This is a genomic window from Aquimarina sp. AD1 (assembly GCF_003443695.1).
GTDB classification, from domain to species: domain Bacteria; phylum Bacteroidota; class Bacteroidia; order Flavobacteriales; family Flavobacteriaceae; genus Aquimarina; species Aquimarina latercula.
This window is the reverse complement of sequence record NZ_CP031966.1, coordinates 2,735,244-2,792,914: the sequence shown is the minus strand read 5'-3', so window position 1 is coordinate 2,792,914 and position 57,671 is coordinate 2,735,244. Positions and strand designations below refer to the sequence as shown.

General features: G+C 31.6%; 49 protein-coding genes (2 of these 49 cut by a window edge). 31 read left to right on the top strand and 18 right to left on the bottom strand.

The window, feature by feature from the left end; genetic code table 11:
• The 10 genes from D1815_RS12435 to D1815_RS12390 all read left to right on the top strand — a co-directional run.
• Nucleotides 1-3,161, top strand: the end of a protein-coding gene (locus tag D1815_RS12435) for a non-ribosomal peptide synthetase (protein ID WP_118387305.1). It extends 6,016 nt beyond the left edge of the window; only the last 3,161 of its 9,177 coding nucleotides appear in the window; the start codon falls outside the window, past its left edge; the stop codon is at nucleotides 3,159-3,161.
• A gap of 226 nt (nucleotides 3,162-3,387) precedes the next feature.
• Nucleotides 3,388-5,772 (top strand): TonB-dependent receptor domain-containing protein, encoded by a 2,385-nt coding sequence (locus D1815_RS12430; protein WP_118387303.1) that lies wholly within the window; start codon nucleotides 3,388-3,390, stop codon nucleotides 5,770-5,772.
• A 99-nt stretch (nucleotides 5,773-5,871) separates the two neighbouring features.
• Nucleotides 5,872-6,588, top strand: a complete 717-nt coding sequence (locus tag D1815_RS12425; protein ID WP_027392673.1) for a thioesterase II family protein — start codon at nucleotides 5,872-5,874, stop codon at nucleotides 6,586-6,588.
• Nucleotides 6,589-6,774: 186 nt separating this feature from the next.
• Nucleotides 6,775-8,439, top strand: a complete 1,665-nt coding sequence (locus D1815_RS12420) for a cyclic peptide export ABC transporter (protein WP_027392672.1) — start codon at nucleotides 6,775-6,777, stop codon at nucleotides 8,437-8,439.
• Nucleotides 8,440-8,613: 174 nt separating this feature from the next.
• Complete coding sequence (locus D1815_RS12415) at nucleotides 8,614-10,971, top strand: penicillin acylase family protein (protein WP_118387301.1); 2,358 nt, start codon at nucleotides 8,614-8,616, stop codon at nucleotides 10,969-10,971.
• Nucleotides 10,971-11,336 carry a hypothetical protein gene (locus D1815_RS12410; protein ID WP_027392670.1) on the top strand — a complete coding sequence of 122 codons (366 nt, stop codon included), beginning with the start codon at nucleotides 10,971-10,973 and terminating at the stop codon, nucleotides 11,334-11,336. The genes D1815_RS12415 and D1815_RS12410 overlap by 1 nt, the downstream gene beginning before the upstream one ends.
• A gap of 587 nt (nucleotides 11,337-11,923) precedes the next feature.
• On the top strand, nucleotides 11,924-12,355 hold the full coding sequence (locus tag D1815_RS12405) for a hypothetical protein (RefSeq protein WP_027392669.1): 432 nt from the start codon (nucleotides 11,924-11,926) through the stop codon (nucleotides 12,353-12,355).
• Between the two features lie 210 nt (nucleotides 12,356-12,565).
• Nucleotides 12,566-13,282: a 4'-phosphopantetheinyl transferase superfamily protein gene (locus D1815_RS12400; RefSeq protein WP_118387299.1), complete on the top strand. Its 717-nt coding sequence runs from the start codon at nucleotides 12,566-12,568 to the stop codon at nucleotides 13,280-13,282.
• Nucleotides 13,283-13,660: 378 nt separating this feature from the next.
• Nucleotides 13,661-14,494 (top strand): mechanosensitive ion channel family protein, encoded by an 834-nt coding sequence (locus tag D1815_RS12395; RefSeq protein ID WP_118387297.1) that lies wholly within the window; start codon nucleotides 13,661-13,663, stop codon nucleotides 14,492-14,494.
• Between the two features lie 138 nt (nucleotides 14,495-14,632).
• Nucleotides 14,633-15,709 carry a DUF2652 domain-containing protein gene (locus D1815_RS12390; RefSeq protein ID WP_118387295.1) on the top strand — a complete coding sequence of 359 codons (1,077 nt, stop codon included), beginning with the start codon at nucleotides 14,633-14,635 and terminating at the stop codon, nucleotides 15,707-15,709.
• A 15-nt stretch (nucleotides 15,710-15,724) separates the two neighbouring features.
• Here the strand turns inward: D1815_RS12390 and murF are convergent, their stop codons facing one another.
• Both murF and gldJ read right to left on the bottom strand, forming a co-directional pair.
• Nucleotides 15,725-17,005: a UDP-N-acetylmuramoyl-tripeptide--D-alanyl-D-alanine ligase gene (gene murF, locus D1815_RS12385; protein WP_118387293.1), complete on the bottom strand. Its 1,281-nt coding sequence runs from the start codon at nucleotides 17,003-17,005 to the stop codon at nucleotides 15,725-15,727.
• Between the two features lie 74 nt (nucleotides 17,006-17,079).
• Entirely contained in the window at nucleotides 17,080-18,753 is a 1,674-nt protein-coding gene (gene gldJ / locus D1815_RS12380; RefSeq protein ID WP_027392664.1) for a gliding motility lipoprotein GldJ, read from the bottom strand.
• A gap of 216 nt (nucleotides 18,754-18,969) precedes the next feature.
• Between gldJ and porU the strand changes: the two genes are divergently transcribed.
• The 8 genes from porU (at nucleotide 18,970) to D1815_RS12340 (ending at nucleotide 29,794) form a co-directional block, all read left to right on the top strand.
• Nucleotides 18,970-22,803, top strand: a complete 3,834-nt coding sequence (gene porU, locus D1815_RS12375) for a type IX secretion system sortase PorU (RefSeq protein WP_118387291.1) — start codon at nucleotides 18,970-18,972, stop codon at nucleotides 22,801-22,803.
• A gap of 39 nt (nucleotides 22,804-22,842) precedes the next feature.
• Nucleotides 22,843-24,003, top strand: a complete 1,161-nt coding sequence (porV, locus tag D1815_RS12370; RefSeq protein ID WP_027392662.1) for a type IX secretion system outer membrane channel protein PorV — start codon at nucleotides 22,843-22,845, stop codon at nucleotides 24,001-24,003.
• A gap of 128 nt (nucleotides 24,004-24,131) precedes the next feature.
• Nucleotides 24,132-24,614: a cytidine deaminase gene (locus tag D1815_RS12365; RefSeq protein ID WP_118387289.1), complete on the top strand. Its 483-nt coding sequence runs from the start codon at nucleotides 24,132-24,134 to the stop codon at nucleotides 24,612-24,614.
• Nucleotides 24,615-24,772: 158 nt separating this feature from the next.
• Nucleotides 24,773-25,774, top strand: a complete 1,002-nt coding sequence (gene pdhA, locus D1815_RS12360; RefSeq protein WP_118387287.1) for a pyruvate dehydrogenase (acetyl-transferring) E1 component subunit alpha — start codon at nucleotides 24,773-24,775, stop codon at nucleotides 25,772-25,774.
• 3 nt (nucleotides 25,775-25,777) lie between these two features.
• Nucleotides 25,778-27,382: a pyruvate dehydrogenase complex dihydrolipoamide acetyltransferase gene (locus D1815_RS12355; protein ID WP_027392659.1), complete on the top strand. Its 1,605-nt coding sequence runs from the start codon at nucleotides 25,778-25,780 to the stop codon at nucleotides 27,380-27,382.
• A 71-nt stretch (nucleotides 27,383-27,453) separates the two neighbouring features.
• A complete protein-coding gene (locus tag D1815_RS12350; RefSeq protein ID WP_118387285.1) occupies nucleotides 27,454-28,041 on the top strand; it encodes an NUDIX domain-containing protein in 588 nt (195 codons plus the stop codon).
• A 72-nt stretch (nucleotides 28,042-28,113) separates the two neighbouring features.
• Complete coding sequence (locus D1815_RS12345) at nucleotides 28,114-29,058, top strand: M20/M25/M40 family metallo-hydrolase (protein WP_118387283.1); 945 nt, start codon at nucleotides 28,114-28,116, stop codon at nucleotides 29,056-29,058.
• A 55-nt stretch (nucleotides 29,059-29,113) separates the two neighbouring features.
• The gene (locus D1815_RS12340; RefSeq protein WP_027392656.1) at nucleotides 29,114-29,794 is read left to right on the top strand and encodes an SDR family oxidoreductase; all 681 of its coding nucleotides are present in this window, start codon (nucleotides 29,114-29,116) and stop codon (nucleotides 29,792-29,794) included.
• A gap of 11 nt (nucleotides 29,795-29,805) precedes the next feature.
• Here the strand turns inward: D1815_RS12340 and D1815_RS12335 are convergent, their stop codons facing one another.
• The 3 genes from D1815_RS12335 to D1815_RS12325 form a co-directional block, all read right to left on the bottom strand.
• Nucleotides 29,806-30,207 carry a hypothetical protein gene (locus D1815_RS12335; protein ID WP_027392649.1) on the bottom strand — a complete coding sequence of 134 codons (402 nt, stop codon included), beginning with the start codon at nucleotides 30,205-30,207 and terminating at the stop codon, nucleotides 29,806-29,808.
• A gap of 200 nt (nucleotides 30,208-30,407) precedes the next feature.
• Nucleotides 30,408-30,875, bottom strand: coding sequence for a hypothetical protein (locus D1815_RS12330; RefSeq protein ID WP_118387281.1), 468 nt, complete (start codon nucleotides 30,873-30,875; stop codon nucleotides 30,408-30,410).
• Nucleotides 30,872-31,657, bottom strand: coding sequence for a hypothetical protein (locus D1815_RS12325; protein WP_118387279.1), 786 nt, complete (start codon nucleotides 31,655-31,657; stop codon nucleotides 30,872-30,874). The genes D1815_RS12330 and D1815_RS12325 overlap by 4 nt, the downstream gene beginning before the upstream one ends.
• A 254-nt stretch (nucleotides 31,658-31,911) precedes the next feature.
• On the opposite strand from D1815_RS12325, the gene D1815_RS12320 reads away from it, so the two are divergent.
• From D1815_RS12320 to D1815_RS12295, 6 genes are all read left to right on the top strand, one after another.
• Nucleotides 31,912-32,772 (top strand): DUF4349 domain-containing protein, encoded by an 861-nt coding sequence (locus D1815_RS12320; RefSeq protein WP_118387277.1) that lies wholly within the window; start codon nucleotides 31,912-31,914, stop codon nucleotides 32,770-32,772.
• A 148-nt stretch (nucleotides 32,773-32,920) separates the two neighbouring features.
• Nucleotides 32,921-34,633: a VWA domain-containing protein gene (locus D1815_RS12315; protein WP_233557480.1), complete on the top strand. Its 1,713-nt coding sequence runs from the start codon at nucleotides 32,921-32,923 to the stop codon at nucleotides 34,631-34,633.
• Nucleotides 34,634-34,700: 67 nt separating this feature from the next.
• Nucleotides 34,701-35,297 carry a SprT-like domain-containing protein gene (locus D1815_RS12310; protein ID WP_027392645.1) on the top strand — a complete coding sequence of 199 codons (597 nt, stop codon included), beginning with the start codon at nucleotides 34,701-34,703 and terminating at the stop codon, nucleotides 35,295-35,297.
• A gap of 2 nt (nucleotides 35,298-35,299) precedes the next feature.
• Nucleotides 35,300-36,376, top strand: coding sequence for a mannose-1-phosphate guanylyltransferase (locus D1815_RS12305; RefSeq protein ID WP_118387273.1), 1,077 nt, complete (start codon nucleotides 35,300-35,302; stop codon nucleotides 36,374-36,376).
• Nucleotides 36,377-36,381: 5 nt separating this feature from the next.
• Nucleotides 36,382-37,842 carry a DUF389 domain-containing protein gene (locus D1815_RS12300; protein WP_118387271.1) on the top strand — a complete coding sequence of 487 codons (1,461 nt, stop codon included), beginning with the start codon at nucleotides 36,382-36,384 and terminating at the stop codon, nucleotides 37,840-37,842.
• Nucleotides 37,843-37,903: 61 nt separating this feature from the next.
• Complete coding sequence (locus D1815_RS12295) at nucleotides 37,904-38,620, top strand: hypothetical protein (protein WP_118387269.1); 717 nt, start codon at nucleotides 37,904-37,906, stop codon at nucleotides 38,618-38,620.
• Between the two features lie 40 nt (nucleotides 38,621-38,660).
• Here the strand turns inward: D1815_RS12295 and D1815_RS12290 are convergent, their stop codons facing one another.
• On the bottom strand, nucleotides 38,661-39,425 hold the full coding sequence (locus tag D1815_RS12290; RefSeq protein ID WP_118387267.1) for an ABC transporter ATP-binding protein: 765 nt from the start codon (nucleotides 39,423-39,425) through the stop codon (nucleotides 38,661-38,663).
• Complete coding sequence (locus D1815_RS12285; protein WP_118387265.1) at nucleotides 39,425-40,162, bottom strand: ABC transporter permease; 738 nt, start codon at nucleotides 40,160-40,162, stop codon at nucleotides 39,425-39,427. Before D1815_RS12285 ends, D1815_RS12290 begins: the two co-directional genes overlap by 1 nt.
• Nucleotides 40,163-40,278: 116 nt before the next feature.
• On the opposite strand from D1815_RS12285, the gene pafA reads away from it, so the two are divergent.
• Nucleotides 40,279-41,943, top strand: coding sequence for an alkaline phosphatase PafA (gene pafA, locus D1815_RS12280; protein ID WP_035084950.1), 1,665 nt, complete (start codon nucleotides 40,279-40,281; stop codon nucleotides 41,941-41,943).
• On the opposite strand, the gene D1815_RS12275 is transcribed toward pafA, so the two are convergent.
• The 10 genes from D1815_RS12275 to D1815_RS12230 all read right to left on the bottom strand — a co-directional run bounded on the left by D1815_RS12275 (nucleotide 41,944) and on the right by D1815_RS12230 (nucleotide 50,829).
• A complete protein-coding gene (locus tag D1815_RS12275; RefSeq protein WP_118387263.1) occupies nucleotides 41,944-42,999 on the bottom strand; it encodes an FAD-dependent oxidoreductase in 1,056 nt (351 codons plus the stop codon).
• Nucleotides 43,000-43,066: 67 nt separating this feature from the next.
• Nucleotides 43,067-43,363 carry a carboxymuconolactone decarboxylase family protein gene (locus tag D1815_RS12270; RefSeq protein ID WP_233557478.1) on the bottom strand — a complete coding sequence of 99 codons (297 nt, stop codon included), beginning with the start codon at nucleotides 43,361-43,363 and terminating at the stop codon, nucleotides 43,067-43,069.
• 25 nt (nucleotides 43,364-43,388) lie between these two features.
• Nucleotides 43,389-44,135, bottom strand: a complete 747-nt coding sequence (locus D1815_RS12265; RefSeq protein ID WP_108802899.1) for an SDR family NAD(P)-dependent oxidoreductase — start codon at nucleotides 44,133-44,135, stop codon at nucleotides 43,389-43,391.
• Between the two features lie 63 nt (nucleotides 44,136-44,198).
• Nucleotides 44,199-44,762, bottom strand: a complete 564-nt coding sequence (locus D1815_RS12260) for a TetR/AcrR family transcriptional regulator (protein WP_118387259.1) — start codon at nucleotides 44,760-44,762, stop codon at nucleotides 44,199-44,201.
• A gap of 76 nt (nucleotides 44,763-44,838) precedes the next feature.
• Nucleotides 44,839-47,142: a chondroitinase-B domain-containing protein gene (locus D1815_RS12255; RefSeq protein WP_118387257.1), complete on the bottom strand. Its 2,304-nt coding sequence runs from the start codon at nucleotides 47,140-47,142 to the stop codon at nucleotides 44,839-44,841.
• A 315-nt stretch (nucleotides 47,143-47,457) separates the two neighbouring features.
• Nucleotides 47,458-48,312 carry a glycosyltransferase family 2 protein gene (locus D1815_RS12250; protein ID WP_118387255.1) on the bottom strand — a complete coding sequence of 285 codons (855 nt, stop codon included), beginning with the start codon at nucleotides 48,310-48,312 and terminating at the stop codon, nucleotides 47,458-47,460.
• 21 nt (nucleotides 48,313-48,333) lie between these two features.
• Nucleotides 48,334-48,855 carry a methyltransferase gene (locus tag D1815_RS12245; protein ID WP_118387253.1) on the bottom strand — a complete coding sequence of 174 codons (522 nt, stop codon included), beginning with the start codon at nucleotides 48,853-48,855 and terminating at the stop codon, nucleotides 48,334-48,336.
• 92 nt (nucleotides 48,856-48,947) lie between these two features.
• Nucleotides 48,948-50,006, bottom strand: coding sequence for a 3-oxoacyl-ACP synthase III family protein (locus D1815_RS12240; RefSeq protein WP_118387251.1), 1,059 nt, complete (start codon nucleotides 50,004-50,006; stop codon nucleotides 48,948-48,950).
• Between the two features lie 104 nt (nucleotides 50,007-50,110).
• The gene (locus D1815_RS12235) at nucleotides 50,111-50,491 is read right to left on the bottom strand and encodes a group III truncated hemoglobin (protein ID WP_035084944.1); all 381 of its coding nucleotides are present in this window, start codon (nucleotides 50,489-50,491) and stop codon (nucleotides 50,111-50,113) included.
• A gap of 71 nt (nucleotides 50,492-50,562) precedes the next feature.
• Nucleotides 50,563-50,829, bottom strand: a complete 267-nt coding sequence (locus D1815_RS12230) for a hypothetical protein (RefSeq protein ID WP_027392630.1) — start codon at nucleotides 50,827-50,829, stop codon at nucleotides 50,563-50,565.
• A gap of 111 nt (nucleotides 50,830-50,940) precedes the next feature.
• Between D1815_RS12230 and D1815_RS12225 the strand changes: the two genes are divergently transcribed.
• On the top strand, nucleotides 50,941-51,291 hold the full coding sequence (locus D1815_RS12225; protein ID WP_051336064.1) for a hypothetical protein: 351 nt from the start codon (nucleotides 50,941-50,943) through the stop codon (nucleotides 51,289-51,291).
• 42 nt (nucleotides 51,292-51,333) lie between these two features.
• Here D1815_RS12225 and D1815_RS12220 read toward each other — a convergent pair whose 3' ends face one another.
• Nucleotides 51,334-51,687 carry a hypothetical protein gene (locus D1815_RS12220; RefSeq protein ID WP_118387249.1) on the bottom strand — a complete coding sequence of 118 codons (354 nt, stop codon included), beginning with the start codon at nucleotides 51,685-51,687 and terminating at the stop codon, nucleotides 51,334-51,336.
• Between the two features lie 149 nt (nucleotides 51,688-51,836).
• On the opposite strand from D1815_RS12220, the gene D1815_RS12215 reads away from it, so the two are divergent.
• The 5 genes from D1815_RS12215 to D1815_RS12195 form a co-directional block, all read left to right on the top strand.
• Nucleotides 51,837-52,523 carry a TetR/AcrR family transcriptional regulator gene (locus D1815_RS12215; protein WP_118387247.1) on the top strand — a complete coding sequence of 229 codons (687 nt, stop codon included), beginning with the start codon at nucleotides 51,837-51,839 and terminating at the stop codon, nucleotides 52,521-52,523.
• Nucleotides 52,516-54,183: a peptidase domain-containing ABC transporter gene (locus tag D1815_RS12210; protein WP_027392627.1), complete on the top strand. Its 1,668-nt coding sequence runs from the start codon at nucleotides 52,516-52,518 to the stop codon at nucleotides 54,181-54,183. Before D1815_RS12215 ends, D1815_RS12210 begins: the two co-directional genes overlap by 8 nt.
• A gap of 6 nt (nucleotides 54,184-54,189) precedes the next feature.
• Nucleotides 54,190-55,542, top strand: coding sequence for an HlyD family secretion protein (locus D1815_RS12205; protein WP_027392626.1), 1,353 nt, complete (start codon nucleotides 54,190-54,192; stop codon nucleotides 55,540-55,542).
• Nucleotides 55,543-55,545: 3 nt separating this feature from the next.
• The gene (locus D1815_RS12200) at nucleotides 55,546-56,949 is read left to right on the top strand and encodes a TolC family protein (protein ID WP_118387245.1); all 1,404 of its coding nucleotides are present in this window, start codon (nucleotides 55,546-55,548) and stop codon (nucleotides 56,947-56,949) included.
• Nucleotides 56,950-57,270: 321 nt separating this feature from the next.
• Nucleotides 57,271-57,671, top strand: partial view of a hypothetical protein gene (locus D1815_RS12195; protein ID WP_035084936.1) — the 5' portion only. The gene runs 1 nt beyond the window's last position; only the first 401 of its 402 coding nucleotides appear in the window; it begins with the start codon at nucleotides 57,271-57,273; the stop codon is cut by the window's right edge — 2 of its three bases fall inside, at nucleotides 57,670-57,671.

Genomic DNA, 57,671 nt, shown 5'->3' with positions numbered 1-57,671 from the left:
CTATTAAAGAACATTTCTATAACTTAATTGAACAGTTTGTTATAAGTTCGAATCAACCCTTGAATACATTGACATATTTTTCCCAAAAGGAAAATAGCTTATTTTCAAAAATTAACAAAACGAATGTCAGTTATGAAGCAGATAAAACAATTGTAGACCTATTTCAAGAACAAGTAGAAGTAACACCAGAGAATATAGCAATAGTGTCTGGAAGCAAAGAAATCACTTATAAAGTATTGAATGAATATTCAAATAGTGTAGCTTCATACCTTATTGATAAAAGAAAAGGAGATGATTTTACAATAGGGGTTGAACTTAGCGATGAACCTTATTTAACATTGATAGGTATTCTGGGTGTTATGAAATCAGGAGGGGCCTATACAATAATTGATTCAAAATTGCCCCCAAGTAGAGTGGATTTTATACTAGAAGATAGCAAGTGTTCAGAATTTGTTAAATCTAAAGAGATACTAAGCCTAATTCAGGAGTCGAATAAGTATAATAAAAGAAATCTTAATCTTGATTATGATTCTTCAAATTTAGCTTACTTGATATATACGTCTGGAACAACAGGAGTGCCAAAAGGATCTCAAATTGAGCATAAATCAATAGTGAATTATAATAATTGGTTTACAAAAGAATATAAAATAACTTCTAAGGATAGCAGTATTGTATCATCTAGTATGTCATTTGATGTTATTTACACAAGTCTATATGGTACTATTCTTAATGGAGGAACATTACACTTTTTGGATGAATTGATACAGAAAGACCCAGAAAAGGTTTCAAAGTACATATTAAATAAAAAAATAACATTTTTGAAATTTACACCAACGTACTTAAATCTTTTACTAAATAATTCCGGAGAATATAACATCAAAAATAGCTTAGATTTAAGATTGATATTAACCGGAGGTGAACGTCAAAATTTGAAAGATGTAAAAGAAATTGTTGAAAATACAAATATACAGTTAGTGAATTCATATGGTCCATCAGAAACTACAGTAGCTGTTTGTACTTTCCAAATAACAAAAGACAATCTTAAAGAGTATTTAGTGTCTCCTGTAATTGGAGACCCAATTTATAATAATGAGATATTTATTTTGGATAGTTTTATGATCCCTCAGCCTGCAGGTGTCATTGGAGAAATATGTATTGGCGGGGTTGGTCTGTCTAGGGGATATCTTAACCACCTGGAGTTAACATCAGAAAAATTTGTTAATAACCAATATTTAAAAGGAAAGAGAATATATCGAACAGGTGATTTAGGTAGAAGGCTTAAAAATGGCACTATAGAGTTTATCGGTAGAGCTGATGATCAAATCAAAATAAGAGGATATAGAATTGAATTAGGAGAAATTGAAAAATGTTTATTATCTAATGAAAATATACGGGAAGTAAAGGTAGTATCAAAAACAACTAAATCTGGAAATAAAGAATTGATTGCATATTTGGTGAGCGAAAAAGAATTTAATAGAAAAGATTTACGTGAGTTTTTATTAGATAAATTACCAGAGTATATGATTCCAAGTAATTTTGTTGAGTTGGATAAGATGCCATATACTAAAAATGGAAAAGTAGACAAGAAAATATTACTTGAGCAGTATACTACTAATATTTCAAGTGGAGCAAAATATGTAAAGCCTGAAACAAAAGAAGAGCAAGAACTGATTGAGGTTTGGAAAGAAGTTCTAAATTGTAATATTATAGGTATAAAAGATGATTTTTATACCTTAGGAGGTAATTCTATTAAGTCTGTAGAATTAATAGCTCGTTTGAAACAGAAAGGATATGTTCTTAAACTAGGAGATCTACTTAATACACCAATGGTAATTGACTTAGCAAAGAAAATCAAATTTGTTGGAAGTTTAAGTAATGAAGGAATAGCTGTAAGTCCAAGAAAATGGGTAATAGGAGATGAAATTAATCTATCAAAAAACCAGTTTCGTTTTTTTAGGTCTAAATATAGTCAAGTTAGGTTAAGTACTTTTATTAAGGATTTTGATAAAAATACTTTTGAAAACCAGTTTAGAAAATACCTATCAATGTTCCCTTCATTATGTATTAAGTATAAGAAAGAAAAAGGGGAAATTGTACAAAGCTATATCTCTTCTGATATGGTTCCTTTAAAAATTAAAGTAAAAAGAGCTTCTTTATTTAGTGATAGCAAGCTTACTTCTTTTTTTCTAGAGCCATTTAATTTATTAGAAGGAGAGTTAATTAGGGTACTTATTTTGTCTAATTATAATAAGTATGGAGATGCTAAAGTACTATTAGGAATCCATCACTCCCTATTAGATGATTATACTGCAAATAAAGTTCAGGAAGGATTAAAACAATTTTTTGAAAATTTAAACTTTAATACACAAAAGTTAGATACTTCTAATTTTGATTTCGTAACCTGGCAAAATAAGTTTTTGAAGTCAGAAGAAGGATATATTCAAAGAGAATATTGGAAAAAATCCATGCGGAGGTTACAAGATGTTGAAAAAACAATTAAAAGTGAGAGGGGGCTACTAAGCTATGTAACTCAAAAAATAACTATTACTGATTCAAAACTAGAATCAATTAAGCAGATATCAGAAAAATATAGATTACCAATAAGTATATTATTTTTATCATCCTATCAAAGGCTATTAGACGAATTATCTTTAAATGATAAATATTTAATAGGAGTTAATGTTAATGGTCGAGAACAAAAAATAAAAGGATTAGAAGTCTCAGATTTAATGGGAGTAGTAGATAATTTATTGCCATTACATTATAGGAAATCAACAAAAGATTTCAACAAATTATATCTAGAGGATGTATATGAAAAATATGTTAGCGCTAGATTAAATCAAAAAGTGCCTTTTGAAATAATTAGAGAAGATTACTTACAAGCTTATCAGAAAGATATAGAAGATTATATGGTAGGTAGATTTAATTTCAAAGAAAGAGCACAAATAAAGCGTTTTGATAATCAAGATAATAAAATAATTGTTGACCAACAGAAAGGTGATTGGTTAGATACAGTTAATATAGCTTGTACAGTTTATTCCAATGCAATAGAGGTATCATTAATATGCTCTAAGGAAATTCACAAGAACAAAAGTGATTCTCTAAGACTTAAAGACTTGATAGATGTTGTTTTAGGTTTGAATCAATTAATTTGTGAGTAACTCTGTCTTTGGATAAGTTCTAATAATAAGTAATCGTTTTTAAAACCTATCCAAAGCATTTATTAATGTCTAATATTTTCAAAATATTCTTTTTCTATAGGTAAATCATCAAAATTATAAGTAATAATATAAATTAAATGATGAAAGAAGGAGTATTGAAATAGACATAGAATTGGTAACTATAAAAAAAGTAACAATACAAAAAGTAATAATAAAAAAAGTAACAATGAAAAAAATAAGAATTTTACTAATCTTACTTGTGCCATTTATATCCGTTTCTCAAGTAGAATTAAAAGGTAAAGTATTTGATGAATCAAACCCTATTCCATTTGCCAATGTGATTTTGAAAGATACTTCAGATAAGATAGTAAATGGTGGAATCACAGATGATAATGGGAATTTTTTGATTACAGTAAAAACAGGTGTGTATAAACTTTCTGTTTCGTTCATAGGATATCAAAGTTTTTATAAAGAAGTTTCTATTATGGATAATACTGTCTTAGAGGATATTATTTTATCTGAAGAAAAAAATGAGCTTGATGAAATAGTTATTGTTTCCAAGAAGAAAATAGTTGAGAGGAAAGTAGATAGACTGGTTTTTAACGTAGAAAACAATATTGGAACTAGTGGAGGAGATGCTTTAGATGCACTTAGTGTAGCTCCTGGAATTGCCGTAGATGATGACCAAATAACGATGATAGGAAAAAGTGGAATGAGAGTGATGGTGGATGATCGGATTATCCAACTTTCGGGAGAAGAGTTGATTAGTTTTTTAAATTCGATTCCAGCTGGCGATATCAAAAAAATAGAGATAATAACCAATCCTCCAGCAAAGTATGAAGCGGGAGGAAATGCAGGCCTTATTAATATTGTATATAAAAAGGGATTAAGAGATGCTTGGAATAATTCTACATCTTTAACATATACACAGGCTTTATTTCCTGTACATGTTCTTAGAAATAACTTTACGTTTCAAAAAAACAAAACGAAATTCCTTTTCAGTTTAAATGCAAGTCTTGGAGATATTGATGTTGATCAGGAGGCTGAAATATTCTATACAGATGGTCCTTGGGTAATCAATACAAATCAAAAAAGACAATCAAAAGATTTATCGGGTAGATTAATGTTTGATTATGAGTTAACCGAAAATTCGACATTAGGATTTCAATACCTGGGTAAAGTAGGTGATCCGGATGTTTCAGATACTGCCAGCGCAGAGATTTTTAATAACCAGAATACTGTAGATTCACTTTTGATAAGTGATGGTTCTAATGACAGATCCTTATACAATCATTCTGCAAACATACACTATAGATCCAAATTAGATACTTTAGGTAGAAGCATTAGTGTGGATTTAGATTATTTCGAATATAATTCAGATAAGGATAGAACAATAGTAACTGAAAGTGTACTCCCAAATAACGAGCTTTTGGGGGTTAATTTCTCTGCGAATAATACAACTAATCAGAACATTAAAAATTATAGTGGAAAATTGGATATTGAACACCCTTTGCAAAAACTTAATTTGTCTTATGGAGGTAAGGTGAGTATACTTAATAGTAAGTATGATACTAGCTTTTTTAATACCATTACCGGAGAACCAATATTAGACCCTCAACAATCAGATAAATTTGAGTATGACGAAAATACACAAGCGGTATACGTAAACGCATCTAAAAAATTAGGTAAAAAATGGGAAGGTCAACTGGGATTAAGACTGGAAAGTACACAAACTGAAGGGTTTTCTAGGACTTTAAATCAAGTTAATAACAATGATTATGTCCAATTATTTCCAACCTTTTATATGTCTTATAAGATGAATCAAAGCAATTCTTTTTCTATGAATTATGGTAGAAGAATTAATCGGCCAAGTTACTCACAGTTAAATCCTGCACGTTTTTTTATTAACAGTAATACCTTTTCTGAAGGGAATCCATTTTTGCAACCATCGTTTACAGATAATTTTGAGTTAACTCATACCTATAAAGGAAAGTCATCTACAGGTCTGTTTTTTAGTGTTGAAAAAGATGGTATTGGAGTGATTCCATCTGTAGATAATGAAACGAATAATCAAGTTATCAATTATCAGAATTTTTTCACCAATTATAACTATGGATTATCACAGTTTTATACTTTTTCAGCATTTCAATGGTGGTCAAGTCAAAACACCCTTTATTTAATAAACTCAGAATCAGAATTCTTTAATGAAAATGTAAATGCACAAGTACAAAATGGATTTCGTTTTTATTTTGCAACCAATAATACTTTTTCTTTAAATAAATCAAAAACCATCAAAGCGCAATTGAATTATTGGTACAGTTCTCCTTTCAAGAAAAATCTATTTGATAATAGTGAAAGTTACAAATTAGATTTTATTCTAAAGTTTAGCTTACTACAAAAAAGCCTTCAAGTGTCGGCGGGAGTATATGATATTTTTGATACCAGTCCTCGTACAATGATTTCCGAAATAAACGGAATCAGACAGAATTATGTAAGTAGACCTAGCAATAGATATTTCAGAATGTCATTGGTATATAGTTTTGGAAATAAAAAAATAAAAGTAAGAAACAGAAAGTTTGGTAACGAGGATGAAAAAAGAAGAGTTAATTAAAGTGTTGTAATTATGTAAGATACATTGTTGTGCTACTCAGTTTTTTGAGGTAGTTAATAATCATTAACATGAATAATATAAAATATTAAAAATAAAGTTATGCATAAACAAAGTAAACCTCAATTGTTTCTGTTGCATTTTGCAGGAGGGAGTTGCTATTCTTTTGATTTTTTGAAAAATCATCTCGATTCGGATTTTGATTTTATTCCTCTTGAACTACCAGGTAGAGGAAAAAGAAATAAGGAAAGCTTTCTATTAGAAAAAACAGCAACAATCAATGATTATTTTAAACAGATAATAAAGCGCAGAAATGATATGCCCTATTTGATTTATGGACATAGTATGGGAGCTACTTTAGGCTTATCAGTGACCAAAAAAATGGAAGAAATTGGTGATGCTCCAAATACACTAATAGTTTCTGGTAACGCTGGTCCAGGAATGTATAAAGATGCAGTGAATAGATATCTAATGGAAGATTTGAAGTTTAAAGAAGAATTAAAAAAATTAGGAGGGGTGCCTAATGAAATTTTAGATAATGATGAGCTTTATGATTTTTTTAGTCCAATTATGCGTGCTGATTTTGAAGTTTTAGAAAAAAATAGATATTCAGAAGAAGGACTCTTGTTAAGTACTAATATTAGTGCAATTATGGGTGAAGAAGAAGAAAATGTTTCACAAATAGAGAATTGGAGTACGTTTACAAAAGGACATTTTGATTATGAAATTTTGTCTGGAAATCACTTTTTTATTCACAATCACGAGACTAAATTATCTCAATTAATTAAACAGAGTTACAAGCAAGCTGTCTTTGCTTAATCTCACTTCTATATAGGCAGTAAAAAACACTAAGTATTTAGATATAATATTTCTTAGGGCTATCTATATGAAAATCAAAAATCTCTTGTAGCTGTTTATCTAATCAATTACAAGAGAATTAGGTGTAACCTGCTTACAACGATATAATAATCATTTAACTGGATAAATAACAGAATTATGTTAAAGATGAAAAATAAAAATTTAAAAAGTAATAATAGAAGATTGGTACCTATAAGGTTTATTGTAGGTTATTCTCTTTTAGCTATAGTATCTGGTTTATCAGGCTTCGCTTTTATAACAATTATTAATAAAGTAATTAGCGATTCCTTAAATGAAGGCTTAGTAAAAAATAATAACTATGAGTATATGTTTTTGGCAGCAATAGTTGTTTTTTTTGTAACAAGAAGGTTACTATCTGCAGGTGTTATTAATTTGTCACAAAAAATTTTTTGGCAGACAAGACAGGATATAATTAAATTAGTTCTTAAAGCTCCTTACTTAAAATTACAGCAATATAAAGATGAAGTATATTCTACATTAACAACAGATGTAAATAATATAACAAACGCTTCTGTAATAGTAATAACATTTTTCTCATCTGTTGTGTTGATTATTTCTTGTTTAGTTTACATGGCATATTTATCATTAAGCCTATTTGGTTTAAGTCTTGGAGTTATTTTAATTGGAATTTTTGTGTATATGATTAGATCTAAGAAAAGTAACTTACAATTAAAAACAGTTCGAGAGTTAGAACGAGGTTTTATAAATGTATTTAATAGTATATTAAATGGTTCCAAAGAAATAAATATCAATAAAGATAAAGGCAATGATATCTACAAAGGAAAGCTTGTTAAATTAATGAATACAGGAAAAAAGACATATGTAAAAGCCTTTATACAATATTTGAATAGCGAAATTATAAGTCAGTTATTATTTTATGGCCTAATTACATTTATCCTTTTGTACGCGAATAATATGTTAAATGTAACATTAGATGTAACAATTAGTTTTGTATTAGTTTTGTTATACCTCTTAGGCCCTTTAGTTACTGTAATGACGGTTATGCCATCTATAACTAGGGCACGGATTTCATTACAAAAAATGAATAAACTAAAAAAGGAACTACAAAATGTAAAGTTTGATTACCAAATTAAAGAAGAAGACAAAATAAAATATCGCAATTTTAATAAATTAGAACTTAAAGATTACTCTTTTTCCTATGGAGAAAATAAATTTTCAGTTGGCCCTATTAGTTTAAATATAAAAAGAAATGATGTTGTATTTATTCAGGGAGGAAATGGAGCTGGTAAAACTACATTTATTAATACCATCTTAAAATTGTATGATATAGATGAAGGAAGAGCCTATATAGATAATGAATTGATTCCTTTAGAAAGGATAGAAGAAATTAAAGAAATGTTCTCCCCCATTTTCAGTGACTTTTATTTATTTGATGAATTTTATGGGATTAATAATGTAGAGGAGAAGAAAGTTTGCTATTATCTTAAGATGTTTGAATTAGAAGATAAAGTCAGTTTAATAGATGGAAAATTTTCTACAATTGATTTGTCTACAGGTCAGCGTAAACGTTTAGCATTGATTAGCTCATTATTAGAAGATCGACCAATTATTGTGCTTGATGAATGGGCTGCAGATCAGGATCCGCATTTTAGACACAAGTTTTATACTGAAATTATTCCAGAACTCTCAAAAATACAAGACAAAACAATTATAGCTATTACGCATGATGATAAATACTTTAATTTGGCAGATCATTTATTAAAAATGGAGTTTGGTCGGTTAATTGAAATAAACAAAACGAAACTAGACCCTATTCTTCAAGAAATTTAAAATTAATTTAGTATTCAAATTAAAACCTTGGAAGAGCTTTAACGCCTGTATTTTCTTTAAATAATAAATTTTTAATTACGGATTTTTTATTTAATAGGCTTTATACGTAATCTTTTTATTCTAAGCCAAAACTGGTTTACAATCTTATTTCCTAACAACTTTTAATTTTTACAAATGAAACTAATCAAAACATCACTTATACTAGTGATATGTCTTGCATGGATATTTTTTACTAGCAGTAAGTTTAAGCCATTGAACTCAGTTGGAGAGCTTTTAACGTATAGAACAGGATTACTATCAGTTCCTCTAGATGAAAATGGAATTCAGAAACTTAAAGGTTATTATAAGCCCAAAATTTATGTTGATAGTATTGGTATTCCTCATATTTATGGAACTACTCAGAATGATGTTGCGTTTGGCTTAGGGTATATGCATGCCCAGAATCGATATCTTCAAATGGAAGTAATCACCAGAACAGTACAAGGAAGATTATCTGAGATAATGTCGGAACAAACTTTAAAAGTGGATACATTTTGGAAACCCTACGAGTTTGAACGTAAATCAGAAGAATTATTAGAAGATTATAGACGAAAATCTCCAGAATTTTATAAATATCTTCTAGCATATTCAAAGGGAGTGAATACGTATTTAGATAATAATGAAAATACAGACCCTTTTTATAAAGCAATTGGAGAAAAACCAAGAGAATGGAAACCTGAATATACTTTGCTAGCAACTTGGTATATGAGTTGGTCTTTAACGTATTTTGATCATCATATCGAGCAGCAGGAAGTCATTGCCGAACTTTCGGAGGATGTAAAGAACTATTTTTATCCTTTACAGCCTAAAGATTTAAAAACCATTTTACCTTCATTAAATAAAGATGTAAAAAAGAATGAGCTAAATATGTTGGAGGAGGAAATAGCCGAATCAAAACAAACTATCAGACAAAGTTCAAATATAAACTTAGGGGATCATTTAATAAATTCTAATAAGTTCCATACAGGAATAGGAAGTAATAACTGGGCGGTTAATAAGCATAAAACTAAAGAGAATACAACGTTAATAGCAAATGATCCTCACTTGTTTTTATCGTTGCCAGAGGCGTTCTATGAGACACACCTGATCTCCGAAAGTTTAAACGTTTATGGTTTTTCTATTCCAGGCGTACCGGTCATTGTAAGTGGACATAATGATTTAATATCTTGGGGTATTACAAATGGCGAATGGGATTTGGTAGATAGGTATAAATTGAAAGTTAAGAATGATAGTTTATACTATTATGAGAACAATTGGGTTCCTTTTGATGAAAAAGAATATGTTATAAAACTAAAAGGAGGGTATAAGCATATAATTACGGAAAAGAGTACGGTTCATGGCAAAGTATTAAAAGAAGAAACAGGGTATTATGCCCAGCGTTGGTATGCTTCTAATAAAAGTTATTCAGTAGAGGCAATGTATAAGATGATGAATGGTGAAAATTGGGATGATTTTAAAGGAGCTTTGAAGGATTATGGGTATCCGCCTCAAAACTTCATTTATAGCGATGTTAATGACAATATAGGAATAATATGTGCGGGAAAATTACCGCAAAGAGATAGCGGTTATCAAGGGGGAGTAATAGATGGATCATTGAAATATATTCCTAAAAAGAATCTTGATACACTCTGGTATAATTATAATCCAGATGAAAAATTCCTGTTTTCAGCAAATCAGCAACCCATACAAAGTGAAATATATTTCGGCCATCATGGTGTAAAAGACGATTATAGAGTGAAACGAATGTATAACTTATTAGAAGAAAATAATCAATGGGAACTGGAAAGTATTCAAAAAATGCAGTTAGATGATGTGGATTTCTCTTTTATTGAATTTAAAGAACTTCTAGATAAATATCGAATAGATGAAGATTATAAAGAGCTTGTCACATTTTTACAAGCTTGGGATGGTAAGATGAAACCAAATAGTACTGCTGCTATGGTGTATGAGACAATTAGATTGTTAACAGAAATCGAAGCTAAGAATTTTGCAATAGAACAGTTAAAAGTGAATAGAGCACCTGCATTTAAGTACTTTTTAAAGTATTTAAAAGATGATAAATACGTAATTGCGGGAAGTAGGAATAAAAACGAAATTTTGAATACTATTCTAAGAGAAAGCGATTCTGTTTTAAAATTACATTTTGAAGATAAGTGGAAAGAAAAGACATACAAGGACATTTCTTCTTTTAAAATTAAAAATATGCTACATATTCCTGGATTTGGACAAGAAATAAATAATGTAGGAGGTAATATTAATACAATCAACTTAAATACGAAAAAAATTCATCCAGTTTTTAGATCTGTGTACTCAATGAAAAAGGGAAATGTAAAATCATATACTATTCTTGCTGGAGGACAAAGTGGAAAAGTCAATTCTGTTCATTATAAAGATCAATTGAAATCCTGGAGAAAAGGAACGTATAAAGAAACGCAATTCGAAAATAATCCAAATAGATTAAAGAACATTAACAACATAATATCTTTTCAATAATGAAAAAAACACTCAATTACTTGCCATACGTGGTAGCTTTGATACCACAGTTTGTTTTTAATAACTATAATTTGATACTAATAAGTACTATTTTAATTGGTTTTATTGCTCAATTTGTAATCGATAGGAATAAAGTTTTTTTTAAAGTATTCATTTTAGAAATATTAGCTTTTTCAATAGTGTTTTTCCTGCTTAAAGAAAGGGTGTACTATTTAAATGAAGCTCTTAATAATTTAGGGTTTTCAGAAATATTAATAGTTATTCTTCTTCCAGTTTTTAATGCAATAAATATCTCCATTTTATTCTTTTTCGGGTATAAATTAAGTAATCTAATATTCCTTAAAATGCGAAGTAAAGAATTTTAAGTGCAATGGTTTTGTAAAGTGCTTTAAAAGAAACTTAAAATCAACTTCGTATACAAATAAATTGAATTCAATTATAATGTACTGTCTTACGACTTTTCTCTATTTTTTTAATTTCATTATAGTTATGTTAAGATTAATAAAACGATGATTTCATGTGGTTCGAAACTTCATGAAATACATTAACTAGTTGTAAGTCCTGTATTTTAAAAATGGTGCCTAAAGCTTTAGTGATCAAAAAAAGATAAAAGACTTGATTGTTAAAATAGTTATTAGAAATAATAATTAAAACTAAAAAAATATCTGAAAAACATGAAAAAAGAAAATAGAATAGCGGAATCAAAAAATAAAATCATGGATAAATACAATTTGAAAGAAAGGAGAAAAGATGATAATTACTTTTTTGTAAAGTCAAATCTTTCTTTTTTGAGTGAACCAACACTAGATAATCACTAAAGAATAGCAAGGGTTAGAGTATATGGTTAATTAGAAAATTAATATAAGAGTATAATGATATATTCTTAAAATCGAATATATCAAGTGAAAAAATGAAAAAAAGTATAAACCGGTTTCTAAATCAAATAATAATAATGAATAACAATTTAGAACTCTCTTCCAACTACTTTTTAGAGGGACAAGTAACAGATACCTTACTAATAGATAAGGATGTAATAAATATATTAGGAAAAGAATTTTCGGTGTTGACTGATGATAAAGGTGATTTTATAAAAATAAAAAACATTGATTTAGATAAGTCAACATCTTCAAGGTTAACCTGTTTGATGTGGAGTTTAAATTTTCTCTACTTGAGTTTGCAAAAATCCAAAGATCAATTCGGCACAGCTGAGTTGCGGAAAAAAGTAATAAAACTTTTAAAGAGAATTCTAAACGGACTTATTAATAGCAATAGTTTACAAGACCTTGTTTCGATAACAAAAAGAATTGAAAAAGAGAGAGACTTTATAAAAGACGGTAAGATTGAAGGGAATTACCAATATATCGGTCCAAATCAATATTCCTAACTGAGTTAAATAGAATCAGAATCTAAATCTGTATATAAAAACAGGTTTAATCTCCACAAATTTCTGATATCAGTTAGTGCTATATCAAAACAGTATTTCGATGAAACTAAATATTAGAGCTATGTTTAATAGCTGTCAATAATACCTTTGTTTCATAACAAAAACGGTTGCATAAACCAGAACTATAATAGTGAACTAAAATAATAGAATATGGAAAATCATATTATTAGTGCGCAAAATTTGTCACAAACTATAATGTTTAGTGACCAGAACATGTATACTCCAACAAATATTGAGGTAGATGAATCCTATCTTTTATATCACACCTTTACTGAAAAATTTGATCCCGAAATTTGGAATTACTATCTGAATATTTTACCAAAAAAATTTCAGAATGAGGTGTTTAAGTTTAGAAGATGGCAAGATAGGTATAATTGTTTGCTAGGCAAGCTCTTGGTGTATCTTGGTCATTATCTATTCTGTGGAAGTCCTTTAGAATTCAGTAGATTTCTTAAGGACTCTTATGGGAAACCATACATAAAAGATAGCAATATACATTTTAATATTTCGCATAGCGGAAATACTGCTGTATGTGCTTTTAGTAAACAAAGTATAGGAGTTGACATTGAGGAGGTAAATGATCTTGACGTAACAATGTTCGATACTGTTTTTAATCCCGATGAAATGCTAAGAATAAATGCAGATGGGACTTCTAAGTTTTATGAATTTTGGACCATTAAAGAAGCTGTATCCAAAGCAATCGGAAAAGGTTTAGGTATCCCGCTTTTAGACATTAAAATAAAAGATAAATATGTAATATATAATAATAATGAATGGCAAATTGAAAGCTATAAAATGGGAAATAAATATTGTACCGTAGCATCTGGAATCTGCAATAAAATAAGGATTAAGGAAATAGAATTTTAGCAGTTTGTTAGATTGAAAATAATATTTGATTAAAAACAAGTGGAGATAGATGGAGTTTGGTAATATGGTAGTTAAAATTTTTATATTTATTGTTTTTTAATCAAATGTTGAATCCAAGAAGGACGAAAAGATCATTTTTTGTAGGTAATTTAAAGTGTTATTAATGAGTTGGTTTTGTAGATTAGGTGAAAATTTGAAATTTAATTTTGACTTGATTAGGTCATTATCTTATACTAAAATGTTCAAAATTATTCTACGTTAAGCAATGTCTCAAATTAAAAAAAATCGTTAAATAGAGAAAAAAGTTATGAAAGTTATAAGCTAAACTTTAGTAAAGAACAATTATTTTTGAATAATAATAAATTACGTTAAAATAAAATGGAGAAATTAGGGCTTACGAAGGAAAATTGGGAGCAATTTGTAACTTGGATTTGGGATTTTTTACCAGGATTAATTTCGGCAATTATTATATTTCTGGTAGGGATTTGGATTATTAATATTTTTAGTAAAGCACTTCGTAAATTTTTTCAAAAGAAGGATTATGATGAAACATTAGAAAAGTTCTTATATGATCTGATAAATATAGGTCTCAAGATTTTGCTTATAGTATTAGTGGTAACGCAATTAGGTGTTCAAACTTCTTCTCTTGTTGCAATATTAGGAGCGGCTGGATTAGCTATTGGTCTAGCATTGCAAGGATCTTTGTCTAATTTTGCGGGTGGAGTTCTTATTTTGTTCTTTAAACCTTTTAAGATTGGGGACTTTATAGAAGCACAAGGCATTTCGGGTACTGTTAAGGAAATTTCCATATTTACTACTAAGGTAAATACTTTTGGAAATCAATTGGCAGTAATACCAAATGGTAAGATATCTAACGGTAATATAATTAATTACTCGGCAGAGGATAAAAGAAGAGGTAAGATAGAGATAGGGGTTTCTTATGATAGTAATATCAAAGATGCTAAAGAAATTCTATTGGATTTAGTCAATGGTCAGGAAAAGGTTATTAAAGATCCAGCTCCCGAGATATTTGTTTCTGAACTAGGGGATAGTGCTGTGACCTTATCTTTGCGTTTTTGGGCACTTAATGATGATTTTTGGACTGTTCATTTCTATACTATGGAGGAAGCTAAAAAAAGACTTGAATCTAATGATATCTCAATACCATTTCCGCAAAGAGATGTGCATTTATATTCTAAAGAATCTCAATAGTAAATCAGATATTTTTCTAAAGTTCCTTGTAAAACCTGATATTTCGTGTTACTTTATTTTCCTAAATAATTTATAAAATCGCTACGCCTTAGAAGGAAATTGTTAGATTTAGTAAATACTAGCATAAAACTATGTTTAATGGCTGAATCTTTATTATTTATACCAGATATATCTGGATATACAAAATTTGTTCAAAATACAGAAATAGAGCACAGTCAACATGTGATTGCAGAGTTGTTAGAGGTTTTGATTAAGGCTAATACTCAAAATTTAAAGTTAGCCGAAGTTGAAGGAGATGCACTTTTTTTTTATAAAGAGGGCGTGGTTCTTTCTCAGGAGAAGTTATTGGCGCAGATAGAAACAATGTTTACGTCTTTTTATAGTCATCTTAAGGTGTTAGAAAAAAATAGAATCTGCCCATGTAATGCGTGTGCAACAGCACCAGATCTTCAGTTAAAAATTATTGCACATTCTGGAGAATTACAATTCATAACGGTTCAAGGTAAACGAAAGCCTTTTGGGCAGATAGTGATAGAGGCACATAGATTACTTAAGAATTCGATTTCTAGTAATAATTATGCTTTGTTAAGTGAAGACTTGTCTAAAGTGATTGGGATTTCTAATAAATATAAAAGCCAACTTTTTAATTTTTCGAAATATGAGGATGTTTATGATGAGAAAAACATTAAATATTTGTTCTCAGAGATAGATAAAGAAGATTTAAAGCTTACTTCATATGAAACTCCGTATGAAGTACATTTTGATAAATCGCCAATATTGGAGATTCAAAAAGAGTATAGTGTTTCTGCAGGAGAATTGTTAGAGTACATTACTAATTATAGTTATCGACATCATTGGGTAAAAGGAGTTAATGAATTCGTTTACAATCCAGACGAAGTAACTCGTTTAGGTACAGAACATGTGTGTGTTATAGATGGTAAACGATTAAATTTTACTACAGTAACGAAATCTGTAGAGTCTGATAGGTTAATTTACGGAGAGCATACTACGGATATTCCCGTGATTGATGGGATGTATCAGTTTTATACACTTGTTACTACTTCTGAAAATTCTTGTAAATTGATTTTGGAATTGTATCCAGAAGCAAAGTCAATTTTTAAAAAAATTATGCTGTATTTAGTTATGAAGAGATCGTTCCGAAAATCAATAAAAGAATCTCTAGATAATCTAGAGGTGTATGTAAATAATAAATAGTATAACGTTATTCTTTTATTTAATTATATCGAGAATACGTTCGAGTTGCATTCCGCGAGATCCTTTGATTAAAATAGCATCTTTAATATCAGAAAAAGATTCATTTTCTTTTAATGTTTCAAAAGATCTATATTTTCTTACCCGCACATCCTTTATAGATGTTTCGAAAAAGTTATTGCCGATTAAATAAATTGTGTCAAAAGATGTTTTAGTTGCTTTTTCCGCAATTTTTTCGTGTTCAGCAGCAGCAGAATCTCCAAGTTCAAACATGTCACCAAGAAACACAGTTTTGTTGTTGTAATCTAAGTTATGGAAATTGTCTATAGCGACACTCATACTTGATGGGTTGGCGTTATAGGCATCTAATATGATAGTTAATTCTTCTTTATTAATTATTTGCGATCTATTATTAGATGGAATGTAAGATTCAATTGCAGTTTTGATTTTTTCAGGATTTATTTTAAAATAAAAACCAATAGCTATTGCTGCTGAGATATTTGTAAAATTATACGCACCGATTAAATTACTGTGGATATTTTGATTTTTGCACAATACATTAACCATCGGGTCAACGTCATCTAGTTGTATGGTGATATCACTTTCTTGTTTTTGAGAGAATGTGTATACTTTGATTCCTTCTGCCGCTTTAGAAAGCTTAGTGTCTTCTGTGTTTAAAAAAACAGTTTTATTATATTTTTTTAAATGTCGATAAAGCTCAGTTTTGCCTTTTAATACACCTTCTAAGCTTCCGAATCCTTCCAGATGTGCTTTTCCTATGTTTGTTATATAGCCGAAATCTGGTAGAGCAATATTGCATAAGAATTCAATTTCCTTTTGATGATTTGCGCCCATCTCTACAATTCCAATTTCGGTATTTTCGTTCATTGACAATAGGGTCAATGGAACACCTATATGGTTATTTAAATTTCCTAAAGTAGCAGTTGTTTGGTAGTTAGAAGATAGGACACAATTAATTAACTCTTTAGTAGTGGTTTTTCCATTACTTCCTGTGAGCGCTATAATTGGAATTTTTAGATGTTTTCGATGATGTGTAGCTAGGCTTTGTAGCGCTTTAAGCGTGTCTTTAACTAGTATATATTGATCTGATATGGCAAATTTTTCATCATCAATTACAGCGTATAACGCACCCTTATCAATTGCTTGTTTGGCATAAGTGTTACCATCAAAATTGCCGCCTTTTAAAGCAAAAAATATACTGTTTTTTTTGATTTTCCTAGTATCGGTAGAAATACCATCACTTTTTAAAAATAATTCATGTAGCCTTGTAATATCCATGTATTATAGTTGTATTAAAAAGCCCTGTGCATATTGACAGGGCTTTATTTTATAACGAACTGATAAATTTTAATTTATCTCGGTGCTCTATGTTTTGGTGTCTTTTTGTTTTTGGCTTTTTCACCAACACGTGACATTGCATTTCTAAACCCGATATAATCGGTTGCCATATCCTGAGGGAAGAATCTTCTCTGTGCAGGATCTAACCAATATGCTCTGTCTTTCCAAGAACCACCTTTGTATACTCTTACTTCTTCACTTACAATCGTAGTTCTCTTACTAGACTCATCATATCTTCTATCTAGTTTTGTACTATCGGCTGCACTTGGCTCAACACTATGGATTGGAGAGTTATACATCCTTCTGTTAGGAATGTTTTCGTCTTGGAAACCTTCGTAGTATCTAGAAGAGCTTTTGTCACCATCTCTAAAGTTACGGTTGTCACTTTGAGTAAAGTTAGTTCTTAAATATGTTTCATTTTCATCAACAGGAGTTTGTAAAATACCTCCTGGTAATACTCTTGCCACAATTTTACCATTACTTAATGTGTCATAAATAATAGAATCTGTAGTAACAATCTTAACAGTTCCGTCAGGATTGATTGCGTTTTTAGTATAAACGTTACCTCTATAGTAGTTAAAGTCATTATACTCATCATCTACAATTGGTCTGTATACATCAGCTACCCATTCTGCAACGTTACCAGCCATATCATAAAGACCATAATCATTAGGGTCATAAGATGCTACTGGAGCGGTAATATCAGCACCATCATCACTCCATCCTGCAATACCACCGTAGTCACCATCACCTTGCTTAAAGTTAGCTAATTGATCTCCACGAGTTCTTCTTTTTCCAGAACGTGTGTATTGACCATCCCAAGGGTATTTCTTTCTACCTCTGTAGATGTTGTAACTTCTAAGTTCAACTAAACCTAAAGCAGCATATTCCCACTCAGCTTCGGTTGGTAGTCTATATTTAGGTAAAAGTAATCCGTCTTTACGTTGGATATATAAACCTGTAGAGTCATTTCTTTTTTCGTAATCTTCCGATTTTTTTCCACCTCTTGTAGCTTCGTCGTTTCCTCCATATGTTTGTGAAGGAGCGTTTAAATAGGTGTCAGTGTTAAATGTACTTTCTGCAGAAACATCTTCGAAAGGTGCATTTTCTTTAATTACTCTTTCTTCTTCAAGAATTCTTTCATTCACACGGTCAGTTCTCCATTTACTGAACTCAACAGCTTGAATCCAATTAACACCAACTACTGGATAATTGGCATATGCTGGGTGACGAAGATAATTATTCGTCATCATTTCGTTAAAACCTAGACGGTTTCTCCAAACCAATGTATCTGGCAATGCTCCGTGATAAATATTTTTATATTTTGGCTCGGTTGGAGGATATACGCCTTTCAACCAATCAAGATATTCTAGATACATAACATTGGTAACCTCAGTCTCATCCATATAAAAGGACTGTACGTGTTGTTGTGTCGGAGTATTATTCCAGTCATGCATCACATCATCCTGAACTCGTCCCATGGTGAAGGTTCCACCTTCAACAAAAACTAATCCTGGACCTGTTTCTTGTTCTTTATAATTAGTGTTTACTTGGAATCCACCATCCTTGGAGTTGTATTTCCAGCCAGTGGCTCTAGAACTGTTGCCATAATCTGTCTTGTTACAGCTGAACAGTAAGATACTAATGGTAAGGGCCATTAGCGACTTAAAAACTAACGCGTTTTTCATAATTTTAAGTTCGTTAAAGTAGAAATTAGGGCTTGCAATATAATAATTAACGTTAAATTTACCCTAATATTTTTAAAATAATATCAAATCGCGAAAAATTTATGTTTTTACGATTGACTTTGGTTTAACGCAATATTTTGGTGTTTATTATTATTTTTGAAGAAAAACCATAATTTGGAAAACACTAAAACTGTGTTAAACCCGTTATACGCTATGATGAAGAAAATTATATTTTTTTGCGCTTTACTTATTTCTGCATTTATTTCGGCGCAGAAGACAGTACATGTTGATATTGTCTGGAAAAATGTAGAGATGAATACTTCTAGTACTTCTTTCGCAGTTCCGGGGTTTGATGAAGAAAATTTTGAATTTCAAGACGATATTGGAGTCAGATATACCAAATTTTGGGAAGAATCGTCAGAAATTAATTCAAGAACTGCGAGAATTGAAAATGTTGTTTATAAAACTATTTCCAGAGCAGATCTAAAAGATCTTAGTGTTAGTTTAATTCCTAAGGAACTTACATATGATATTCAATCTATAAAAGCGAGAAATAAGAAAACCGGTTTTATAAGTCTTTTACCTATAGTTAAAAATGGCAATGCTTTTAAAAAAGTTGTTTCTTTTGATATTGTTTATCAAACCACAACTAGCCGAGCAAATGCTAAAAGAGCTCCAATAAGTAATTCTGTTTTAGCAACAGGAGATTGGTTTCGATTTTATGTTGATAAAACGGGAGTTTTTAAAGTTACACCTGCTTTCTTAAGTAGCTTAGGTATGGATATTTCTTCGGTTAATCCAAATACGATAAAGATATATGGTAATGGAGGAAGAATGCTGCCTTTATTAAATGAAGAAAATACCGAGTTTGATTTAAGAGAGAATGCGATACAAATAGTAGGAGGGGAAGACGGTAATTTTTCTGGGGATGATTATATTTTATTCTATGGTGAAAATACAGAAGGATATAGTGAGGAAAATATAACGAATCTAAATTTGTACGCTGATAAGTCATATTATTATGTAACATCAGGAGGCTCTAATAGTAGACGTGTATCTAATTATAATGAACCTACTGCTGCAGCAGATATTCAGATTAATTCATTTACAGATTATCAATTTTATGAAATAGATGAATATAATATAGTAAAAGTTGGAAGGCGTTGGTTTGGTGATCGTTTTGATGTCCAAAATAATAGGGATTATAATTTTGACTTCCCAAATTTAATTTCGTCAGAACCTATTGAGTTAAGAGTTTATGGAGCAGCTACTTCTACTTCTGTGTCCAGTATGAATATAACTGTTAATGGTGGACAGGTTGGGATCTTAAGTTTTGGGCAAATTTCAGGGACATCTCTAGGTTCTCCGAGGAATATTACACAGGATGTTACTTCTGGTTCTGATCAAGTAACAGTTGGTTTAAGTTATAATAATAATGGTAATCCTTCTGCAATAGGTTATCTCGATTTTATAAGTCTTGAGGCTAACAGAGGGCTAATAGGTACTAATTCCCAAATGCCATTCTTCTATAAAGATGCGCCTACCTTAGCAGGAATTGGACAATATAATATTTCGAATGCGTCTAGTATTTCTCAAGTATGGGATGTAACGAACCCCGAATTAATAAGTAGTATTGTTAATGGTAATGCATCATCTACCTTAAGTTTTAAAGCCACAATGGGCGAAACAAAGCAATATGTGGCAATTGTGCCAACAAATTATTACGACCCGCTATCAGATCAAACTGCAAGAGTTGATAATCAGGATATAAAAGGAACTATATTTCTAAATAATCAAGGGCAGTTTGAAGATGTTGATTATTTAATAGTTTCAAATAATGATTTATTACAATCTGCAAATAGGTTAGCTGATCATCATAGAACTTTAAATAATTATAATGTTAAGGTAGTAACACTTGATCAGATCTATCATGAATTTGGAAGTGGTAAACAAGATATAGCGGCAATACGAAACTTAGTGAGATATGTATACGATAATGCTTCTGATGCAAATGAGCGGTTAAAATATCTTTGTCTTTTTGGAGATGCATCAGTTGATTATAAAGGTTTATTGTTAAGAGAAAATTGTGCGGATAGCAATATAGTTCCAACTTTTCAGAGTTTGAGTAGTTTTTCTTTAGTAAGTTCTTTTGCTACAGATGACTTTTTTGGATCTATGGATCCAGCAGAAGGACAAATGTTATCAAGTGATCAATTAGATATTGCAGTCGGCAGAGTATTGGCTGATTCACCACAATTGGCAGATGCTATGGTCACTAAAATTATTGACTATAATAATGAACAGTCCTTTGGACGATGGAGAAATTCGGTACTACTAATTGCAGATGATGTTGATGTTGATTGGGAAGAAACTATCCAGAGAAATTTAGATGAGCTTGGCGATGATTTGGTTCAAAGAAAACCCTATTTAAACCTTACTAAAATATACGCTGATGCTTTTGAACAAGAATCTTCAGCATCCGGAAGTAGGTATCCTAAAGTGAATGAAGCTATTTCTAATGCAATAGAAAAAGGAGCTGTAGCTATTGATTATTTTGGGCACGGGGGAGAAGATGGATTGGCAAAAGAATTTATTTTTAATAAATCGGATGCTAGCGAATTAGCAAATACAAATAAGTATCCCGTTTTTATTACGGTTACTTGCGAGTTTACTAAGTTTGATAATCCTTGTAGAGATTCTGCTGGGGAGTTAACCTATTGGAATACCGGTGGTGGGGCAGTAGGTCTAATTAGTACGACAAGAGATGTAATTGTAACTTTCGGAATTTCGGTTAATGATAGATTGTCAGGATTTTTGTTTCCGGATACTTCTGATTACCCGACTATTGCGGAGGCTGTAAGGCAATTAAAAAATTCATATACTACCAATAGTAGAAGAGTAGTTTTCTTTTTTGGAGATCCTGCGATGAAAATGGCTATTCCTAAACCAAATATTCGTTTAACTAACATTAATGATGTTCCTATTACACAAGAAGTTGATACTCTTAAGGCACTAAGTAGAATAAAAATATCTGGAGAAGTAGTAAGTGAATCAGGAACTTTATTGTCTGACTATAATGGAGTGTTGTCTACTACAATATATGATAAAGAAGTAGATAGAGTTACGCTTGCTAATGATAATGTTAGAAATAGTGCTGGTGAAATTATTAAGTTAAATTATGAAACGTTAGGAGAGATTATATTTAGAGGGAAAGCATCTGTTACTAATGGTCTTTTTACTTTCGAGTTTATAGTGCCCAGAGATATAGGTATTCCAGTTGATACTGGAAGAATAAGTTTTTATGCTTCTAGAAATGGAGTTCTAGAGAATCAAACAGGAGTTGATCAAACAATTTTAGTAGGTGGTCTTAATGAAAATGCTCCCGAAGATAATGTAGGTCCTCAAATTCAGTTGTTTATGAATGATGAAAGTTTTGTTTCTGGTGGTGTAACTAATGATTCTCCGATACTTATTGCTAGATTACAAGATGAGAATGGTATAAATACTGCGAGTGGTATCGGTCACGATATTTCTGCTATATTAGATGGTGATGAAGCGAATCCATTTATTCTTAATGATTTTTATGAAACGGAAATAGATGATTTTACAAAGGGAATCGTTAATTTTAAATTTAGAGATTTAGAACCAGGATTGCATACGCTTACATTCAAAGGGTGGGATGTTTATAATAATTCTTCTACTCAAGAAATTCAATTTGTAGTGGCTGATGCTTCGGGTTTTACACTTAATAATGTTCTTAATTATCCAAACCCATTTGTAAGTCATACCGAATTTTGGTTTGAGCATTCTAGTGCTATTAATGATGTTTTAGAGGTTCAAATTCAGGTGTTTACTGTGTCCGGAAAAGTGATCTGGACAAACAATCAAACATTGTCCGGAAAAACAAGTTATAGAGAGGATATTCAATGGAACGGAAGAGATGATTTTGGGGATAAATTAGGAAAAGGAGTATATGTGTATAAGATATCTGTAAAATCAACGTTAACAAATCAACGGGTTGAGAAATTTGAAAAACTCGTAATATTATAATAACTAAATAACTATATATTTGTCAAAATCAATTTTCACATGAGAAAAATCATAATCCTTGGGTTTGTGTTTTTAACACTATCAAATTTTAAATTGAAGGCTCAAGACCAGAACCGAGCAATAACTACTGCTACACCATTTTTACTAATTGCTGCGGATGCAAGAGCAGCAGGTTTAGCTGATCAAGGAGTTGCAACTTCAGCGGATGCATTTTCACAACAATGGAATCCAGCTAAATATGCATTTGTTGCAAAACAACAAGGGGTAGGTATTAATTATACACCTTACTTAAGTAATCTAGTAGATGATATATTTTTAGGGAGTGTAAATTATTACAATCGTTTTGGACAGGATGGTAGAAGTGCTGTTGCTGCAAGTTTCAGATATTTCAGCTTAGGAGATATCGAATTTAGACAAGGTCCTAATGATGAGCCTAATGTTCAGAAACCTAATGAATTGACATTAGACGTTTCATATGCATTACAATTAAGTCCTACATTTTCTATGGGTATTGCAGGACGATATTTACGTTCTGATTTAAGATTGCAAGGTTTGGGAGCCGATGCAAGTGCTGCAGGAAGTTTTGGTGTAGATGTTGCTGCTTTTTATCGTAGTGAAGAGATTGCTTATAGCTCTTTTAATGGTAGATGGAGAGCTGGATTAAATATTTCTAATATTGGTCCTAAAATTAAATATGATGACGCGGGACAAGAAAACTTTATTCCTACTACATTTAGGTTAGGTGCAGGATTTGACTTCTTATTAGATGAGTACAATAGAATTACACCATCTTTAGAGTTTGCTAAATTATTAGTGCCTAGTCCACAGGATTTTGATGGAGATGGCGATATAGATGCAGAAGATAATGCAGAATATCAAGATATAAGTTCATTTGGAGCTATCTTTTCATCTTGGGGAGATGCTGATGGTGGTTTTAGCGAAGAATTAGAAGAATTTACCTGGTCTTTAGGAGCTGAGTACGTATATAAAGATGTGTTCTCTTTCAGAGGTGGGTATTTCAATGAAGCAGAAGAAAAAGGAGCGCGTAAGTTTGTATCTCTTGGACTTGGATTTAAATATACAATTGTAAATTTAGATGTTTCTTATTTATTCAATGCATCTTCTGTGCAGAGTCCGCTAGAAGGAACGCTTCGATTCGGTCTTTCATTTAATTTCGGAGAAGACTTTTACGATAGGTAATCGTAATGATATTCATACCTTAAAAAAGTATCAAGCTTTAATGTTTGATACTTTTTTTGTTTGTAGTACATTGTGAATACTTTATTAGAAGATAGTACTAGTATGTATACTATTGTAAATTTTTGATTGTGAAAGAAATAGAAATAAAATCGACATTGCAAGTGTATGATGCTCTAGAAGAGTTGCCTAAGGATGTTCAGGAATTGATGCAGCAGTCCTTTAAAATTAGAGATAAAGCATATGCTCCATATTCAGAGTTTTTAGTTGGAGCTGCTTTATTGTTAGAAAATGACGAAGTTGTTTTGGGTAATAATCAAGAAAATGCTTGTTATCCATCTGGTTTATGTGCGGAGCGTGTAGCGATATTTTCGGCGGGAGCAAACTTTCCAGGAGTTCCAATTTTAAGAATGGCGCTTTCTGCAAAATCTTTAAAACATCAATTGATTACACCTACTCCTCCTTGTGGTGCTTGTAGACAAGCTATAGCAGAATATGAATTAAATCAGAAGAAGCCAATTGAGATATATTTTATGGGAGAAACAGGAAAAGTAGTTAAATCTTACTCTTTAGCTAATTTATTACCACTTATTTTTGATAATTCGTATTTATAACGTTTTCGTTGATTTTTATCTAAAAACTGCTTTCTCCTTAGTAATGAATATATTATTTTTGTTTTTCGCTTAATTGAAAAATAAGCATAAAAACTCTGTAATTGTTAGAGAGGTCGGCTATAAAGCTGACTTAATTTTGAAATATCATTACATTTTAGATGAAAAAAGTAACTAAAGAAGTTTACCTGAAGTGGTATGAGGATATGCTTTTCTGGAGAAAGTTTGAAGACAAACTTGCTCAAGTTTATATCCAACAGAAAGTAAGAGGGTTTTTGCATTTATATAATGGCCAAGAAGCTATTTTAGCTGGTGCCCTACATGCAATGGACCTTACTAAAGATAGAATGATTACCGCGTATCGTAATCATGTTCAGCCTATCGGAATGGGAGTTGATCCTAAGCGAGTAATGGCAGAGTTGTATGGTAAAGGAACAGGGACATCTCAAGGAATGGGAGGATCTATGCATATCTTTTCTAAAGAACATAGATTTTATGGAGGACACGGTATCGTTGGTGGACAAATTCCTTTAGGAGCTGGTTTAGCTTTTGCAGATAAATATCACAAAAGAGACGCAGTTACTTTAACCTTTATGGGTGATGGAGCTACTCGTCAAGGTTCCCTTCACGAAGCTTTTAATTTAGCAATGTTATGGAATTTGCCTGTTGTTTTTTGTGTAGAAAATAACGGGTATGCTATGGGAACTTCGGTAGAAAGAACCGCAAACCATACTGATATATGGAAACTTGGTTTAGGATATGAAATGCCTTGCGGACCTGTAGATGCTATGAATCCTATAAAAGTTGCTGAGGCAATGGATGAGGCTATTACTCGTGCAAGAACAGGAGGAGGTCCAACTTTCTTAGAATTAAAGACATATCGTTACAGAGGTCACTCTATGAGTGATGCGCAGAAATATCGTACAAAAGAAGAGGTGGCGGAATATCAAAAAATAGATCCGATTACTCAGATATTGGATGTTATAAAAGATAAGAATTATGCTACGGATGAAGAAATAGCAGCTATTGACAAGGGAGTGAAAGCTAAGGTTGCAGAATGTCAGAAGTTTGCCGAAGAATCTCCATTTCCAGAAAAGAACTTGATGTACGATGTAGTATACGAGCAAGAAGATTATCCGTTTTTATCACACAAACCACAATAAATTATGGCTACAGTAATTAATATGCCGCGATTGAGCGATACTATGGAAGAGGGAGTAGTCGCGAAGTGGCTTGTTAAGAAAGGGGACAAAATTAGTGAAGGAGATATCCTTGCAGAAATTGAAACCGATAAAGCAACTATGGAATTTGAATCTTTTTATGAAGGAGTATTACTTCATATAGGGATTGAAGAGGGAGAGACAGCTCCAGTAGATCAACTTCTTGCGATTATAGGTGAAGAAGGAGAAGATATTTCTGGTTTATTAAAGGGTGATCAAGGATCACAAACAGAAACAGTAAAAGAAGATAAAGCTGAAGAAACGGCTCCAAGTGCTTCTGCAGCTCCTGCAATTCCAGAAGGAGTAGAAGTTATTACAATGCCTCGGCTTAGTGATACTATGGAAGAAGGTACTGTTGCTACTTGGCTTAAAAAAGTAGGAGATTCTGTAGAGGAAGGAGATATCCTTGCAGAAATTGAAACTGATAAAGCTACCATGGAGTTTGAATCTTTCTATAATGGTACCTTATTACATATAGGTATAGAAGAAGGACAAACTGCTCCTGTTGATCAATTATTAGCAATTATAGGTCCAGCTGGAACTGACGTTTCTGCTATAAAAGATGGAGGAGCTGTTGCGGCTTCTGCTTCAACAAAACCAGCGGATACTCCAACTCCTAAAAAAGAAGAAAAAGTAACTGTAGCTTCTTCATCAGGTAGCGAGTCATCTGGAGGAAGAATTTTTGCTTCTCCATTAGCTAAAAAAATAGCTGCAGATAAAGGAATTGATCTAGCGCAAGTAAAAGGTACTGGTGAGAATGGTAGAATTGTAAAGAAAGATGTAGAATCGTTTACACCTTCAGCTACAGAGAGTACTCCAGCTACTAGTGCTGCTGCTCCTGCAGTAAAAGCTTTTACTCCAGCAGGAGAAGAAAGTTTTGAAGAAGTTAAGAATTCTCAAATGCGAAAAGCAATTGCTAGAGGTCTTTCTGCTTCAAAATTTACTGCACCTCATTACTATCTTACTATAGAAGTTGATATGCAGAATGCAATGGCATCTAGAAAGCATATAAACGAATTACCAGATACTAAGGTGTCATTTAATGATATGGTAGTTAAGTCGTGCGCTATGGCGTTAAGAAAGCATCCACAAGTAAATACACAATGGTCTGATGATGTAACTAAATATGCTAAGCATATAAGTATCGGAGTTGCTGTTGCTGTGCCAGATGGATTGGTAGTTCCTGTACTACCTTTTACAGATCAGATGTCTCTTACACAAATAGGAGCAAATGTAAAGGAATTAGCAGTAAAAGCTAGAAATAAAAAGCTTACCCCTCAAGAAATGAGCGGAAGTACATTCACAGTTTCTAACTTAGGGATGTTTGGTATTCAGGAATTTACTTCTATAATTAATCAGCCTAATTCTGCAATATTATCTGTAGGTACGATAGTAGAAAAACCTGTAGTAAGGAATGGTGAGATTGTTGTTGGTAATACAATGAAAGTTACTTTAGCTTGTGATCACAGAACAGTTGATGGAGCGTCTGGGGCACAGTTTTTACAGACTTTAAAACAATACTTAGAAAATCCTGTAACTATGCTAGCATAGTTTAAAAAAGGATTATATATAATGTTTAAAATCCCACTTCTTTTGAAGCGGGATTTTTTTATATTTAAAAAATGAACAAGAGAGTTGAAAACCTACAATCATCCACATTATCCGATAAAACATTTTTGTTAAAAGAATATACTTTTGAGTATAAGCATACGAGTGCTCACACTCCAGAAAAACACCTTCGAGAAGTTTATGATCACGGTGATGGGGCTTCTGTTTTATTATATAACCTTGTAAAAAAAACAGTTGTGCTAACCCAGCAATTTAGGTTGCCGACTTTTTTAAATGGTAATACATCTGGGATGAATATAGAAGTTTGTGCAGGATCTTTGGATGGGGATACTCCAGAAGTTTGTGCAAAAAAAGAAGCGCTTGAAGAAACGGGTTATGCTATTAATTCTGTTGAAAAAGTATTTTCGGTATATGCATCGCCAGCGACAATGACGGAAATTGCGCACTTGTTTATTGCTGAGTATACAGATGAAATGAAAGTGGAAAATGGAGGTGGATTAGACAATGAAGAAGAATATATTGATGTACTAGAAATAGAGTTTATAAGGGCATTCGATATGATGCAAACTGGAGAAATTAAGGATGCAAGAACGGTTATGTTATTACAATTCCTGAAAATAAAAGGTATAATGGAATCTTAATAGGAGATCTCAGAGGGTACTTTTTAAGTATCTTTATCAAAAAATATTCATTTATATCGGAAAACAAAAAACATGAAACAGATATCACTTTTTATTATTACACTTTTATTTATAAACTGTAAAGAAGTAACTAGAGCACAATCATTAGCATCAAACGTTGCAGCTTCTGATGTGGAAAGTATTATGAATTTTTTAGCTAGTGATGAATTGGGAGGTAGAGATACTGGTTCTGAAGGGTTAGAGAAAGCGGCTAAATTTATAGAAGAGGAGTTCAAGAAATCTGGGATTGATCCATATTTTGATTCGTATTTAAATACGTTTGATGCTAAAGGGACCGAAACGTATAATGTGGTTGGTTATTTAAAAGGGACGGATCCTGATTTAGCAAAACAATTTGTAGTTATTGGGGCACATTTTGATCATATAGGAACAGGAAAAGAAGTAAATGGAGATGTAATTGCTAATGGAGCTAATGATAATGCTGCTGGAAGCACTGCTGTTATTTCACTAGCAAAACATTTTGCAAAAGCAAAAAGTAATAAACGTAGTATTTTATTTGTATTGTTTGGAGCAGAAGAAAGAGGTCTATTAGGTTCTAGTCATTTGGCAAAAGCTTTAAAAGATAAAAATCTTGACCTTTATACTATGGTAAATTTTGAAATGATAGGAGTACCATTAAATGATAAAAGTTATAAGGCTTACATTACTGGATACGAAATTTCTAATATGGCTGATAAAATGAATGAGTATTCAGGAAAAGAACTAATAGGTTTCTTGCCAAAAGCAAAAGAATTTCAATTGTTTAGAAGAAGTGATAATTATCCTTTTTATGAAAAGTTCAAAGTGCCTTGTCAAACGATTTCTACTTTTGATTTTACAAATTATGAGTATTATCACCACGTAGATGACGAGGTTTCCGAAATGAATTTTGAGTTTATGGCAGAATTAATAAATGACTGTATACCTGCTATAACAAAGATTCTGAATACATCAACAAAAGAAATTAAGTTAAATTAAAAAATTCAATCCTTTCGAGTTTTCAACACTCGAAAGGATTTTTTTATAAAATAACATGAAAAACATTATAATTACTGGGGCGAGCAGAGGAATAGGATATGAGATGGCTAAGTTGTTTGCAGATGAAGGACATCAAGTTTTGGCTTTATCTAGAAATGAGAAACCTATTACTGCTCTAAATCATAAAAACATCCATACTTTTTCTTTTGACTTATGTAACTCTTCGGATTTATATAAATTAAAAAATTATGTTACCGATTCTTGGAATCAGGTTGATATCTTGATTAATAATGCTGGTAAATTATTGAATAAACCTTTTGGTGAAATTTCTACTCAAGAATTTGAAGAAGTGTATAGAGTAAATGTTTTTGGTGTAGCAGAAATTACTAGACTTATGTTACCTCATATGACAAAAGGAAGTCATGTGGTTACAGTAAGTAGTATGGGTGGAATTCAGGGAAGTATGAAATTTCCTGGTTTGGCGGCATATAGTTCTAGTAAAGGAGCTGTTATTACACTAAGTGAGCTATTGGCCGAAGAGTATAAGGAAAGTGGTATAGCATTTAATGTTTTGGCTTTGGGAGCAGTACAGACAGAAATGTTAGAAGAAGCATTTCCTGGATACCAAGCACCGATTACGGCTATTGAAATGGCAAATTACATTAAAGATTTTTCGCTTACCGCTAATAAATTCTATAATGGTAAAGTATTACAGGTGTCTAGTAGTACACCCTGATTAACGAACTATTAAATATCGGTTAACTTAAGATATTTGTAAAATTGATGTACCGTTAGCACTTTCTTAAACTCTTCATTTTGGAAGTACACAATATTACTTAGGTCCTTTGTTTTTTCTTTTTCAGAGGCGTTTGATTGAATTACTTTATTTGCTTGGATGGAGTATTTTATAATGACTCTTTTAATACGATTGCTTGTATAATTACTAAGATTAAGTTCTTGTTGTAATAAAATGGTTCTTTGTTCTGCAAGATCAGCGAATAGTTTTCTTTCAGCTTTCAGTTCCTCTTTTGTTGGTTCAACAACTTCCAGATGATTTTGATTTTCATCTTGGTTTTCGTCTTCAATTTGAGTTTGCGCAATATTAGACGCACTGATGAAAAAAATAATTAAAATTGTAAAAACTCTCATAATACTCACTTTTAAATTTTCTTTAAGAAATGTTAAAAATAGGATGTCAAAAATATTAATTATTGATTAACAACAAGTTAAATGTAGTAAAAACTCGATAAATGTTAACGTTTTTTCGATCAAAAGCCCAAAAAACAAGGGTTTTGTTGCTAAAATAAGAAGGAAAAACCGTAAATAAGTACTAAGGAATTGTCTGTATTTTAATTTTTTGATGTTGTAATTCTTTCAAAATTAGCTTTTGAAGTTTTAAATTGTACACCGTCAATTATTGTAGTTGAGGTTGTTATATATGAAATAATCGTATCACTTTTTTTATTTGCAAAGTGTATTTCAGTAATTATTTTGGTAACAGAATCAGAGAGTATTTCTGGTTGTTCTAGAAATTTTATTTGCTGTATTTTTTCTTGATTTTCTAGCCCTAATGAAGATGTAGTGTCTTTCTCTATTTTAAATTCTGGATGATTCTTGATCAATGTTTGCTTGTCTATATGATCTTGCAGTTTCTCTTCAACTAAAATAATATAGGCGTCTTCTAGAGAAGTGGATGACGCTTCTTCTTCGGTATAAATATCTGTTTCCTCTACATTAACAGATTCCATACTTTTATTAGAATTGTTAGCACAACTAGCAATTATAATTAATAATAGAATGTATGCAAACTGTTTCATGATTTAACTCTGAATTTTAGTTTAACAATTTGTCCCTTTATCCTTTTGGATTCTATAATTTCAATATTTTTTAGACTTTTTGTTGGTGTTGTAAGTTTTGTGATAAATTCATTTTTTGAATATACTTCTATTCCTAAACCTGAAGGTAATACCTGAAATATAATTGCGTTATCAGCAATCATTTTTGATAATTCATTTTTTCTGTTTTTCCAGTCTTCGAGTCTTCCATTAGCATAATAATGTAACATTAATGCATAATCGTCCGTACTTACTTGGATGTTTTCGTTAGTAATCTTAGCTGTACTTCTAAAGATGGTATCCGTCTTATGATATGGTGATTTAATTACAAAACGAATAAAATCATCTTTTGTACTCCACCTAAAACACCCCAAACTATCACTTTTAGTATAGAAGGGTGATTGTTTGTTATTTAATACAATGATGTCAATAGGTGTGTTGATAATCGGTTTGTTTCTATCTTGATCAATGAAGCAAAAAGTAAACGTATGATTTCTTGGAATAAGGAAATAAGCGGAGGTGATAAATAACACTCCGAGTAATAAAAAAACAAGCCATTTTGGTTTTAGTTTTTTCTTTTCTAGAATTTTGTTTTGTGGAATTGAAGATTTAAAATGAACCCAATTTTTATAACCACAGTATTCAGATAACATATTAAGTACATCTACACGTGGTAATTTTTCGGTAGTGTTTTTAAAATAACTGTAGAAAGATTTTTCACTAATACTTCCTTTTACCTGTTTTCGTAAATCCTCCTGAAACAATATAATATCTTGCCCTTTCCATAGAGAGATATCATCGCTTGAGGCATTATTTTTCTTTAAAAACTGCTGAGTAGCTGCTTTTTTCAGATGAGAGAATGCTATGTGTTCTTCGCGAGTGATGAGTTTATTATTTTGATTGTCAGGTTGTTATTTTTTGTAAAATAGTTTACAATTGTTTTACAAAGGTAATACAAGAATACTCTTTGGAGTGATACTATGTTTGTTTTCAGTTTAACAAGGTAAAAACAATAAATATGAAAACAAATATTTTAAAATTAATTAGAAATGTAATTGGGGTAGGTTGTTTGGTAATCAGTTTTTCCTGCTCGCAAGCAGAAAAAAGTTACTCAACAGCTACAGAAAATATCGTAATGGAAGATACTGGAGAGACGCCGGCTTTAAACGCATTCGAAACAGAAGATGAAATCAAAATAAAAAATGAAACAGAAAACGCAAATAATAGACTTAAGATTATTAAAAATGCAAGTTGCCGTATTAAAGTGAGTAGCGTAGAAGAAGTAACTACGCTTTCTAAAAAGATAGCAGCAAAATATAATGGGTATGTGTCTGATGAGCGTTTTACAAATACTAATTATTCTAAAGAAAATAGATTTACGATTAGAATTCCTCAGGATAAATTTGATGAAGTACTAGATAGTATTTGTGCTTTAGCGGAGTTTGTGGATCATAAAAATATATCTACTGTTGATGTTACTGAAGAGTATATAGATATAAACTCTAGGTTGAAAACCAAATTAGAGGTAAAGCAGCGTTATGAAACAATTCTTAGAACAAAAGCTAAAAATGTAGAAGATATTTTACTAACCGAAGATAAATTAAGGGAGCTTCAAGAAGAGATTGATGCGGCTAAAGGTAGATTGAAGTACCTGTCTAATAAAGTATCATTTAGTACTATCCAATTAGATATGTATGAAACTGTGCTTCCTAAAGATGAACCAAAAAAATATGTAAAAAGCTTTATAGATAGAGCAGAGGATGGATTGTCTTTTGGTTGGAATCTGTTACAACACCTTTTTTTAGTGCTTTTTTATGTTTGGCCACTATTGCTATTGGGAGTATTGATTCTAATCTATTACAAATGGATTAGAAAATAGCAATTCGCTTTTTTTAAAATAGTATAAATATCAATAACAAAACACTAAAGCATTCAGCAATAGCAGCAATCGAGTAATATTATCATGTAACAAGCTCTATTGTGGTATTATGTTTGTTTCAGTATTCAGTGTAACAAAACTAAATAGTATGAAAACAATGAGTATTAGAAAAAGCAGATTATGGATGGCAGGGCTATCCATATTATTGATCATTTCTTGTGATCCTAAAACAAAAACACCTGCCGCATTACCAGACATTAAAAAGGAAAATAATGTAATTGTGGAAGAAGATAATGTTCCACCTATTTTGAAGGAGGAGGTTTTTGAAGAAGAGTTTATGGTTGAAGATATAGAAGTTCCAGAGATAGAAGAAGCAGAGGAACCAGTGGCATTTATGATGGAAGTGGTAAATGATGAGGTCATTATGAAAAGTCCTAGTAGTTTTATTAAGGAAACCAATAATGAATCATATGCAGAGGTAGTGGAGAATACATTTAAAAGGACAAGTTTGGCTCCGCTGTCTACATTTTCCATTGATGTAGATAAAGCTTCTTATAGTAATATCCGTAGAATGATTAATAATGGCGAAATAATTCCAGAAGATGCGGTAAAACTAGAAGAAATGATAAATTATTTTAAGTATGATTATAGGCAGCCATCGGATCAGCATCCTTTTGGGATTCATACAGAATCAGGAAGTACTCCTTGGAATGAAAATACCCAGTTGGTCAAAATTGGGTTAAAAGGCAAAGAAATACCTGCAGAAAGTTTTCCTGCTTCCAATTTAGTCTTTTTAATAGATGTTTCGGGATCCATGAATGATGCTAATAAGCTTCCATTGCTTAAAAAAGCTTTTAAATTATTAGTAAATCAATTAAGAGAAAAAGATAAAGTTTCTATAGTGGTATATGCCGGTGCAGCTGGAGTTGTTTTAAAACCTACATCTGGTAATAATAGTGAAAAAATACTGGACGCACTGAAGAATTTAGAAGCAGGAGGCTCTACAGCAGGAGGAGAAGGTATTAAACTTGCCTATACAATTGCAGAAAAACATTTTATAAAAAACGGGAACAACAGAGTTATTTTAGCAACTGATGGTGATTTTAATGTTGGCATACGAAGTGATAAAGGGATGAAGGAATTAATCGAAGAAAAACGAGCGTCTGGAGTATTTTTAACTTGTTTAGGGTTTGGAATGGGGAATTATAAGCATAGTAAATTAGAAACTTTGGCAGACACAGGTAATGGTAATCATGCATATATCGATTCTATGCAAGAAGCGCAAAGAGTATTAGGTACTGAATTTGGAGGAACATTATATACGATCGCAAAAGATGTGAAAATTCAAGTAGAATTTAATCCCGGTAAAGTAAAAGCGTATCGCTTGATCGGTTATGAAAATAGATTGTTAAACGATGAGGATTTTATCGATGATACGAAAGATGCAGGAGAGTTGGGTAGTGGTCATACCGTCACAGCACTGTATGAAATTATTCCTTCAGGAGTAAAAAGTAAATATCTTGGAGAAATTTCTGATTTAAAATATACTGGTAAAACAAATAATACAGAATTTGGAGATGAGCTATTAACTGTAAAGTTTAGATACAAAAAGCCAAAGGAAAGTAGAAGTATAGAAATAGTTCATATACATAAAACGGGAGACAATGATCTAGTGTCAGGTGATTTTAGATTTGCAGCTTCTGTAGCTTGGTACGGAATGATTTTGAAAAATTCAAAATATATACAGAATCAAAATGTTGAGGATGTGGTCTCTTTAGCAAGAAATAGTAGAGGGAATGATGAACAAGGATATCGAGCAGAGTTTATACGATTAATGAATAGTTATGATAAAGTGAATTAATGCTATTTGATAAGAATTCTTTAGTAAGCGCATCCTTCTGATGCGCTTATTTTTGTATTTTGCGACAATGAAGGAAATCTTGGCAAGATATATCCCTGAAAGAGCTATAGAACCCGCTTTCGATTTGATTGTTAGGTGTAATGTTCATCTTAAAATTGTTAATGAGCGAGCTTCGCGTCATGGGGATTACCGTAAAATGCCAGATGGTAGACATTTGATAACTGTAAACGCTTCTTTGAATACATATCGTTTTCTAATTACTTTAATTCACGAAATCGGTCATTTAGTAGCTTTCGAGAAGTATGGTCGCAATATTAAACCTCATGGAATAGAATGGAAAAGAACTTTTCAGCAACTCATGTTACCATATATTAATCCTGATGTCTTTCCTTCTAAATTATTACCTGTTATCGCAAATCATTTTAAGAATCCAAGAGCAAGTAGTGATACCGACGAAAAATTATCACTTGCGTTAAAACAATATGACCCAGAGAATGATAAAAATTATATCTTTGAAATACCGTTAGGAAGTCGATTTAGGTTATATAATGGAAAGATTTTCCAAAGAGGAAATAAAAGAGTTAAACGTTACGAATGTGTCGAACTAAGCACAGGCAGGGTATACCTGTTTAACCCCAATGCAGAAGTCGAATTATTAAATTAATTATGGAAAAAAATTATTATGCTATTTTAATGGCTGGGGGAGTTGGGTCTAGATTTTGGCCCGTTAGCACAACAGAGTTTCCAAAGCAATTTCACGATATGCTTGGAACTGGAGAAACTCTGATCCAAAGAACATTTAGTAGACTATCAAAGATTATCCCGAAGGAGAACATTTTTATATTGACCAATGAAAGATATAATGATTTGGTTTTAGAACAATTACCTGAAGCAGCACAGCGACAGGTTGTAACTGAACCTGCGATGCGTAATACAGCTCCTTGTATATTATATGCGGCTTTAAAAATACAGAAAGAAAATTCGGATGCAGTTATGGTAGTAGCACCGAGTGATCATTGGATTGAAGATGAAGATGCATTTGCACAAAATTTAAAGCAAAGTTTCGAGGCATGTTTGAAAAATGATATCTTAATGACCTTAGGTATACAGCCTACTTTTCCAAATACAGGCTATGGTTATATACAGTACAATGAAGAAACAACTGCAATAAAAAAAGTAGCTCAATTTACAGAAAAACCAAATTACGAAACGGCTAAAAAATTCTTGGATCAAGGGAATTATCTATGGAATGCTGGGATCTTTATCTGGAGTGCTAAAAGTATCGTGAATGCCTTTGCTAAGTTTCAAAAAGAGATGACAGCATTATTCGAAAAAGGAATAGAAGTGTATAATACATCCGAAGAAAGTAGTTTTATAGAAAAAAATTATCCGTTAGCCGAGAATATTTCTATTGACTATGCTATTTTAGAACATGCAGAAAATGTATATGTGTTACCAGCTACTTTTGATTGGAATGATTTAGGTACTTGGGGATCTTTATATGATAAATTGGATAAGACAGAAGCTAAGAATGCGGTTGTAAATGCCAGAGTTTTATCAGAAGATTCTTCAGGAAATATGATTAGAACTTCTGGGGATAAAATCGTCGTTGTCGATGGTTTAGAAGATTATATTATAGTGGATAAAGATGAAGTTTTATTGATTTATCCTAAGAAAAAAGAACAGGATATTAAACAAGTTCTTAAAAAAGTAAAAGATACATACGGAGAAAAATACGGATAATATTGATGGAAGAAAATACACAAAATCCTCAGGGGAAGTCTCAAGATGAAAAGGTAGAAGAACAAAAGCAAGCGGTAAAAAAAGATGCCAAAGGATTGTTTCGTAGTGGTTCTACTTTTTTGAAAGAGTTGTTAGATTTTCGTCATGATACTGATAGAGAGAGTACCATAGAGTTGATAAAAGCAGATATACCTTTTAAAGGGGCTACTGCTTGGATTTTGATATGTTCTATATTTATTGCTTCTATTGGTTTAAATGCAAATTCAATTCCCGTAGTAATAGGAGCGATGTTAATATCACCGTTAATGGGGCCTATTTTAGGAATAGGAATGTCTATTGCTGTCAATGATATAGACACTTTAAGAAAGTCTTTGGTTAATTTCACCGTTATGGTGGTTCTTAGTATTCTTACGGCCTGGTTGTTTTTCTTTTTATTTCCATTAAAAGTTGAATCTTCAGAATTATTAGCTAGAACTAAACCTGATATAAGAGATGTATTGATTGCCTTTTTTGGAGGGTTAGCATTAATTATTGCTAGAACAAAAAAAGGAACTATTGCTAGTGTGATATTTGGTGTGGCAATTGCTACAGCTTTAATGCCACCGTTATGTACTGTTGGTTTTGGACTGGCTATTGGTAAGTATGAATATGCTTTGGGAGCGATGTTTTTATTTACTATTAATACTATTTTTATCGCTTTGGCAACATTTATTGTTCTAAAGCTATTAAGGTTTCCAATGCTTCGATATGCGAATTCTGCAAAACGTAAATTGATTGCTAGATTAGTTTCTTTTACGGCAGTGTTAGTCATGATACCGGCTATCTATACTTTTGTTATTACGTTAAATCAAAGCAAGATGGAAGGAGATTATGATCGTTTTATATCAGAAGAAATTGATGAAAATCCAGATTTATATCTGAGAAAACCAATACCTGATTATGATAAAAAGACAATCAAACTTTTCTTTGATGGTGAGATAACTGAAGCTACCAAAAGTGATCTCGAAAATGAAATTCTTATGTATGAAAATATAAGTGATTTTGAACTAATAATAAGAGGTAATAAAGCTAGAGGAATAGATCAAATTTCTAAAGCAAATGATCGGTATATTGTAGAGTTAAATCGATTAGAAACTGAAAATGAAACGCTATTAGATAAAGTTGAAGATCTAAAGATTCGATTGGCACTAATGGAAACTCAATTAGCCGAAGCTCAAAAAGTTATTCCTGTAGATATATTACCTTATAATAACATTGCAAAAGACGCTAAAATTCGTTTCCCTGATTTGTTACAATTAGGATATGGTGAAGTTTTACAGTCTAATTTCTTAAAAGTGGATACGGTAAAAGTAATTTTTCCACAGTGGAAATTCCAGGTGTCCGACAGTCTTCACGAGGTTAGGAATAAAGATTTAAGAGAGTGGATAACTGGAGAGTTAAAAGCCGATACGTTGTTGGTAAAGTAATTTTATTAGTTTGATTTTGATCGTGTGTTATGAATTTTAGTAAAGTAAGCGAAATGAAGTTATGAAAAAGTCTGAAATTATATTAGTTATACTATTTATAGCTTTTCTTTTTTTTATCGATCCTCTATATGCAGGACCAGGAGGGGCTATAGCTAAAGGTCTATTTAAAACTTGGTGGGGTAAAATTTTACTATTAGTTGTTACTATTGTTTTATTACCATTTATTATTTACATAAAGTCGGTTGAGTTTTTTAAGGTAAAAAAAACAAAGAAACAGTTAATGCATATTGGCTTAAAGAATAGAGATTTTTCTTGGTTAAATTTAGAAAAGAATTTTTCAAATATAATTACTCGTGTTTATGATGCTTGGGGAGATGAAGATATGAGTAAAGTTAAAGAACACGTAAATCATTGGTATTGGCAAAATCAACAATCTACCCATCTAGATAAATGGAAATCTAATAATTTACAAAATATTTGTAATCTTCAGAAGATTCATAAGATAAGGCCGTTGTATTTGGAATTAACAAATGATAATGATTTGGAAGGTTCAAAAATTGTGATTAGTATATCCGGGACAATTGAAGACTATCTAATAAATAGGGATACTCAAAAAATTATAGAAGGAAATAGAGGGTATCAAAATGAAAGCCATATCTGGGTTATGGAATATACCGATGGTAAATGGTTACTTGATGATATTAAAGACAGCGATTTAAGTTTAGCGTTTGCTAAGATGGAAAATATGATTCCAGAAAATGTTTTAATGGCAAAATAGAAATACATCTTAAAATTATAACACTAGCAGTAAGAACTGTTTACAATCCCTTTAACTGCGCATCACGCACTTTTTTAAATAAGTTAGAGGAATAAACAAACTCCGTAACGGCTTCATTATCAGTTTTGAAAATTTGTGTTTTATCTCCTTCCCATTCTAGGTTACCAAATTTTAAGAAAACGATTTTTTCACCAATTTCCATAACAGAATTCATATCATGGGTATTGATGATGGTGGTAATATCATATTCTTCAGTAATTTCTTTAATCAAATTATCAATTACGATTGCCGTTCTTGGATCTAATCCAGAGTTAGGTTCATCACAAAAAAGATATTTAGGCCTAGTTACAATTGCTCTTGCTATGGCCACACGTTTTTGCATTCCACCACTTATTTCTGAAGGAAGCTTGTTGTTAGAATTCTCTAGATTAACGCGAGCTAATACTTCATTTACTCGTACCAGCATTTCTTCTTTTTTCTGTTTTGTAAACATCATTAGAGGAAACATTACATTTTCTTCTACAGTCATAGAATCAAATAATGCACTTCCCTGAAATACCATACCCATTTGTTCTCTTAGATCCCTTTGTTGTTCAGTAGAAAGGTCAGAGTAGGTAGCTCCATCATAACAAATAGAGCCTTCCTCTGGAGTAAATAAACCTAACATGCATTTAAGAAAAACAGTTTTACCACTACCACTGGTTCCAATGATTAAATTTGTTTTTCCTCGTTCGAATGTAGTAGTTATTCCCTTAAGAATCTGCTCGCCATTAAAACCTTTATGGATGTCTTTTACTTCGATCATTAGCTTAACAATAATTGAGTTAATATATAATTAGAAGTTACAATAACCACTGTTGTCCAAACAAAGGCAGAAGTACTCGCTTTACCAACTCCTAACGCACCACCTTTCATATAGTATCCATGAAAAGAAGGAATTGTTGCCAATAGAAAGGCAAAAATGAACGTTTTGATAAAAGCATATGTTAAGTGATATGGTATAAATTCTTCTCGCAAGCCTGTTAAAAACTCCGAACCTGAAACAAATCCTCCATAAACCCCAGCAATATAAGCTCCAAATACACCTACGAACATTGCAATCGCTATTACAAATGGATACATTAACATCGCGATGATTTTAGGAAATACAAGATAATTTAATGAATTTATTCCCATTACTTCCAAGGCATCAATTTGTTCAGTAACTCTCATCGTTCCGATACTAGATGTGATAAAGGATCCTACTTTTCCAGCCATAATAACAGAAAGGAAAGTGGGAGCAAATTCGAGAATCATAGATTGTCTAGAGGCAAACCCAATTAATTGTTTAGGAATTAATGGATTTGTTAGGTTTAAAGCTGTTTGAATCGCGATTACAGCTCCAATAAAGAAAGCAAGAAATACGGTAATTCCTAAAGAACCAATAATAAGATCATCTATTTCTTTAAATATTAGACTTCTAAGCACAGAGCCTTTAGTCATTCGACTAAAAACTTTTTTCAGCATTAAAAAATAGCGACCAATATCGTCGAGATAAAACATATGTTCTACATTAGAAGGGCTAAAATAGAAAAAAAAATAGGGACAGCATTTAACCTTCTATTAAAGTTTTACATTTGCATAAAAGGTATTTTAGCCTTTTAAAATGTAAACAGATAATGATAAAGAAGATATTTTTAGCAATTATTTTAATAATAACAGTTACTCAGTGTGCAACCAAAGATTCATCATCAATAAAGATAAACTCTGAAGAAACAATTTCTGTCCGACCAAAATTAGTTGTAGGGATAGTAGTAGATCAGATGCGGTATGATTATTTAACTAGATTTTATGATCGTTTTGGTCAAGGAGGGTTTAAAAGAATGATTAATGAAGGTTTTAATTGTAAAAACAATCATTTTAATTATATACCAACATATACAGGACCAGGACACGCTTCGGTATTTACAGGGACAACACCTCAAAATCATGGAATTATTTCTAATAATTGGTATGATAAATTTGGGAAAGATATGGTGTATTGTGCTAGTGATTCTTTAGTACGTGCTGTTGGTTCTGATAGTGAATTAGAAAGAATGTCTCCTCGACGTATGAAAACAACAACTTTTGCCGATCAAAACAGATTGCATACGCAATTAAAAGGAAAGAGTATTGGTATTGCAATAAAGGATAGGGGAGCAATATTACCAGCTGGCCATGCAGCTAATGGAGCTTATTGGTTTAGAGGAAAAGATGAAGGTAATTGGATTACTAGTACGTATTATAGAAATGAATTACCGGATTGGGTGCAAAAATTTAATGAATCTGATAAAGCAGCTTCTTATTTTAAAGAGTGGAATACTTTATATGATATTACTACTTATGGAGAGAGTGGCGCTGATGAGAACAATTTCGAGCGTGGTTTTAAAGGAAAAGAAAAGGCGACTTTTCCTTATGATTTAGCTGCATTAAAAGATCAAAATGCAGGGTATGATATTATTAAGGGATCTGCATATGGAAATAGTTTAACTGCCGATTTTGCAATAGCTTCCATAGATGGGGAGTCATTAGGAGCGGATGATATTACAGATGTTCTTACTGTGAGTTTTTCTAGTACGGATTATGTTGGTCATAATTTCGGAGTTAATTCTAAAGAAATAGAGGATACGTATTTAAGGCTAGATAAGGATCTTGAGCGCTTTTTTGGAGTATTAGATACTAAGGTTGGGAAAGGTAATTATACAGTTTTTTTAACTGCGGATCATGGAGCTGTTCAAGTGCCGTCGTATCTGAAAAAAGTAAAAATACCTTCAGGTTATTTTGATATGGTAGAACTCACCGTGAGTGTAATGGATTTTGCAAAACGAACCTTTAAAGTTAACGGACTAATCGAAAAAGTAGCTAATGATCAGGTGTTTTTTGCGTATGACGTATTGGAAAAAAATAAGATAAACCCACAAGAATTACAGAAAGCTATAGCACATCATATATTACAATATGATCAAATAGATAAGGTTTTTACTAGAGAACAATTACAAATGGGAACCTTTACAGAAGGAATTGGTGCACTTATTCAAAAAGGATATAACCAAAAAAGAAGTGGTGATTTGGTATATGTATTAGATCCTGCCACTATAGCATATTCTCGTACTGGATCTACCCACGGTAGTGGTTTAAATTATGACACACATGCTCCGTTATTATTTATGGGTAAAGGAATTAAACAAGGTAGCACCACTACTAAGACAACAATTCCAGATATTGCTCCAACTATTTCGGCATTATTAGGAATTACATTTCCTAATGGAGCTACTGGTGATGTGTTGTCTTTTGTTTTAGAGTAATCATTTATCTGATAATTTTTGATATATGGATTGTGCGCTAAGTATAGCCCCTTCCATATATCCTCCATGCATAGGGGATGTTTCTGTACCTCCTATAAAAAACTTGTCGTCGAAGTATCCTTGTTGATATATTTTATGACCATTATTTTGATGAGGGAATATAAAATCATTAGAAGGTAAAGAAGTAAAGGGTTCTCGTTTCCAGACTAATTCCTCATAGGATAAATATTCTAATGCGTCCTCTCCAAATAATTTATGGAGTTGATGAATTACTTTTGATTTTCTTTCATCCTTAGTATATGCGGCCATACCATTTTGTAAAAAACCTTTAAGGGAAAAATGAGTGTTTTCCGCATTAGAGTGATCGTATAATTCAGTTAAAGGACCGACATTGCTAAAAACGGTTCCTGAGTAATTATTATTTTTCCAAAAAGGAGTTTCATAGGATACACCAAATTTAATAGAATCTCCCATCCATGTATGGGTTTTGTTGGCGATTTCAATAACTTTATTTGATAGAGAAGGATAGAATTGTATAGAGTTTACTAAAAGTGAAGGGGGAATAGTAGAAACAACTTTATTCGTATAATATATATTGTTGGAAGAAGTAACTTTAAAACTATTGTTTGCGTAATCAATTTGTTCTATTTTTTCGTTTAGAATCAATTCTTTTTCATCCAGAACGTTAGCAAGTTTGTGTATAATAGCGATAGTTCCATGTTGTATTCGATAACTTGGTTGTTGATTTGTTGGTAATTGAATTTGTTGTGGAGGAGCAGTTGATAATGGTTCAAAAAGTGCTATTCCTTGCATATATTGTTCAAAAACAGGAAGCTCTAATTCTCTTAATAATCCTAGCAATTCTTGATGCTGAAAACTTAACCAAGTAGCTCCCATTTCAATAGGGGTTTCTTTCGCAGATTTAAGGGTGTGGATTCTTCCACCAACCCTATTCCTAGCTTCAATAATTTTTACAGATTTTCCATGTTTCTTTAATCTGTAGGCTAGTAGTAAACCGGTTAGACCGGCTCCAATAATAAGTACTTCTGATTTCATATACTTAGTAAATATAAAAAGTAAAACTCCTATATAAAGGAGCTTTACTTTATTAAGTTAAGAAAACTTAATCATTCATTAAATGCGTACCATGCACAACAGCAGCACCTGCTCTAAGTGCAGCAGATACAAATGTAGCCTCTGCTAATTCCTCTTGTGTAGCACCTGCTTTTATAGCATTTTTCTTATGAATTTCTAAACAGTATGGGCATTGAGTTGTCAATGCAACCGCAACAGCCATTAATTCTTTATACTTTACAGGAATAACTCCTTCTTGTAAAGCAATACTATCAAAAGCCTGAAAAGCTTTCATAGCTTCAGAAGCATTTTTACCAAGTGTACCTAATTTTTTTAGGTGATTCATATCATACATATTCAATCTTTTTATGTTAATTTCTTCCTGCGATTACACCTCCATCAGTATCCCAAATAGCTCCCGTTACCCACGATGCTTGATCAGATAATAAAAAAGTAATACTATTAGCTACATCTTGAGCTGTTCCATTTCTTCCTATTGGATGAAAATTATTAAACCCAACAAGTGCTTTTTTTGCTTCGTCAGCACCTCCAAAAACACCATCATATACTGGAGTTTCAACTACAGCAGGTGATACTGCGTTTACTCTAATGCCATGATCTGCCAATTCCATAGCTAAATGTTGTGTTAGCGAATGTAATCCTGCTTTTTGCATAGAATATGCAGAAGAAGGAGTCGCTTTTACGGCTTGTTTAGCCCACATAGAACCAACATTAACAATCGCACCAGTATTGTTTTCTTTCATTTTCTTAGCTGCAGATTGCGTAATAAAAAAGAAACCTCTATTTAGATCTTGATATGAGTCATAATCTTCTAGAGTATGATCAAGAAAAGGTTTTGGACCAAAAATTCCCGATGCGTTTACTAAATAATCTAAACTATCTAAGTTAGCAATTGTATTACGCAGTTGATCTACACTATTTTTATCAGTGATGTCAACTTGATGTTTAATAATGTTTTCGCCATCTTCAATTTTAGATGTATTTCTTCCTACAACATGAACTGTGGCACCTTCATTAATTAAAGATGTTACTGTTGCTTTACCAATTCCGCTGGTTCCTCCGATAACTAAGGCTGTTTTGTTTTTAAACTGTGTCATTATTTTTATGTTTAATTAATTAAAAATAGACAGACAAGTCTGTCTTTGTTAAGATAAATTTTTTTATTCTAGAATCTTTTCGCAAAGAGATAACGAAGCCTCAATGGGCCAAGTATTCTGGTGTAATTTGCTTTCAGAAATTGCTCCTTCATATAATAGGTAAATTTTTCTTGCTAACGTTTTATTTTCGTTGTCAGAATTTTGATTATAATTTTCTATAACTAATTCCTCAATGAAATTTATGAAATCCTGCTTTTGCTGTTGAATCTCTAATCGTACCGTTTCATTTTCTTTAGGCATTTCGGCGTATGTATTTAAACACCAACATCCATTAAAGTCTTTTTGATCAAAGAATAATTTTAGAAAATTAAACAAAGCGTATATCCGTTTTTTACCTTTAGGCACTTTATATACATACTCTCTAATATCTTTAGTAAAAGTGTCATTCTTAAATTGTAGGTAAGCAATACAAATATCTTCTTTAGAAGGAAAATGATTGTATAGTGTTGCTTTTGCTATTCCTGCTTCTTTAATAATTTCATTGATTCCTGTTAGATTATAACCCTTATGATAGAATAGAGTAGAGGCGGTTTGTACGATATGAGCTCTTGTCTTAGAGTGTTTCATATGACAAACATATAAAAAAAATATTCAAAAACAGACAAGTCTGTCTATTTTTGAATATTTTTAACAAAATCTACATTTATTTTACGGGCTTGTAGCCACTATATTGAGCGGGATATTTAGTTGGGTTTTGAGTATTTATAATCTGAATGTTTTTACCAGTGCGTTCTCCAAAGGTTTCGATTCGTCCCGAATTGATCAAGCTAATATCATCTATTGTGCTAATTGCCCATCCTGGATCTTCATATTTTAATGCGCGCCCTCCTTTTCCGGAATTGATAAATAATAAATTGTCAACATTTAGTTTTTGAACACCCCATAATAAAACCACACTTCCTAAATCTTTATTATTTACATCTATAAAAGTAGAGTTTTTTAGTTCTAAGTAAGGTCCAGTAGTACTTTCATCATTCCCCATTCTTAAAAGAGCAATTGCATTCCCCATGACTTTACTAAAATGACAATTATCTATTTTTATATATTCTGCATTGTAACGTCCTCTGTTTTCATTTTCTCCATCGAGACTGATAGCATTTCCAGAAATATTATGAAAGGTTGAGTTTTTGAAAACAATGGTATCAGCGTATGTGTTTTTATAAGCTCTAAAAGCTGTTTTACGACTGGCATCAAAATTTTTAAATTCGCAAGACATAACTTTTAACTTATAATGCGCTATCATTGGTTTCGATGAGGTAGCTATAGCAGATTGTGCAATTCCATTTTCTGAAGCGCCATCAAACTGAACACCTTGAATAGAAAGGCTTCCTCCATTCTCTATAACTACTAACGGCTTTTGTGATTCATTTTGATCATATTTGAAAATGATAGGTTTATCATTTTTCGATGTAGTAAGTGTTAATGTTTTATTTATAATCAAAGGTTTGGTAAAAGTATATGTTCCCGGTTTTAATAAAATGGTATCACCAGAAACTGCACTCTTTATGGTATTAAATAATGCGTCATTTTCATTCCCAGATACTTGTGTTGCATTCGAGTTCTTATTTGTGATCTCAAAATATTTTTGCTGAGGAGTATACCAATTTGGTCCTACGTCACTTTTAATGAAGGGAAGTTTAGGTTGGTAATTTTCATTCTTTAATAAACCATCCTTCGGATCTTTTATAAAGGAAATATTTGTTGTTTCGAATCCATTATGGTTGAATTTTGAGTCGGCAGAGACCACTTGATTTTCAGAAAATGAAAAAGTACTATAATCCGAAATTGCTTCAAAAACCTGTGCTCTTTTGGGATGATAAAATAGGTTCTTAGTAAATCGTATATTCTGAGGAGGATCTGTTCGCTCATTATCTGCTCCAACACCAAACTGAATGTGATCACATTTTAAAAACATGTTTCCAGTAATATCTGTGTTTTCTGCTCTGTGGTATCGGTTAATAAGTGAATTTGGAACTCCGTTCATTACAGGAAGAGCTCCAAAAAAACGTTTCCCTTTTAATTCCTGAAAATGATTATTTTTAATGGTATGTCCCTCATTGATTACCCTAACACCACCAGTTCCTGGTTTGTTGTTTCCGATAAAAAAATTGTTCTCGATTAAGTTTCTATTTCCGTGTCTTAACGCTAGAACTCCAGCAGACTCATAAAAAATATTGTTACGAACGATGTTGTCACTCGATTTTAATGATACAATTTCTACTTCGCCATCACACTGCTCAAAGTAGTTGTTTTCTATTAAAGTTCTTGATGGGCTTAGAGAATATGTAGAAACTCCTACTCTTAATGTTTCTCCACCATTGGATCCAAGGTTTGGTCTATAACCAAAATGGTTATGGTCAATTCTATGATGGTTTTCTAGACTATTTTTGTTATTTAATCTTACGACTAAAGTTACACCTGCATTAAGCTTTCCTCCAAAGTAATTGTGATCTACTCGATTGTTTTTTCCGTGTAAATGAATCCATTCAGATTTATCAAATCTATTACTTGGATTAAAGTGATCAATAGCAATTTCTGTAAGTCTGCAGTTTTTAGCTAGTTTTCCGTCGTCAGTTTTGAAAATAATTAATGCATTTTCTTCAGTAAAACCATTGGTGAAAACAAAACCTTTTATAATTAAGTGTTGACCTCCAATTTTTAGAGAAGTATTACCAGAAAAAATAACTTTCCCTTTTTCTTCAGCTTTTATAGTAATTGGCTTTTCTTCTGTTCCTATAGCATCAATTACCAATTGAGCATCTTGCCAGATTCCATTACCCAGTATAATTTCATCTCCAGGTTTTGCATTGCTAATAGCATCTTGAAATTCTTGAGGATTGTTAACAAGATCGTTGTTATCCGATTGTTTTGTTTTACTTGCTTCTGAGCAAGAACTTACAGTAAATAGCGTAGCTATTAGGTAGCTAAAGAGCCTACTTTTCTTCATTAGTTTCTTTTGAAATATTTGTATTAAACATTTCCCATTAAACTACTAAATCGTCTAATGCTTCAATAGAAGTGAATACCCATAAGTTGTGTGTGGGACCAATTTAGGCCTATTTTTTATAATAACCAAGTATATAGCATCTCATAAAAATAAATTATGGATGAATTGAAAAGATGTAGTTTTTAAGGACAATAACTTTTATAATAATTTGTCGAAAAGTCCCTATTATAAACAGATGTTCTAATACAAGTTAAATTAAGTGCAGATATTTATGATAACTACATGAACAACTATATATAGATTATTCTAGTTTTTTTACGGTTTAGAGAATTTTTGGAGGATTTTTTTCCATCGTAGTTTGCGAATAAAATCACCTTCGACTTTAGAAACTAAATATGGTTGTTTTGATTTTTTAGCTTTAAAAAAACCTATTAAGTAGTCAAGCAATAATTTAGGTTGTTTTTTTAGGATAGCAAGCTTCATAGATGCAATTAATGTGATCATTAAACCGTACCGCATTGTATAGAAAGCTTCTCCTTGCTTGTATTTAGCTTTGGGGTTGTATGTATTCCCTGTTGGTTTCAGGTGTTTTACTTTTAGAGATTGATCTGTTTTGATTTTCCAGTTATGATATTGTGCTAATAACTCATCTATAGTATCCCAACCCATTGCTGGTTTTAATCCCCTAATGTCTTGAAAACAGGATTTTCTATATGCTTTTAGAGCTCCACGAATATGATCCTTATTAGTTAGGTTTTCTAAAATCCAGTTGTTGTCTTTTTGGATATAACAAAAGCCACCAAACATTCCGATTTTTTGATTTTCTTTGAAATTTTTCACTAGAGTTGCTAGATAATTTTTTGGAAAAATAAGGTCTGCATCAAACTTGCAAATCACATCATATTGGTCATCTAACGAAGTATATCCTTTATAGAACGCATTAATAACTTTGCTTCCTGGCATATGATCCTTAGAAGAACTGGTGTTAACTAATGAAATGTATGAGTGTTTGTTTATAAAATCGAGAACTACAGTCTTTGTATTATCGGTAGAATTATCGTTAACTACCACTATTTTTTTTGGAAGAAATGTCTGAGATACTAAAGATTCTAGAGTTTTAGCAATCAATAGTTCTTCATTATGAGCCGGTATGACAATATAAATGTTCAAAAGGGAGGTGATTGATGTAAACTATTTTCTTTCGGCATATACAATATAGTATCTAGGAGTAAAGTATCTAAGTAAAGGTCTAAATCCAATTTTATTAATTGGATGCGTCCATTTTTTTGTTGCTTTTATTTTCCATCCAGCTTTTTCTAATAACCAATCGAATTGCCAATCTTCAAATTCGTGATAATGACGATCCCAAGGGTCAGTCTTGCTTTTATAAGCAGGAGAGAACCAAAGTTTTAATGGAACAGAAGTCACTAATTTTGTTGTTTTGATATCACGTAAAACATTGAATGGTGCAATCAAATGTTCAAAAATCTCGAAGGCTGTAACAACCTCGTCATTACTTAATTTTACAGCATCGGTTTGCAGATCAAGATCTTCTCCAGAAGTATTTGTTACCGTGTAACCTTCCTTTTCCATAAAGTCTACAAATGGGTTATGGACACCAAGATCTAATATGGTTGCTGGAGCAGGGATGTGCTCTCTTAAGAATTCTAATGTTTCTTTATACCTCTTATGAGGAAAAGTTCCTTCGTACATCTGGGAATAATTACTATCTAACTAATAAGTTGTAAAAATAGACAATTACAGAGATTACTATGTGTTCCTATTGTAGAATTTTCTAAAGGCGATTAGAACTGATACAGAAATGCATTGATATTCATACCGGCACCTACACTAGCAAATAATAGAATATCACCAGAATGAAAAGAATGATCGGAGATGTTACCTTTTAGAATCAAATCATATAATGTTGGAATAGTAGCTACACTGCTGTTTCCAAGTTTTTGTATGCTCATAGGCATAATGTTGTCAGGGACTTCTTGATTATGAAGTTCATAAAACCGTTTTATAATAGCCTCATCCATTTTTTCATTAGCCTGATGAATAAGTATTTTCTTTACTGCGGAGATGTTTATATCTGTTTTGTCTAAACATTTCTTCATTGCCATAGGTACGTGAGTCAAAGCAAATTCATAAATCTTACGGCCGTACATTTTAATATACTTGGTTTGATCATTTGTGGTAGTATTGTAGGTATCTCCAAAAAATAAGAAATTGGATTCTTCAAGAGTGTGTGAGGCGCTAATAGAAGATAGTATTCCGCCAGTATTTTCTGTGATTTCTAATATAGTTGCACCAGATCCATCAGAATAAATCATAGAATCTCTATCGTACTCATCAATAACACGGGACAATGTTTCGGCTCCAATAACCAAACATTTTTTTGCCATACCACTTTTCATAAAAGAAACTGCTTGTATTACACCTTCTATCCAACCTGGGCATCCAAATAAAATATCATAGGCTACGCAATATGGGTTTTCTATTTTTAAAAGGTGTTTTACTCTAGCCGCTAAACTGGGAACAGTGTCTGCTTGAGATGAATTTTTATCAACGTCTCCAAAGTTATGAGCAACAATTATATAATCTAAAGTTTCTTTGTCTACATCAGCATCTTCAATTGCCTTTTTTGCCGAAAGAAAAGCAATATCCGAAGTGTTTAATGTTGAGGAAGCGTATCTACGCTCTTCAATACCCGTAATTTTTCGAAATTTATCAATAATAACAGTATTAGAGTTGTTGATTTGTACGCCATCTGAATTAAAGAACTGATGATTTTCAAAATCTTCATTTTGTATGATCTCTGTAGGAATATAGCTTCCTGCACCTGTTATTTTAATACGCATTTTTCTTTTTTTAGCTTGTGTATATAGAAGATAGGTATTAATTGATTATTTATTATGCTTGCATAATAAAATTTACGATGCCTACGGTATTTGAATAGGATATATTATTGTGTTTTTAGCTGAATTACCGTGGCAATTGACAAAGCTCGTGTTTTCATAAGTTCAGCTTTTTCTCCTTTAAAATTGTCGTCTATAATTGTTTTAAATAATGCCAGCCAAGTGTCAAAATGGATTTTCTTCATTGCCTTTCTTAGATGTAAATCTTTATGAATTTGTAGTACATTTTTTTTGTAATTTCCAGTGTAAAACAATTGTTGTTCCCAGAAGCTTGAAATATGAGGCATATGGGTTTCTAGGTTAATTTTTGCTATTTCGGTGAAGAATATACCAATGTTAGAATCTTTCAATACTTTTTCGTAAAAAAACCATAAAATTTGCTCGATATCTTCTCTATTCTGTATATCTCTTAAATTATCCTTGTCCAAAATACCTTGATTTGCTATATAAGTGTAAACACAAAATTAAAAGGTATCTGGACAAGTACGCTGGTTTTGGGTTATAATTTTTGTTTCGAAACAATCAGATCTCTTAATTCTTGTTGTTTTTCTTTTTCTATCATTTTTTGATGTGCATAGGCAAAGATGGCATTCTCTACAATTTCATTTTCTCTTTCTCCAGAAAGAATATAGGATATACTTGTTTTTGAATAAGGTTTTTTTGGGGAGCTATAAATCTTGTTTTGGTTTAGGTAAGCTTGTATTTTTTTTACGTGCTTGCTTCCAATGACCTTTAAGATCGCAATACGTTCTTCAGGTGTAATCATAAATAAGTTGGCTAATGTTATAGGTATAAGTATCTTTGTGAATATAATGTTATCGTTTTGGTATACAATATTATATAAAATATTAAATATACGCAAATAATAGTCAATATTTTGGATAAAAAAGATAAAATTTTAGATAGAGTTATTTTATTTGCAGCTCATTTGGGAATAAGCCTTAGGAGTTTTAGCCTTTCTATAGGAGCAAGTGCGGGCTATTTACATAGATTGCAGTCTGCAAATAGTAATATTGGAGGTGATTTTATTGAAAAGATTATACAATTGTATACAGAAATTAATCCTACTTGGCTTGTTACTGGAGAAGGAAATATGCTAAAAGAAGACCATATCGTTCAAGAATCCGAAGTAACATATGGTAAGAAGGATTATTTTAAACAAGTTTTATTGCAATATTTAGATGATAAGGATATTAGAGATAAACTTATGGAAATTGCTAATAAATGATAATGTAATTATCAATCCGTATATAGCTATTTTTCTTATTTACTAAAAAATTTCTTTTGCTTCCAAGGCAGCTTTAAGATTTACTTTTACTATCCGAATACTGTTCAGAAATTGTTTGTTATCATTTCTTTTGATAGAAATAATCGTTTTTCCTTCCGTAGCTTCTTTATTAGTAATAATTACTCTTAAACCACTTAGTTTTCTATAGTTTGTGGTTCCTCCCTTTTTAATAATAAAATTAGTTTTTGGAAACAAAATATGTTTATATGTTTTTCCTGATGGTTTTCCTAAAGTCAGAATATCCCCAATATTTACGTTATCAGGAGATGTAAAGTTTTGCTCTTGTGCATGTATCGGGAGTACCGATATAAATGCGATAAATAACAGTTTTTTCATGTGTATTGTATTGAGTTAGTTGAGAGAGATGTCTACTATAAATATAGTATTATTTACTTAACATTAAAACATAAATTTTGGTTAAATAATAGTTAATGTATTAAATAATAATAGTAATACTATTACTTTTGAGTAAAATAGTTTTAGTTATGAAATATATACTTCAAGACTTAAAGGTTAATATCAACAATAATATATATTTAAAAGATCCGGAATCTTCTACTTTAGGAAAGAAAATTGTGGAATATAGTATTCTTTTAATAGATGAAATAGGTTTTGATAGCTTTACCTTTAAAAAGTTAGGTATTAAGATAGGATCTAATGAAAGCTCAATATATCGTTATTTTGAGAATAAACATAAGCTGTTATTGTACTTAACTTCATGGTATTGGGGTTGGCTAGAGTATCAATTAGTGTTTACCACTAATAGTATTTCTGATGCTAAAGAAAAATTAACCAAAGCTATCGAAATTGTAACTCGGACTACAAAAGAAGATTCTTCCTTCTCCCACATTAACGAGGTTTTGTTAAACAAGATTGTAATTAATGAATATTCTAAATCATATCTGACTAAGGAGGTTGATAACGAAAATAAAGACGGATATTTTTCTATTTACAAAAGACTAGTGAACAGGATTAAAGATATGATTATACAAGTGGACGAAACATATCAATACCCTACTAGTTTGGCTAGTACTATTACAGAGGGTGCATTGCATCAACATTTCTTAAGAGATCATTTTTCTTCGTTAACGGATTGTGATGAGAAAATTACTCCTACAAAATATTTTATTGATTTAGTATTTAATTCTTTAAATAACCACAAGAATGGCTAAAAATATATTGACCGCTTGGCAGCGTTTGATGGGGCTCTTAAAACTTGATAAAAGAGATATCCTGCAAGTATTCTATTATGCGATTTTCGCTGGATTGGTAAGCTTATCCCTTCCTTTAGGAATACAAGCTATTATAAATTTATTACAAGGAGCGCAGGTTAGTACTTCCTGGATAATCCTAGTAATTTTAGTTACGGCTGGAGTTCTATTTGTAGGGATATTACAGTTTATGCAAATTAGGATTATAGAAAATGTACAACAAAAGATCTTTACTAGAGCATCTTTTGAATTCACATATAGGTTTCCTAAAATCAAGATGAGTGAGTTACGTAATTATTATCCGCCAGAATTAGCAAATAGATTTTTTGATACTTTAACTATACAAAAAGGATTGTCAAAGATATTAGTAGATTTTCCGACAGCTTTGGTGCAAATAATCTTTGGGCTTCTATTACTGTCATTTTATCATCCATTTTTTATTATTTATGGTTTGCTTTTATTGGTTTTAATCTATATCGTATTTAAATATACAGCAACCAAAGGTTTAGAAACTAGTCTTAGTGAGTCTAAAAGTAAGTATAAAGTTGCCCATTGGATCCAGGAAGTTGCGAGGTCAATAGTAAGTTTTAAATTATCAGGAAGAACAAGCTTGGCACTTAATAAGAACGATGCTTTAGTAGCGGATTACTTAGATTCTAGAGAAAGCCATTTTAGAATACTCGTATTGCAATTTATTCAGATGATTGGTTTTAAGGTATTAGTTACTGCTGGCCTTCTATTAATAGGTGGTGTTTTAGTTTTAAATCAGAAGATGAATATAGGACAGTTCGTAGCAGCTGAGATCATTATTTTATTAGTGATTACCTCTGTAGAAAAACTAATTGTAGGTTTAGAATCTTTCTATGATGTATTGACTTCTTTGGAAAAAATAGGTCAGGTAGTTGATAAACAATTAGAACCTCAGGAAGGGGAAAAACCTTTTAAAGAAGATGAGGGGTTTGTGATAGAGTTGGACCAGGTTTCTTATGCCGTTCCGGATAGAGATAAAAGAATTATCGATGATGTTTCTCTTAATATTTCAGAGAGTTGTACCATATTGATACAGGGACCTAATGGTTCTGGTAAATCAACTCTTCTTAGATTAATTGCAGGTTTATTAGAACCCGATACAGGTAGTATATATATCAATAATGTCTCGCTAAAGGGAGTGAATTTAAATTATTATAGAGGGTATATTGGGCAGTCATTGACAGAGGAATCTCCGTTTGAAGGAACTATTTTAGAGAATATCACTTTTGGAGATGAAAGTATTACCAGTGAACAAGTTTATTGGGCTTTAGAAAAAGTAGGATTGCTTCAATTTGTAAAAGAACAACCTAAAGGTTTATTAACGATGTTGTATCCGGAAGGTAAGCAGATACCATATACGATTTCTAAAAAAATAGTATTAGCTAGAGGAATTGTTACAAAACCGAAATTGTTAATTCTAAAGGATCCTTTAGATCAATTTAATGAAACTGAAGCTGCCAGAATTATGGACTTTCTGGTGGAGCCAGAAAATCCTTGGGCGTTAGTTGTAGTTAGTGAAAATGCTAAATGGACATCGCGTTGTGGTAGAATTATTACCGTAGATAATGGTAAAATAATAAGTGAAAAATAGAAAGGTATGCTAAATATTTCAAATAATAAGTTGAATAGAACTGTAGATATTTTAGGGTATAAAGCATCTCAGAAAGTATTTGGTAAAGATCATTATAAGTATTTTAATCGTTTTTTATTAGTATTTACTATTATCCTTTTTATCATTTTATTCTTTCCTTGGACTCAAAACATTTCTGGGACTGGATTTGTTACGACACTAACACCTGATCAACGACCACAAACAATACAATCGCCTATACCTGGAAGAATAGAACAGTGGTATGTACGAGAAGGAGATTTTGTGAAAAAAGGTGATACTATTTTACGTATTTCAGAGGTTAAAAATGAATATTTTGATCCCAATCTTGTCGCTAGAACTGGACAACAGATAAAAGCAAAATCTATGGCTGTTACTTCATATGAAGAAAAAGTAAAAGCGTTAGGTAATCAAGCAGATGCATTGGTTAGAGAACGCTCTTTAAAATTAAAACAGGCAGATAATAAGTTATTACAATCTAACCTAAAGGTAAAAAGTGATAGTATTGATCTAGAAGCGGCAAAGACCAATATAGCTATAGCCGAAAGACAATTTAAGCGAACTGAGCAGCTAGAAAGTGAAGGACTGAAGTCATTAACAGATGTAGAAACTAAACGTTTAAAATTACAAGAGACTCAAGCTAAGTTAATTTCGCAAGAAAACAAGTTACTAGCTAGTAAAAATGATGTTATCAATGCGCAGATAGAAATGAATCGGATCAAAGCAGAATATGCAGAGAAGATATCCAAGTCTCAGAGTGATCGATTTACTGCACAGTCAAGTCAATTTGATGCAGAAGCACAGGTTACCAAATTAGAAAATCAGTATACCAATTATGAAATAAGAAATGGCTTGTATTTTATCACTGCACCGCAAAATGGGTATATCAATAAAGCGATACAATCCGGAATAGGAGAGACATTTAAAGAAGGGGATCGGTTAGTTGGTATTATGCCATCAGAATATGATCTGGCGGTAGAAACATTTGTGAAACCCATTGATTTACCATTAGTGCATATTGGAGAAGAAGTAAGAGTACAATTTGATGGTTGGCCTGCAATTATTTTTAGTGGATGGCCTAATGTATCGTACGGAACATATGGAGGTAAAATAGTTGCAGTAGAAACATTTATTAGCCCTAATGGGAAATACAGAATATTAATTTCACCCGATGAAAAAGATCATCCCTGGCCAGATGGAGTGCGTGTAGGATCAGGAGCCAATACCATTGCATTGTTAGAAGATGTACCAATTTGGTTCGAATTATGGAGACAGTTAAATGGTTTTCCTCCTAATTATTACCAACCCGAGGATAAAATAGCAACTACCAAAAAGAAATAATCTATGAACAAACTTTTGTTGTACAGTTTTCTTTTTTTGACAACTGCAACCTATGCGCAGGAACAAGACTCGATAAAACTTAATTTTAGAGAATATCTAGGGTTTGTGAAAAAACATCACCCCATCGCAAAGCAAGCTGAGTTAAATATAAGTGTAGGAGAAGCTAATCTACTGAAATCTAGAGGAGGTTTTGATCCTAAAATTGAAGTAGATTATGATAGAAAAAAGTTCAAAGGTTCTGAATACTATGATTTATTAAATGCGACGTTTAAAGTACCTACTTGGTATGGGATAGAATTAAAGGCTAATTTTGAGCAGAATGAAGGGATATTTTTAAACCCAGAAAGAACTGTACCCAATGAAGGCTTATATAGCGCAGGTATATCGGTTCCAATTGCGCAAGGATTGTTAATTAATGATCGAATGGCTGCACTTAAAAAAGCAAAATTATTTAGAGAACAAACCAAAGTAGATAGAGATATTTTGGTGAATGAAATTTTGTATAATGCATCGTTGGCTTATTTTAATTGGTTAGAAGCATATAATGAAAAAGAAATTTATCAGAACTTTTTGATTAACGCAAGGGCCCGTTTTGGTGGAGTAAAGAAGAGTGCATTAGCCGGAGATAAGGCAATTATAGATACTGTAGAAGCGCAGATCACAGTACAGAATCGTCAATTAAGTTTAGAACAAGCTAAAGTAAAATTGATGAAATCAAGTTTGGAGCTATCTAATTATTTATGGATCGGAAATAATATTCCCGTAGAGATACAACCTAATGTGATTCCAGACAATGAAGTAGATATTGTTATTGACCAGACATTGCAGATACAACAGGCATTGTTTACAGAAGTAGATTTAGCAAATCATCCTAAACTAAGATCTTTGAATTATAAAATAGAAGGTCTAGAAGTGGATCGTAAATTAAAAGCAAATAAGTTACTGCCTAAAATTAATTTGGAATATAATTTTTTAACTCCTTCGCCAGAAATTGCGAATTCATTTAATACTGCGGATTATAAAGGAGGGGTAGCATTTCAGTTTCCATTATTTTTACGAAAAGAACGAGGTGCGGTTAAATTGGCTAAGTATAAAATCCAAGATAGTCAATATGAGTTAGCAAGTGTACAATTACAAATTGAAAATAAAGTAAATGCAATCAATAATGAGCTAGATTCTTTCAAAACTCAAAACAAACTGATTACTGATATTGTAACAGATTATACTACATTACTAAGAGCCGAAGAACGAAAATTTAGTTTTGGAGAAAGTTCATTATTTTTGATTAATTCTAGAGAAAGTAAACTAATTGATGCCCAATTGAAACAGAATAAATTACAAAATAAGTATTTCGATACTAAAGCAAAACTGTTTAAAAATTTAGCTTTAAATCCAGAAAATTTGTAGCCATTAGATTTGTGCATTTTTTTTAATTACTGTAAGATACTATTAGTAATAAATAGCTATTTATATCCACTATTCTCTTTAATTAACTATCGAATAAGTTGTTATACTTTATTCCTAAATAGTCATTAGGTTTTGATAATCTAATGTATAAGAAATCAAAATTAATTTACCTCTTTTATTTTTATTAGAAAAGGGAAAATTCCCTATTATTGTATGATTTAAAAACGGGGGATTTTACCCGTTTTTTGTTAGGGTATACTTATATAGTTTTGGAACTATATAACAATCTAATAACCAGCAGTCTTTAAAAGAGCTATTAAAATGTCAACCACTTTTTCTTTTATGGTTAAGCAAATCATCAGTGAAGGCAGTAAGGATGCGATTCCTAATCCTGCGCAATCAGGGTATTTGTGCATGCCAAGAGAATTTTTATCAGAATTAATACGTCTAGCATCAATGATGCAGGTAATGAAAATTGGTGTCGGTAGTGAAATTGCTGATATAAAGAACAAACTAGAAATAGCAAATCAGTCTCCGGTTATAACCAAATCAGATGATCGATTGTATAATTTGATGGAAGGCGCTATACATCGTATCACACGCGTATGTCGATTAGAAGGAGAGCTAGCACAAAGTCGAGGAGAAAGAGAGTTGTCTGAAACATATGCTTGGACAATAGCAGGTTGTAAGTTGTTTTTAGAATATACTGAGTCAATCGAATG

Coding starts and splice junctions, on each gene's coding strand:
- pdhA (WP_118387287.1), top strand. CDS start 24,773: ATGAAAAAAGTAACTAAAGAAGTTTACCTGAAGTGGTATGAGGATATG.
- porU (WP_118387291.1), top strand. CDS start 18,970: ATGAAGAAAATTATATTTTTTTGCGCTTTACTTATTTCTGCATTTATT.
- D1815_RS12245 (WP_118387253.1), bottom strand. CDS start 48,855: ATGTACGAAGGAACTTTTCCTCATAAGAGGTATAAAGAAACATTAGAA.
- D1815_RS12405 (WP_027392669.1), top strand. CDS start 11,924: ATGAATAACAATTTAGAACTCTCTTCCAACTACTTTTTAGAGGGACAA.
- pafA (WP_035084950.1), top strand. CDS start 40,279: ATGATAAAGAAGATATTTTTAGCAATTATTTTAATAATAACAGTTACT.
- D1815_RS12295 (WP_118387269.1), top strand. CDS start 37,904: ATGAAAAAGTCTGAAATTATATTAGTTATACTATTTATAGCTTTTCTT.
- D1815_RS12340 (WP_027392656.1), top strand. CDS start 29,114: ATGAAAAACATTATAATTACTGGGGCGAGCAGAGGAATAGGATATGAG.
- D1815_RS12240 (WP_118387251.1), bottom strand. CDS start 50,006: ATGCGTATTAAAATAACAGGTGCAGGAAGCTATATTCCTACAGAGATC.
- D1815_RS12350 (WP_118387285.1), top strand. CDS start 27,454: ATGAACAAGAGAGTTGAAAACCTACAATCATCCACATTATCCGATAAA.
- D1815_RS12200 (WP_118387245.1), top strand. CDS start 55,546: ATGAACAAACTTTTGTTGTACAGTTTTCTTTTTTTGACAACTGCAACC.
- D1815_RS12345 (WP_118387283.1), top strand. CDS start 28,114: ATGAAACAGATATCACTTTTTATTATTACACTTTTATTTATAAACTGT.
- D1815_RS12415 (WP_118387301.1), top strand. CDS start 8,614: ATGAAACTAATCAAAACATCACTTATACTAGTGATATGTCTTGCATGG.
- D1815_RS12400 (WP_118387299.1), top strand. CDS start 12,566: ATGGAAAATCATATTATTAGTGCGCAAAATTTGTCACAAACTATAATG.
- D1815_RS12390 (WP_118387295.1), top strand. CDS start 14,633: ATGGCTGAATCTTTATTATTTATACCAGATATATCTGGATATACAAAA.
- D1815_RS12265 (WP_108802899.1), bottom strand. CDS start 44,135: ATGACACAGTTTAAAAACAAAACAGCCTTAGTTATCGGAGGAACCAGC.
- D1815_RS12395 (WP_118387297.1), top strand. CDS start 13,661: ATGGAGAAATTAGGGCTTACGAAGGAAAATTGGGAGCAATTTGTAACT.
- D1815_RS12300 (WP_118387271.1), top strand. CDS start 36,382: ATGGAAGAAAATACACAAAATCCTCAGGGGAAGTCTCAAGATGAAAAG.
- D1815_RS12210 (WP_027392627.1), top strand. CDS start 52,516: ATGGCTAAAAATATATTGACCGCTTGGCAGCGTTTGATGGGGCTCTTA.
- murF (WP_118387293.1), bottom strand. CDS start 17,005: ATGGATATTACAAGGCTACATGAATTATTTTTAAAAAGTGATGGTATT.
- D1815_RS12255 (WP_118387257.1), bottom strand. CDS start 47,142: ATGAAGAAAAGTAGGCTCTTTAGCTACCTAATAGCTACGCTATTTACT.
- D1815_RS12320 (WP_118387277.1), top strand. CDS start 31,912: ATGAAAACAAATATTTTAAAATTAATTAGAAATGTAATTGGGGTAGGT.
- D1815_RS12215 (WP_118387247.1), top strand. CDS start 51,837: ATGAAATATATACTTCAAGACTTAAAGGTTAATATCAACAATAATATA.
- D1815_RS12330 (WP_118387281.1), bottom strand. CDS start 30,875: ATGAAACAGTTTGCATACATTCTATTATTAATTATAATTGCTAGTTGT.
- D1815_RS12420 (WP_027392672.1), top strand. CDS start 6,775: ATGAAAAATAAAAATTTAAAAAGTAATAATAGAAGATTGGTACCTATA.
- D1815_RS12205 (WP_027392626.1), top strand. CDS start 54,190: ATGCTAAATATTTCAAATAATAAGTTGAATAGAACTGTAGATATTTTA.
- D1815_RS12230 (WP_027392630.1), bottom strand. CDS start 50,829: ATGATTACACCTGAAGAACGTATTGCGATCTTAAAGGTCATTGGAAGC.
- D1815_RS12270 (WP_233557478.1), bottom strand. CDS start 43,363: ATGAATCACCTAAAAAAATTAGGTACACTTGGTAAAAATGCTTCTGAA.
- D1815_RS12335 (WP_027392649.1), bottom strand. CDS start 30,207: ATGAGAGTTTTTACAATTTTAATTATTTTTTTCATCAGTGCGTCTAAT.
- D1815_RS12430 (WP_118387303.1), top strand. CDS start 3,388: ATGAAAAAAATAAGAATTTTACTAATCTTACTTGTGCCATTTATATCC.
- D1815_RS12355 (WP_027392659.1), top strand. CDS start 25,778: ATGGCTACAGTAATTAATATGCCGCGATTGAGCGATACTATGGAAGAG.
- D1815_RS12310 (WP_027392645.1), top strand. CDS start 34,701: ATGAAGGAAATCTTGGCAAGATATATCCCTGAAAGAGCTATAGAACCC.
- D1815_RS12275 (WP_118387263.1), bottom strand. CDS start 42,999: ATGAAATCAGAAGTACTTATTATTGGAGCCGGTCTAACCGGTTTACTA.
- D1815_RS12220 (WP_118387249.1), bottom strand. CDS start 51,687: ATGAAAAAACTGTTATTTATCGCATTTATATCGGTACTCCCGATACAT.
- D1815_RS12425 (WP_027392673.1), top strand. CDS start 5,872: ATGCATAAACAAAGTAAACCTCAATTGTTTCTGTTGCATTTTGCAGGA.
- gldJ (WP_027392664.1), bottom strand. CDS start 18,753: ATGAAAAACGCGTTAGTTTTTAAGTCGCTAATGGCCCTTACCATTAGT.
- D1815_RS12305 (WP_118387273.1), top strand. CDS start 35,300: ATGGAAAAAAATTATTATGCTATTTTAATGGCTGGGGGAGTTGGGTCT.
- D1815_RS12290 (WP_118387267.1), bottom strand. CDS start 39,425: ATGATCGAAGTAAAAGACATCCATAAAGGTTTTAATGGCGAGCAGATT.
- D1815_RS12260 (WP_118387259.1), bottom strand. CDS start 44,762: ATGAAACACTCTAAGACAAGAGCTCATATCGTACAAACCGCCTCTACT.
- D1815_RS12315 (WP_233557480.1), top strand. CDS start 32,921: ATGAAAACAATGAGTATTAGAAAAAGCAGATTATGGATGGCAGGGCTA.
- D1815_RS12410 (WP_027392670.1), top strand. CDS start 10,971: ATGAAAAAAACACTCAATTACTTGCCATACGTGGTAGCTTTGATACCA.
- porV (WP_027392662.1), top strand. CDS start 22,843: ATGAGAAAAATCATAATCCTTGGGTTTGTGTTTTTAACACTATCAAAT.
- D1815_RS12285 (WP_118387265.1), bottom strand. CDS start 40,162: ATGTTTTATCTCGACGATATTGGTCGCTATTTTTTAATGCTGAAAAAA.